We start from the raw sequence: 57671 nt of genomic DNA, 5'->3' as shown, positions 1-57671 counted from the left end.
CATCCCGTCAGCAATCAGATTCCCGAGAGGGGTGTCTCCGTCATTTGAATAGCCTCCTGCCATATCGTGTGCAGCCTCACCGACTTTCTCGCCGATGATCGGCGCAACCATCCGCTCATATTTATCCAGTATCTGACCGACCGCCGGATCCGGCTTGAGCTTTTCCTGATTCACATATTCGATTTCCGCTTTCTTTTGAACGATGTCTTTCGTTTCCCGATCGATTTCAAGGTCGACAACACCGATTGCCTTCCCGTATTCGTATGCTTGAACGATTAAATATCATTGACTTGGCCGTTGACCACTTCATGATTGTGGCCGGCAAAGATGACATCAATCTCAGGATCTGCTTTTTTAGCAAGCTCTGCTGATTCACCGGTCACAACTCCGCCGTCCTGGGAAGCTGTCATATGAGCGAGCACCGCTATCGCCCGGACCCCTTTCGCTTTCAGTTCTTTTGCAGCCTGGTTGACGGCCTTTGTTTCATCTGTAAATTCAATTGAGCGAATTCCTTCGGGCATAACCATATTGGCGGCCGCCTGTGTCACGACGCCGATAAAAGCGACAGGCACTCCTTCAACTTCAATGATTTCATATGGAGGAAGAAAGCTGTCCCCGCTTGTTTTCAACTTGCAATTGGCGCAGACAAGCGGGAAATCCTGTCCGTCATAACCTTTGGTCCCTTTCCCTTCAGGGTGTTCGCCGCCGTTCAACATGCGCAGCAGCTCTTCGGTCCCTTCATCAAACTCGTGGTTCCCGACGGTTCCTATATCAAATCCGATTTCCTCCATGACTTCAACTGTCGGTTCGTCCTGAAGCAGGGAAGAAACCGGCGAGCTTCCGCCGATCATATCGCCTGCGTGAACGATCAGCGTATTTTCCCGCTCGGCTTTTTTCTCTTTAATCAATGCTGCTGCATAATCCATCCTGCCGAATGTTCCATCCGTCCGGCCATCGCCGTTTAGATCGAGCTCATATTGCTGATCGATCTTTCCGTGCAGATCATTCATGCTTAACATGCGCAGTGGAATATTGCCGCTTTGTTCTTTTTTCGAATAGCCTGCAGCTTCCGCTTCTTCAGCCGACGCAAAGAAAATTCGTCTTTCCACCGGAATCTCTCGCCACTTTTCAGGCGCGACATACGTTTTTTCCGCAGAGTCACCGACATGCCGCGTCAGCCCTTTGCCCTGCTCCCTGGCACGAAATTCAAACGGCATTTCGAGGAGCGGATCAGCGGGATTCCAAATGCCGATTTTCTCGTCTTTCGCCTTTTTGACGGCGCTTTGGAACAATTGATAGTCTTCATCACTTCCAACCGGCCAAATGAAATAGGTGACGGCCATCCCCTTTTGGACAAGCTGCAAATTCGTATTGACGCCGTCTTCAGTGATGACTTGGGCAAGCAGGCGACCGTAGCTGTCTTTTGCTTCCTTGCCGACTTTCACGATGACTTTGTCTCCCGGAGCCAATATAGACTGCAAATATTCCTTCGCTTTGTTGCCGTGTTTCAGCTGGTTTTCATCTAATTCATTTTTCGGCTTATGGTAAGTTTCGGCTGTATCAATGTTGACATAGCGGACTTTTGTAGATCCGAGAACCGGCTCTTTTAAGTGGATCGTATCCCCGTCGACAACTCGTTCGACAACGCTTTCGTATTCCCCTTCAGCAGCGGGGGGAGGATGCGCGATGCCGTCTAATTTTCGAAGATCTTCCTGTTTTCTCGGCAGAAGCTGCACCGTATCATAACGGCTTAATATGCCGGTAATTTCGTACCATTGTCCTTGTTCTATCAAACCGGCGGCATTCGTTTGTTCCATCACCCTTAGTGTGAGCGGATGATAGTTTTCATCGATCATCGTGATATTATAGCCGCCGCCTGCCGGCGCATCCGGCTTTGTTTCAATAAAGCCTTTCATCTTGACTAACCGGCCTTCGTATTCAGCTTCCGTTCCCTGATCGAGCACATCTTTAATGGTCAGCGGAACAGGGTCGGGCAGTACCGCTCCTTCTCCGGTTACTTCAATGCCTGACGGTACGGGAACGATTTCTGTCAATCCTTTGTATGTCGTGATCTTCCCAGTGACCGAAACGGACATTCCCTCTTTCAGCTCCGGAAAATCGCCTTGTGCAGCGGAATAGATATTGATTCCCGCCGTTTCGTCCTGAATAAATGTGGAGAGCTTTCCTCCTCCGACAGCCGCCTGATCCGCAGTGACGATTCCTGTGATTTTGACCGTTTCATTTAAAAGCTTGCGCGCTTCAGCTATCGTTTTGATCTCAGGCTTGGCAGGCGGTGCATCGCCTCCGGAAAATGTGATGGATTGAACGGATTTCAAACCGGGGGAATTAAAATATGTAGAGCGTTCGCCTTCGATGATGAGTTTTTTTCCGATGAGATGAGGGTTTGTCTTTAAACCGAACTGGTCTCTGAAAGATGCGGGTATCTGCACGGGGAGTATGTTCTCAGGCGATGTTTCCTCTTTTTTATCAGCGATTGCGATGTTATAATCGTTGGCGAAATTTCCGCTGAAACGATAATGGCCGCTCGAGACAGTGTGCCCGACGACATACCCTTCAACAGCTGCATGCCCTTCGTTGTGCTTAATCGCTTCTTCTACGGTAATCGTTTCCGAAGCTCGCGATACGTCCGCAAACGGCGTCAAAAAAGACGCAATCATCATAAGCGTGATCGTCAAACCAGCTAAAAAACGACACTTTAGAACATTGACCATATATTCGCCTCCCGTTTTTTGCTTCCTGTCAAGTTTATCTGATGATGATAAAGAACATATGATTTTTTTGTAAAATTTTCAAAAAAGAATGAGAACAGGGATGACCGCATTCTCATTCTTTAATCGGAAGCTTCAATTTTACGGTCGTTCCTTTTCCTTCCTCGCTTTCAAAATGAATGCTTCCGCCGTGATTTTCAATAATTTTAAATGTAACCATTAATCCGAGCCCGGTTCCTTTTTCCTTCGTTGTATAAAACGGCTCCCCAAGCTTTTCAAGCACATCTTTTGAGATGCCCTTTCCCTGATCTTCAAAGGTGATGAATACGCTGTCTTTTTCATAGTAGGAACGTATTGTAATAAAGCCTTCAGCATCCTCCATCGCCTCGATCGCATTTTTTAATATGTTGAGGAAAACCTGTTTCAGTTCATTTGAAACAGCGAGAATCTCAGGGAGATCTCCGCTCAGCTGTTTCTCGATTCGCACATTGTTCAGCACGGCCTGCGACTCCAATACCATGCAGACATCTTCAACAATCGAGTTGACCTGAACCGGATCAAATGTAGTCGATTTTGTTTTGGCCAATACGAGAAATTCGTTGATAATCGCTTCAAGCCTGATGAATTCGGACATCATCACTTCCGCATAATCTTTTTGATATTTTTTAGACTGGATCATCAACTGGAGGAACCCTTTCAGAGATGTGAGGGGATTCCGTATTTCATGAGCGATCCCGGCAGCGAGCTGCCCGACCGCTGACAGCATTTCCGATTTCATGAGCATTTTTTCAGATCGCTTTTGGTTCGTAATGTCCTCGGATATCAGCATAACCTGATGCACGTTCCCCGCGCTGTCCTCCACAGGGATAAGGGAGATTTGCTCCCACCTGTCCTGCTGCTCCCCATCCTGGTAATTAAGCTCCCCTGACCATGGTTTCTTATCAAGGACGATCTTCCAGAAGCGATTGAGATCATCACAGTGAAAATGCTTGCGGTAAATGTTAAATACATCGCCGCCGATGAGATCATCCGGATGTTTCTCGAGCATCCGGCAAAAGCGTTTGTTTGCATAAGTGACCGAACCGTCGACCGAAGTGAGCAATATGTTGGCCGGACTTTGATCAATAGCCTGTGAGCTGATATGCAGCGCCTCGTTCGTCATTTTCAATTCAGTGACATTCGTGAACGTGACAACAATGCCTTCAACCTTTTTCCCCGAAGCATAATAAGGGATCATTTTCACGGTATACCAGCCGCCGTTTGGCATTTCGAACTCTTTTACGACCGTCTTGTTTTCATAAAGCGTACGCTTTATGTCATTGGCATACTCCTTATAGTTGAACCTCTCTGTCAGCTTATCGGCAGGCCTTGAAAGGTCCTCCTTTTTCAGGTCGAACATGTTGGCGGCTTCCGGCGTAAATAATTTCAATTTCAATTCCTGATCCAAAAAAACGGCGGCGATGTTCGTGCTGGTCAGCAGATTGTTCAGATCATTTTTAAGGGTGTTGAGCTCATTCACTTTCTTTTCAAACGCCCTGTTTAGCGCCGTTAATTTTTTGTTTTCCTCCTGAAGCTTTTGGTTGGCAGACACCAAAGCGTCATTGGACGCTTCGAGCTCTTTTACCGTCCGGTACAGATGCTGGAGATGAAGCTGGCCGTCTTCTCCGCCGGATACCGGCGCGCGGGCTGCCTCTTCTTTTGCTTTTTCGATAAACAGCACATAAAGCTTGTGATACTGGCGGAAGAAACTTTTTAATGTTAAATGAACAAAGGATAGTTCTCCGCTTAAATAAATCGGAACGTTTTTAAACGACACTTTTTTCTCTTTCTTTGCCCGCTGTAAAGCGGCATTGACCTGCACGGATAAGCTCGCGGGAAAAGCTTGATGGATGTTGCCTTTTGAACTTTTCAAATATTGATCGGCACTTTCTGAGGACGCGACAATTTCTCCCCGGTCATTCAGGATCAGACAAGGAAACATATACTGGTCGATCAAGGAAAGATAAATATCATCCAGCCTATGAAAACCACTCAGTTCATTGATTTTTTTATATACTTCTGTTTGCACCTTCGGATACACAGAATCATTACCAAATAAACCTGACATTTTTCCAACCGTCTCACTTGAGCCCAGCATTACAAAACTCCTCCTTTTCTAAGTGCAAAATCAAAAAGGAAAACACCTTTTTTGCATTTTCATGATGATTGGCAGCTGAAATCATTTACGGAGGGAGAATCCTTTACAGATCGCGCAGGGGCAAAAAAAATTTGCAGGCACCTTCTTTAAATGCCAAAGTTCTTCATGCCGATATCCACCCGGGCATTGCAAATCGATTGTTTTTCAGTCCATATTTAAACAAAGTGCGTGAACACAAGACCGACATCGTCTTTTATTCTTTCTTCCGGCAGCTTTTATTTGAATCCGACCTGTTTCGGCTCATTTGTTTTTTCGGATATCAGACATCCATCCACTCACCGAATTCCTTAACTGCCGGAAGCATGCATGAACATTTCATCACCGCCCGGCAGATATGTGCTCCGTTTACAAAGGTACGAGGGATCTCTAAACCGGTCTTAATTTCCTCTCCTGATCCTCAGTTTTTTTCAGTTTGACGCCAAAATAGCCTCACTTCCACTTTCGACCAATGGGATGATATATTGTCTTGAACATAAGACCCCCATAATATTTTCTCTGAACTAAACTATTCGACGGTTAGAATAAAATCCCTTTAAATCCAGTTTATCGATTATTCCTTTTTTGAATAAACATGACGGCAAAAACGAAATATAATAGTTGAATTACATTTAAGGAGGATACGTTAGAGTGGAACAGCAAAACCAGCCGCAAATGCAAATCAATCAAGGCAATGAAGGAATGCAGCATATGAATCACGGGGGCCACGAAGTGTTTGACATGCATGAAGTGTTGTCCGGTATGATCGGCGTTCTTGAGCAATATATGATGTTCAGAGAGCATGTCAAAGATCCGGAGCTGCTCGATATTTTGGACAGGCAGCACCGATTTATTTCGTCTCAGTACAACATCACAACAGAATGCTTCAGAACAGGGCAAAAGCCGAGCCAGGAAACGGCAACATATATGATGAAAGAGGATCGTCAATTTGTCTACGGGTTAAAAGACGCCCAGCCGAAACAGCCGAAGCAATCCGTGCAGGCGATTGATGACGCCTGTATCAGCAGCTTTATGCTCGGCTTGATGAAAACCAATTGTTCGGCATTGGCCATGGCGGCTCCCGAAGTGACAAACCCTGTCTGCAGAAGGGTTCTCGCAGACCAGATTCCTCACTATATCGAAATGGCTTATGAAATTTTCCTTTATCAGAACAAACACGGATACTATCAAGTTCCTCAGCTTGCACCGCAAGACATGCAGAAGATGACTTCAGCATTCGCCCCGGTGCAAGGTCAGCCGCAAATGCCTCCGAACGGGCAGCAGAGACCTATTCATTGATAATGAAAACGGCACGGAAGGACGAAACCTTCCGTGCCGTTTTTTTCGCTTCATATTTCCGCTTGAATTCTTTTTCAAACCCGGATAACGACTGGCCGACGGCGGCCTTAAATCCGTCTTCAAAACTTCCCCGATCAGCCGTCTCCTCGATGATGTCGAGGATGACCCCCCTTCCTTTTTTCTCCGCGAGCTCTTCGATCAAATAATAACTTTGCAAATAAATATCGGTTTCATATCCAGTGCGGGCTTTTTGCCATTGCCTGTCGGTCTTCAGCTCGCTCAAAGGAACGGCTGACGGCAAAGCCCGGATCTCTATAGTGTCATGAGCAGAAGCCCATTCCGCCACTCCTTCGTGAAACCAGAGCGGGTAAGCTGCCGGGTCGGCTTTCAGTTCTCTCAGCTTGACGTGAAAAGCATAGTGGGTATACTCATGTATCAGCACCCGTTTGTACAGGAAGACGGCGAATCCCTCGCCGCTATTCAGATGCTTTCTCTCCTCGGGCAAAAGTCCGATCATCCGCATATCATTTGAGTAAAATCCGGTGATATCCTTTAATTTTGAAAATGACTCCATATCATCGCGGTTTGAAAAAAAGATCAAATCAACGCTGTCTTGAAGAGGGCTGGCAAACAGTTCCCGATTCATGTCAGCGGCATCCCGAAGCGTCTCCTTTGTCAGCTCCAGAATCGCCCTATCTTCTTCAGCGTAATAAATGCTGACACTTTCATATTTAACCATTTCCAGCGATTCTTTCAGTTTTTCTTTTTTCCCCGAAAGAACAGCCGCCTCAGGGCTCTTTTGGCTGAACACGACAAAAACGGCCAATAACAAAGCGGATAGAGTGCCCGCCATAATTAAAATAAAGGCTGCTTTCATCTCTCCCGTCACATGTCTTCCCTCCGTCCGCGATGTGCTTCTCTGTATTACACACTATGCGGAAAGGGTCAGAAAGTGGCCTGTATGAAAAACAGCCAACAAAAAAAGCCGCTCATTGCGGCTTTTCATTATCTTTGATTCGGGAAAATTCTGTTGATCGTTTCACCAAATTCTTCAAAAATCCCTTCGATCGGTTCACCATTTTGGATTCTGTCGCCATAGTTTCTCATCCGGTCAACAAAGTCAGGGTTTGCCGAAACGAACACATTGTTGATGTTATTGTCTGCTTCTTTAACCTTTTTCGAGATTTTCCCTTTCAGCTCATTCGTCACGTTGCCCTTCGGATTGCCTTTCAAAACGACCGCCACATAAGCGTTGCGGTTTGTCGTAATGACGTTTGCACTACTGACTTCTTTCAGTTCCGCCACTTTGTCTGCGGCTTTATCCGCCACTCTCATATTATTATTGTTCCGGTTGCGGTTGTCTGTCACATTCATTTGGTCGTTGACGTTTCTGCCGTCATTGACATTCGTGCGGTCGTTGTCTCTGTTTGTTACATTTTGAAGCGCATTGTCCTGGTTGCGCCGGTTGTTATCCGCCCCCTGGTTTGCCATGCCGCATCCGGCTGTGAACAACAGCGGAAGGAGCAAAGCAGCAATCGCGCTTTTTTTCATATTGAACATTAATATTGCCTCCTTTAATGATTGACGTATAGGTTTTTTCTTTTTCGTGTTATTTATTTGTCTAAAGGATATTTTTTATACGCGACTTTTGTTATGATCTTATTGAATGTAAAAATACCCAAATAAATCCGGAGGTGTATATGAAATGGAAAAAGCAAAAAGCATTTTGCATGTGCTGCGCATTAAAGACTTTGCGGTCCATCCCGATGAGACGCAGCTTGTTTTTGATACAAACCTCAACGGAACATCAAACCTGTGGGCGATGGATCTTCCCGAGACATACCCGTACCAGCTGTCATTCTTGAATCAGGATGCAAAAGGAATCGCCTACAATCCCGACGGCTCTATTCTCTATGCCGGTTTTGACCATGACGGAAACGAACAAAGCGGACTGTACAATCTTTCTTCAAAAAACGGGTCGTTCCATTCATTAAACGGAAATCAAACAGACCGCCACTTCGAGCCCGTCCCTGTCCAAAACGCCGTTTACTACTCCTCTACAAAGGACAATCCGACATTTTTAAATACATACAGATACGATTGTCTCACTGAAAAAGAAGAGTTTATTTTTGAAGGAAAAGACGGAACTTCAATGCTGGCTGATGTAAGCCCGGGCGAGAAAGCCGTCAGCATCCATGTCTACTATGTCAACAGCCACACTGTCTGCATGATCCATACAGCTGAAGGCGTGACGACAGGAATCGTCCCCGATGAGACGCTGCCTCATATCGTTTATTCTTCCCACTTTGCATCTGATGATCGGTTATTCGTCACGACAAACTACGAAGCCGAGTTCTCATACCTTGCCTTGTACACCGTTTCATCAGGTATTTTTGCGCCGGTGTTTTCGATGGACAAAACTGATTTAACAGCCATCCACGCTGATCCGAGTGGAACTTTCCTTTATCTGATTGGAAAAAAAGGCGTCAAAGATGTGATGTATGAGTACAACACAGCAACAGGAGAAAGCCGGCAGATCGATTGCCCTTGCACATCCATTTCGAAAATACACTGCGCCTCTTCGGGCGCGCTGTACATTCTCGGCTCGACGCCGACCAGGCCGGCTAATCTCTATGTATTAACGAAAGGACAGGCGACGAAATGGCGGCAATTAACGAAACATTCGGTTCCGGGTTTCTCCGAACAGGAGCTGTCATATCCGGAAGTTGTGACATATCCTTCTTTTGACGGTCTTGCAATAGAGGGGCTGCTGTTTAAGCCCCTCCCAGAAGAAGCGAACGGCTGGACGATTATTTGGCCGCACGGCGGACCGCAAGATGCAGAAACCTTTATGTTCTACGATATCTTTCAACTCGCTGCGAAAATGGGCTACCAGTTATTCGCCCCTAATTTCAGGGGATCTGCGAATTACGGCTATTCCTTCTTTAAAATGGTTGAACAAGATTGGGGAGACGGACCGCGCCTCGATATGACCGCGGGCATCGACTGGCTTATCGATCAAAAGCTTGCGGACCGCGAAAAACTTTTTTTAATGGGCGGCAGCTACGGAGGATATATGTCGCTATTGCTTCACGGGAGACATCCAGAGTATTTCCGCGCCGTCGTCGATATATGCGGAGTCAGCAATCTGTTTTCGTTTGTCAAATCCGTACCGGATTTCTGGCAGCCGATGATGGAAAAATGGGTCGGCAATCCGGAGCGGGATTATGAAAAAATGAAAGCCGATTCTCCTGTTACATACCTGGAGAGTATGACTCAGCCGATGCTGATCATCCAAGGCGCAAATGATCCGCGCGTCGTAAAGGAAGAGTCCGATCAAGTCGTCGATCGGTTGAAGGACATGGGGCGGAAAATCGAGTATCTTGTTTTGGAAAATGAAGGGCACGGTTTTTCTAAGAAAGAAAATAAAGTGAAAGCCTACCGTAAAATTTTCGAATTTTTAGAAAAACACCGCTTATATCTCACGGCACAGCTTGAAGAATAAAACCGATTCGGACTGGGGATGGTATACGTAAAAAGGAGGTAGACCCTTTGTTTAGAAGAAGATCAGGCATCCATCCCGCTGTATTGGTTTTAGGATCAGCTGCATTAACCGCGGCTTTTTCTCCCGAAATCCGCAAAAGATTGACAGGCATGTTCGCGAAGGGCATGGGAGGACGGCAGCAAGGTAACGGCCACAACCAGATGATGATGAATCCGGCTGACATGATCAAACAGGCTTTCAATCCCGGAGGACAATCACAGGAACATCACCAGTCAGGCCATGCGGCAAACGACCAGCATCAATCAAGCCATATGACTGCCCCGGTTAATGTCATGAACGATGAGACTGCAAATCAGACGATGTTCGATAACGATCAAAGCTATTCATAAAAAAACGGCCCGCACGAGCGATCAAGCTGTGCGGGCCGTTCTTCTTTTACACTTCTGCTTCAATGATATTAGTACGGTCTTCGTACGTGTTTTTTTCAAGTTCATTTGTTACTTTGCTCGTCACAAGTCCTGACGTCATGCTGCCGCTGACATTAAGAGCCGTACGACCCATGTCGATGAGCGGCTCAACCGAAATCAGCAGTCCGGCAAGCGCTACCGGCATATTTAAGGCCGAAAGGACGAGAAGCGCTGCAAATGTCGCACCTCCGCCGACGCCTGCCACTCCGAAAGAGCTGATCGCAACAACAGCGATAACTGTGAACAAAAATGACGGCTCAAGCGGATTTTGTCCGACAGTCGGTGCAATCATGATCGCGAGCATTGCAGGGTAAATTCCGGCACATCCGTTTTGTCCGATGGACAGTCCGAAGGATCCGGCAAAGTTTGCAATACCTTCGGGAACACCGAGGCTGCGCTGCGTTTTAATGTTGAGCGGCAAAGCGCCTGCGCTTGATCTTGATGTAAACGCGAATACAAGGACCGGAAACGCCTTTTTCAAGTATGTGACAGGATTTAAACCGCTGAATGTAATGAGCAGCAGGTGAATGATGAACATGACGATCAGCGCCGCATATGAAGCGATGACAAATTTGCCGAGCTTGGCAATGCTGTCGAGGTCGCTCGTTGCAATCGTTTTTGTCATGATCGCCAATACACCGTAAGGCGTCAGCCTTAGAATCAATGTCACTACACGCATAATGATCGCATACACGGCATCAACCATCTTTTTGAAAAGCTCAGCTTGTTCAGGCTGTTTTCGATTGACTCCGAGATACGCGATTCCAAGGAAAGCCGCAAAAATAACAACGGCGATCGTTGATGTCGGTCTTGCTCCCGTAAAATCTAAAAACGGATTCCCCGGAAGAAGCTCGACAATTTGCTGCGGAAGTGTTTTGGCTTCCATGTCCTGCGATTTCTGTTCGAGTTCCGCCCCTCTCATTGACTCCGCCTGGCCTTGATCCACATGGACGGCCTGCAGGTCGAAAGCAAGCGCGGACGCGATTCCCACCGCAGCAGCGACAGCTGTCGTCGCGATCAAGAGCCCGATGATCAATCCGCTGATTTTTCCGATATTGTGCGTCAGTTTAAGCTTTGTAAAAGCGCCCAAAATCGAGATGAATACAAGTGGCATAACGATCATCTGCAAAAGCTTCACATAGCCGCCGCCTGCAATATTAAACCAATCAGATGTCTGCGTAATCGTTTCTGAAGACGAACCATATATAAAATGCAAAGCGAACCCAAAAACAATGCCGATTCCCAAAGCGGTAAATACCCGTTTAGAAAAAGAAACATGCTTTTTTTGCATCATATAAAGGAGCGCCATCAGGCCGAGCATGACGATAATATTAATAACAACAAATAATGTCATGATAACAAAAGCACCCCCAGAATTTTTTACATTTAAAAACTATAGTACAACAAACCTGATTGGTCAAGTAGGAATTATCGATGCATTTCAATATATGACCCGGGAATCAATTGCGCGACTGATATTTTATTCGCCGATGTCTTTCAGTGGAACAAAAGTCGGCAGCTGTGCACCGTCAAACTCTTTTTTGATCAATTCAGCGGTATCGTCTGATTGGTACAGCTCGACGATCTTTTTCAAATCTTCACGGTCCCGGTCTTCTGTTCTGGACGCAATAATGTTGATGTACGGTGTCGCTGTTTCGTCTTCCAGTTTAATCGAATCTTTGACAGGGTGAAAGCCGGCGTCAACCGCTATGCCGTTGTTGATAACAGATGCAGCGACATCGGGAAGCACGCGCGGCGTTTGCTCTGCGGCCACCGTTGTGATTTTGAGTTTTTTCGGATTTTCTTTAATCGCATCAAGCGTTCCGTTTCCGTCAAATCCGTCCTTTAATTGAAGAAGGCCGGCGGACTCCAGCAGAAGCAAGGCTCTGCCCATGTTCGTCGCTTCGCTCGGAACTGCGATTTCCGCGCCGTTTGGTATATCGTCAGGCGAATCATACTTCTCGGAATAAATGCCCATCGGAGCGATGATCGTTGTGCCGATCGGCGATAGTTTAAGATTGCGTTCCTTTTTGAATGCATTAAAGTAAGATATCGTCTGAAAAGCGTTGGCGTCTATGTCACCGCCCGCCAAAGCCTGGTTCGGCTGAACATAATCGGAGTATTTGACGATTTCAAGCTTTAAGCCTTCTTTCTCGGCTTTTTTCTTCACAAAGTCCCAGATTCTTGTATCCGTTCCGCTAATGCCGATTTTAATCGTTTTCGCATCAGAGTCTGCCGCACACCCCGCGATCACTCCCGCAAGCAGCAATAAGATCACAACAAATGCAAATTTTTTCATCATAGCCGTCTCCCTCTTTGTTTATCTTCTTCTCAATTTTTTTGACAGAACGTTTCCGGATGTCTGCAATCCCTGCACAACGATGACGAGAATTGCAACCGTGATGATCATCGTCATCGTGTCAAACCTTTGGTAGCCGTATGTGATCGCCAAATCCCCCAGACCTCCGGCGCCTATCGCACCAGCCATCGCCGACGCTCCGACCAATCCGACCGTTGCCACCGTAAAACTCAGCACAAGCGAACCGAGCGCTTCCGGAATCAGAAACCTGAAGATGATCTGCCGCGGAGTCGCTCCCATTGCTTCAGCGGCTTCAATGACTCCCGGATCGACTTCAAGCAGAGAGTTCTCGACGAGCCTTGCGATGTAAGGCCCGGCATAAAAAGTCAGGGGAACAATCGCTGCCGATGTGCCGATGGACGTCCCCACAATCAGCCTTGTCACGGGAATTAAAGCAACCATCAAAATGATAAACGGAACGGACCGGAAAATGTTAATGATCATATTGACAACCGTAAAAACTGCCGGATTTTCAAGCAGATGCCCCTTCCTTGTGACAACCAGCAAAATGCCGAGCGGAATGCCGATCACGCTTGAGAATAAAAGCGAAAAAACCGTCATTTGAATCGTCTGAACGAGTGCGTCAATGATTTGGTCATATGTAACAAGCATGCTTATACCTCCCTGATGCGAATGTTATCTCTGCGTATATATTCGAGCGCCCGCCCGATTTCACCGTCTTCCCCCTGCAGTTCAACCGTCATACTGCCAAACGGAATTCCCTGGAGCTCTGTAATCGTTCCGTGCAGAATGTTGACTTCTACGTCAAATCGCTTTGCCACTTGCGAAAGAAATGGCTTCCCGGAAGATTCGCCGACAAATTGAAGCTGGTAGAGATGCTTCACATTTAATTTTTGAATCGATTCAGGTATTTCGTGGTCGATGGCTGATTTGACAAAGCTTTTCGCCGTTTCGGTTTCCGGCGCGGAAAACACATCAAACACGCTGCCTGATTCAATGATCCTTCCTTTTTCAATGACCGCGACTTTGTCGCAGATTTCTTTTGCCACATTCATTTCATGAGTGATCAACAAAATCGTGATGTTATATTGTTCGTTGACGCGCTTCAGCAACTTCAAAATATCGCCGGTCGTCTGCGGGTCAAGCGCGGATGTCGCTTCATCACAGAGCAGAACCTCCGGATTTGTCGCCAGCGCCCGGGCAATGCCGACGCGCTGCTTTTGGCCGCCCGAAAGCTGATCCGGATAATCGCGGGCTTTATCCTCAAGTCCGACAAAACGGAGAAGTTCCGTCACTTTTTGCTTGATTTCAGCTTTCGGTGTTTTGACAAGCGCGAGCGGCTCAGCGACATTAGCGAAAATCGTCTTTGAATTTAGCAGGTTAAAATGCTGAAACACCATGCCGATCTTCCTTTTTACAGTGCGAATCTCAGCTTTCGACAAGGACATTAAGTCTCTTCCGCCGACGAAAACCTTTCCGGCCGTCGGTTTTTCAAGGAAGTTCACACAGCGGATCAGCGTGCTTTTCCCTGCGCCGCTGAATCCGATGACGCCGTATATTTCCCCTTTATCCACATGAAGGTCGATTCCATTGAGCGCATGGACCTTCTGTCCGCCGCTTTCATAGACCTTTTCAACGCCTTCAAATGTAATCATGATGATCTTCCTCCTCTTTTTGGCTAACAAAAAAGGCTTCCTCTTAAAAAATAAGAAGAAGCCTTAGACGACACGAAGTATAGAGTGGGTCCGCTCTCTTCTTATCTTCCAAGCCCTTACGGCTTGTTGGATGTGGCACAGTATTCCGCTGTATGCAGAACCCGCTGCCGAGGCTTCATAGGGCCAATTCCCTCCGCCTCTCTGAATAAGAAGTGTTGATGCATGAAGTTTTACCTAACTTTACAGCTTCTTTGAAATGTTGTCAATCAGATTTGTGAAAATTTCAAAAACATGCTTTTCAATGCTTTATTTTTCGCCCTGATTATTAAATTTCACTTTTTTTAAAAAAATTGTGTTTAGCAGTTGTAATTTCGCTTAAACACTGGTAAAGTAAAGGTAATTATTTTTGTTCGAACTATCTTTAAGAAGAAAGTTTTGTAAGAGTTTTCGTCTTGGAAGTTTGTTTTAGAGCAAGAATAGTGAATTTAAGCGTTATCGCTTTAGGAGGAAATTTCATGCTAGAAGGTAAAGTAAAATGGTTTAACTCTGAAAAAGGTTTCGGATTCATCGAAGTTGAAGGACAAGACGATGTATTCGTTCATTTCTCTGCTATTCAAGGCGAAGGCTTCAAAACTTTGGAAGAAGGCCAATCTGTATCTTTCGAAATCGTTGAAGGAAACCGCGGACCACAAGCTGCTAACGTAACAAAAGCGTAAGCTGTGAACCGCTGATCTTCATACAGGACTGCTGACCGAATGTCAGCAGTCTTTTTATATTTTATTTAAAAAAGCCTCACGCCCGGAAAACCGGGGTGAGGCTTTTTCGTGAATACCGCTTATGAAGCGATGTCTCTTTTTGTGAATGCCCCAAAGGCGAGCACATGAAAAACGATAAAATAGACAGCCAGCACGACAATCGAGAATCCCAGCGTCATATCTGAAACAAGCGGAGATCCGTCAAAGTATTGAGTGAGATCAGTGTTGGCAAATAAGATGTATTTCACCCATTCAAATTTTGTTGCGAGCAGGTTTGTCACCGTTCCGCCCATTGCCAAAAGGAAAATTGAAATACCTACGGCAAGCGAGCTGTTTTTGAAAACAGCTGAAATCATAAAGGCCATTGTCGCCATCATCAAAAGCGAGATTGAATTCAGCAAATAGCTGCCGGCCAAGTGCAGCAGCAGGCTTTTTTCTTCAACTGTTCCATCGGCGTACGCCAAGTGAACCTGGCTGCCGTCGCCTGCCCCGAATAAAGCAAGGCCTGTGATACCCGCGCTTGCGAACAGAATGAAAAGCAAAGCCAATGCAAAAAGCAGAACTGTAAAATATTTTGCCAGCAAAATTTTAAAGCGGCTGATCGGCCTGATCACAAGCAGCTTCACCGTCCCCCAGCTGAATTCATTCGCAACGATTCCCGCAGCCACCGTGATCACAAACAGACCGAGGAGGGGAATGATGCTGCTCGCGTCGCTGATGAACGACAGGGCCGAATAGTCCCCGTCTTCCGGCAAATCGTGCTTGATTCGATACTCATTAATGGCGGTCGACCGTTCATAGCTTTTTTCAAGTGCCGGATTATTGACCCCTTTAAGTTGTTCTTTCATATCTTTATTTTCCTGCATTAATTCTTTTTTCCAGTCCGGGTTGTGGTCTGTCTCTCCGATCGTCTTTGTGAGAACGCCCAGCCCGATGGCAGATAACAGCAAAATCGCGATCATGACGTATGTGCCTTTTCGATTAAAAATTTTGATCCATTCATTTACGATGAGATTAAACATGCTGAGCTTCCTCCTTATCTGCGGTGATTTCCAGGAACCGGTCTTCCAGCGATTTGTTCACAGCCTTCACTTCATATAGGCGGACACCGCTGTCTGTTAAGTGTTTGATCAAATCAGGCACTTCATCCTTTTGAAGGCTGAGCTCTATCCCGCCTTCCGCTTCGTCAACCTTCATCTTTCTGAAAGCAGCCGCTTCCCGCATCAGAGCCTGATTGTCATCCGCTTGAAGATAATAGCGCTTCTTTTCATCCCGAGCGGATCCGTGCACATGCTGAATATCCCGGAGCTTTCCGTTCTGGATAATGGCTATCCTGTCGCACATCAGCTCCATTTCTGAAAGCAGGTGGCTTGAAACGATGACCGCCATACCTCTTTCTCTCGTCAGCTTTCTTAAATGATCGCGGATTTCCCGGATACCGGCCGGATCAAGCCCGTTCGTCGGCTCATCGAGAATCAAGAGCTTCGGATCGTGCAAAAGGCTTTGGGCTAGGCCAAGCCTTTGTCTCATTCCTAAAGAATACGTTTTGACCTTATCGTTGATCCTGTTTTTTAATCCGACAAGCTCGACGATTTCGTCAATTTTCTGTTTCGTCACGCCTTTCGTCATGCGCGCGTATTGCTGAAGGTTTTGGTAGCCCGTTAAAAATTTATACAGTTCCGGATTTTCAACGATCGCTCCGATATGCCGTGCAGCCTTTTCAAAATTTTCTTTTACGCTGACACCGCACACGGCGATTTCACCGGCGGTGATGTTCATATGCCCGACAATCATCCGGATCGTCGTCGTTTTTCCGGCGCCGTTCGGACCCAGGAAGCCGAAAATCTCGCCTGCCTGCACGTCAAAGCTCAAGCCGTCGATGATCTTTTTCCCCCTGATCGTTTTTGATACATTTTTTAATTCTAAAAGTGTTTCCACTGTTTCTCCTCCCGCCTTTTCAATCTTTTTCTTCGATAAACCGTTTCAGCCATTCCAAAAGCGACATTCCGGATTCCTCGCGCAGCTGTTCGACATCCTTTTTTTCTTCAATTCGGCCATTTAAGACGACGACGACCTCATCCAAAATTTGTTCAATTTCATGAATCTCATGGGTGGCGATGACGATCGTCTGCTTATCAAGCTCCAAATATGTAAGAAGGCTTTTGACGATCGACTCTCTCACCATCGGATCAAGACCGGAAAAAGGCTCATCGAGCAGTACGACGGCTGCATCGCGCGCCAATGTGAGCGCGAGCTTCAGCCTGCCCCGGTTGCCTTTGGAAAGCTTGCCGATTTTTTTATCCCTGTCGATTTTCATGTCCTTTAACAGGTCCCACGCTTTATTTATACGGAAATCGGAAAACTGGGTTTCATAAAAGTGAATCATATCCTTGACGCGAAATGGATCGTAGAACATATCAAGCTCTGTTAAATAGGCAATGTTCTTCATCTCCTTTCTGGCTGCCGGCCGTCCCCCGATCAGCACCGAGCCCGAATCCGGAAACGAGAGCCCTGTGATCAGCTTCAAGATCGTAGATTTGCCGCTGCCGTTCGGTCCTGTCAACCCGTAAATTTTCCCGGGAGAAAGAGACAGATCGGCCTCTTTGAGCGCATACTCTTTGCCAAACTTCTTCGTGACGTTTTTCAGCTCAATCTTCATTTGGGATCTCCTTTCTGAAGAAAACGGTCAAGTTCTGACAACATGTCTTGTTTAGACAAGCCAAGCTCTTCCATGCTCTGGACAAATTGCCCGATAACTTCCGATCTCATTTCCCGCTTTAAATCATCGATGACTTCCGTATGTTCAACAACAAAGGTGCCCTGTCCCCTTCTGGTTTCCACCACGCCCATCCTTTCCATTTCATTGTAGGTTCTTTGAATCGTATTCGGATTTACTTGCGTCTGAACAGCCAGCTCACGGACCGACGGCAATTTTTCTCCCGGCTTGATCTCTCCGCGGATCATTTTTTTAAAGAGCTGTTCGGCTATTTGCCTATAGATCGGCTTTGAAGCAGAAAATTCATTTGCCATTCTTTTACACCTCAACTCTTCTGTTCAGTAATTTGCAGGAAAGATAGAAGAGACAGACGCCTAAGACTGTGTAATACACCAGGAGAATACCCGGTAAATCAACTTGAGAAAATGTAACAGTCCATCCTGAATGTTCGTAATGAAGTTTGAATTCAGCTGTTAAAGAAATGCTCCAGAATTTCTGCAATTTCTGGAATAAGCCGCTCTCGATGAACAGCGCCTCGATGAATCCGTAAGCACTGTAGATTAGCAAGGGAATGATCCAGCGGATTTTTTTGATAGCCGGATATTTTCTGAGCGCTTCATATATCGTCCACAGAAACATCACCCATGTGGAAAAACTGATGGAGCCTAAAAAGACAGCGATATTGACGAGAAGCAAATCTGACACGGAAAACAGACCGGCGCTGCTGGAGAGCAGAACGCTTCTGACAATCAGTCCGAAAATGAATAAAACAGCGTGGGAAATCAATTGGTATACGGCAGCTGAAGCAAGCTTTGACAGCAGCAATAACGCACTGTTGTTCGGATTATATAACCAAAGCTGCGTCTTCCCTTCCAGACGGAGCTGAGCAAGGATCATTAAAGGACAAAACAGGCTATGAAATAATAAAATGGTCACTAGCGCCCCAAAAAGAGCCATTGATTCGCCTGTATAATGAGCAAACCAAAAGCTTGCAATAATCGCACAAATCATGCACAGCATCCAAACCAAAAACCAAAATCTTGCCATGAGAAAGTCTTTTTTAAATAAACCGCTGAAAGATCGCAAAACATATCCTCCTCTAGTCACTGTATCGGTGTACTACGACAATAGTACACTGATACAAAGAAAATCGCAATCAATATTTCAAAAAAAATGCAAATAAAAAAGCAAACCCGCTGGTTCCCAGCGAATTTGCCTTTAATCCTGTTCCCGTTTTTTCATGGATTTTAATGCTTTTCGGTAATCCATATCGTCCATTTCCGTCTTCTCGGGTTGTTTTTTTTCCTCTTTTGGCTGTTGAAGTTTTTGCAGGATCGCCCGATAGGTTTGATCATTCATTTCGAACGGATCTTGCTGAGCGGCTTCAACTTGCTGAGGCGCTTCTTCTTCTTGAACATGAGGAATGTCAGCTTCAGCTGCCGCGTGATCCTCATGTTCGGGTTTATCCTGTGAAGACGCCGACCGCACATTAAATACCACCAGACCGATAATGACGAGGACAGCAGCGATGATGGTCAAGATAATGGTCATGTCAAATCGCTCCTCACTGTCCTGCTGTAAAGCGGTCTGTCACTTGGGCGACGCGTCTGCCTAAAGCCCGGCCCAGCTCCAGGCCTTCTTCGCCGATCAATTCGTCACTGTCGACAGGACACGTGATGCCTGCACCGTAATAAGACCCGTATAAAGCATTTTCAGGTACATTTCCAGGCAAGCCGACGACCATCATGCCTTGATGAAGCATCGGTGTTATTAAGTTGAGCATTGTCGCTTCAAGACCGCCGTGGGTCGTCGCTGTTGTGCAGAAGACTGCGCCGACCTTATTGATCAGCTTGCCTTCCGCCCAAAGGTAGCCCAGCCTGTCGATCCAAGTTTTTAATCCGGAACTGATTGTACCGAAATGGCCCGGGCAGCCCCAGATGATAGCGTCCATTTCTTCGAGCTTTCTGATATCCGCCTGGCTGACATGATCGATCAGCACGTCTGCAGCCTCATGTTCCCCTGCGCCTTCTGCAATGGCTTCAGCCAGCTTTTTCGTATGCTCGCCTTCACTGTCGTACACAACATAAATTTTCATGTCAGAACCTCCTCATTTTAAGATTCTTTCGCTTCTTTAGGAGCCGGAAGCAATGTCAGCTCCTCCACCTTGTTCTTCCTGCGCAGCTTGTCTTTTCTGACATCTCTCAAAAACAGGCTGAGAACAAGACCGATGACACAGAACCCGGCCGCCCACATAAATGCGTCATTGATACCCATGACATTCGAGTTGAGCTGGGCCTGTCCGGTCAAATATTTCACGACATATTGTTGTGCTTGTTCAAGAGATATATGCATCGATTGCGCTGTTGACTGAATGGTTGACTGCAATGTGCTCATAAATGACGGATCAGCCGTATTTGTCTGATCGGCCATTGATGCATAGTGGAATGTCGTGCGATTTGTATAAATCGTCGTGATCAAGCTCGTTCCGATCGAACCGCTGATTTGGCGAAGCGTATTCGACATCGCCGTTCCGTGGCTGTTTAAATGCTGCGGAAGCTGGTTCATGCCGGCAGTCATGATCGGCATCATCAACATGGACATCCCAAACGCCCGAATCGCATAGATCAACACGATATGCATATACGGTGTATCGATCGTAAGCGTCGTAAATTCGTAGGTCGTCACAACAGTGATCAATAATCCGACAATCGCCAGCGGCCTTGGGCCGACTTTATCAAATAAAATTCCTGAGATCGGCGACATCACAAGCATGACGAGTGCGCCCGGCAGCATCAGAAGCCCCGACTGAAGCGCTGTAAAGCCGACCAGGTTTTGCAAATAAATCGGAATCAGGAACATTCCGGCATACAAAGCAACTGTAATGATGGCGTTGATCACGCTTGACAGTGAGAACATATCGTATTTGAACACTCTGAAGTCAAGCATCGGCTCTTTCGATTTCAACTGCTGGATGATAAAAGCGGCAATGCCGATCACACCGATCACAACTGTGGAAAGTACGAGCGGATCATCCCAGCCGTCTGATCCGGCTTCACTCACACCATACAGCAACGCCGCAAATCCGACAATTGAAAGAATCGCGCCTGCTGTGTCCAATTTGATTTTTTTAGGTTCCGTCATATTTTTAAATAGGAAAAAACCGAAAATGATGACGATCACACCAACCGGCACAAGGCCGTAAAACATGATCCGCCAGCTGTAGTTTTCAATGACCCAGCCGGATAGCGTCGGACCGACAGCAGGAGCAAACATCATCGCAAGCCCGAAGATTCCCATTCCTTTCCCGCGGCTTTCCGGAGGAAAGATAAAGAGAATCGTGGTCATGACCAAAGGCTGAAGTATGCCCCCGCCGACTGCCTGAATGAGGCGTCCGGTTAACATAGTCGAGAAATTAGGCGCAATTCCGCATATCAGCGTTCCGGCCGTAAACAGCAGCATCGCCGTTAAAAACAGGCTCCGTCCGCCGAACCGCATAATCAGGAAGGCTGATAAAGGAATCAAAACGCCGTTGACAAGCATATATCCGGTTGTCAACCATTGAATCGTTGTGGCGCTCACATTGAACTCTGTCATGAGATGAGGCATCGCCACATTCAGTAGCGTTTGGTTTAAAATGGCCAGAAACAAACCGCCCATTAAAATGATGAGCAGTGACATATTTCCTTTTTTCTGAGAAGCCACTGATGACATCCTCCTTTCGCTCGTTTTTATTTCCCACGGTTATTTTGAAATTTTCACGGATGCGTTCATTCCCGGCAGCACTTTGTCAGACGGGTTTTTGATTGAAATTTTCACAGGTACTTTCTGTGTCACTTTCGTGTAGTTTCCGCTTGAATTGCTTTGAGAAAGCAAGTCAAATGTTGAGTTTGTCGCATAGCCGATTTCTTCGACATTTCCTTCAAATGTAGTGCCTGAATCACCGTCAACGACGATATCGACTTTGTCCCCTTTTTCGATGTCTTTCAGGTCGTTTTCTTCAATGTTAGCTGTAATGTACAGATGATCCATGTCGATTGTTTTCGCAAGCGTTTGACCGGCTTGTACGATCTGGCCTTCTTTCGCTTCGTTTTTCACAATCGTACCGTCCATGATCGACTTCACGTCAACCGTTTGTTCCCCTTTGATTTTCGCTGCTTTTTCGTCCTTTGAAACTTTTGATCCTTCTTTCAAATCCCAATCTGCGAGCTTCCCTGAAGCAGGCGCCGTAATGTCGGCCATCTCACCTGTCACGTGTGCTTCGTCGGTTTTCACATAGCTGATGCTGTCATAATAGAAATACGCACCTCCTGCTAAGATGGCAAGCACGATGATGAGTCCGATAATGTTCGTCGCAATTAAACGTCCTTTGCTCATGTTTATTTCTCCTTTCATATCCTTTTATTTTGGATGAAGCCGGTTTGCTCGGCTCCCTCGGGTTTTGTTTTTCCTATTTCCTGCCCAGCAACTTGCGGGACGTGTACTGAAAAAGTTGTTCAAAACTGAGCAAGAAAGATCGGAAGCGGTAAATTTGTTTTTACCTCTGTACAACAAAATAAATAGTTAACAAGATTAAATATTAGTTAAAGTAATAAAGAATGTCAATAACCTTGCACTTAAAATTTTGATTTAAATATTTTCCAAACAAAAAACCTCCGGGAGCGGAGGTTTCATTCGCATGTTTTCATGTATATTGATGCCGTTCTTCATTGCTGAAGAAGCTCTTCAGAGCCTGAAAAACATCGGCTTTCTGTTTCAGCACATAATACTTGAATTTTTCATTTTTAATATTTTTGTAGGCTGACATTAATGTTGAATGTCTGTTGTACTGGTTGACTTCGCCATAGCAAAATATATTCGCTTTTTCCATAATCTCGCCGACAAGCTTAACGCACCGCGCATTGTCGGATGTCAAATTATCGCCGTCCGAAAAATGAAACGGATAAATGTTATAGCGTGTCGGATGGTATTTGTCTTCGATCAGTTCGAGGGATTTGCGGTATACAGATGAACAAATCGTGCCCCCGCTTTCCCCTTTCGAAAAGAAATCTTCTTCTGATACCACTTTGGCTTCAGTATGATGGGCGATAAACTCGATATCGACCGTTTCATACTTTGTCCGTAAAAAACGTGTCATCCAAAAGAAAAAGCTTCGCGCCATATATTTTTCCCAAACGCCCATTGATCCGCTCGTATCCATCATTGCGAGCACAACGGCTTTTGATTCCGGCTTGACGGAGTCATTCCACGTTTTAAATTTTAAATCTTCGGGGTAGATCGGGTAAAATGAAGGTTTTCCCGTCATTGCATTTCGCTTAAAAGCGCTGAGCATCGTTCTTTTCTTATCGATATTACCGGTCAAACCCGTTTTGCGGATATCGTTGAACTCAATATCTTCGACAACGATATCATCGCGTTCTTTCTGTTCTAAATTCGGCAGTTCCATTTCGCTGAAGAGCGCCTCTTCCAAATCGATGAGCGAAACTTCCGCTTCATAATAATCTTCGCCGGCCTGGTCGCCTGCTCCCTGGCCTTTGCCGGCGCCCCGTTTATCCGAACCGTCCCTTGCGACGATATCTCCGACCTCGCTGTCGCCGTCTCCCTGGCCGGCATGTTTATTTTTATCATAGTTATAGCGGATTTTATACTCATCTAACGATCGAATCGGAATTTTGACAACATCTTTGCCGTTGGACATAATGATGCTTTCTTCTGTAATCAGGTCAGGCAGATTGTTTTTGATCGCGTCCTGCACCTTTTTCTGGTGACGCTGTTGGTCATCATACCCTTTTCGGTGGAGGGACCAGTCTTCCTGAGAAATAATAAAATGGCCATTGTCTTTATGGGACATGAATTCCCCTCCTTATTAATAATCCCCTTAAATGGCTTCGGTTTATAGCCCTGCGGATGCAAGTCTAAAAATGGTTATTGTTATCTTATGCAGATCCAAATAACTTTTGACAAACAATTTTGAAAATGGGACAAAAGGACCCGCCCTTCTCCGGACGGGTCTTCAAGTTACCGGTTTAATAAACTTCCTACATATTTTAAAAGTTCGTTTGCGCTTGTCGAGTTATAGCCGTGCTCATCAATGAGACGGGCGACGACCTCGTTGATTTTCTTGAGCTGCTGTTCGTCCGGCGTTTTTGTCGATGTCGTGATTTTGACAACATCTTTCAAGTCTGCAAACAGCTTTTTCTGAATGGCTTCTCTGAGCCGCTCATGCGAATTATAATCAAACCGTTTCCCTTTTCTTGCATAGGCAGAAATACGAATAAGAATTTCTTCGCGGAATGCCTTTTTCGCATTTTCGGAAATGCCGATTTGTTCTTCGATTGACCTCATCAGCTTTTCATCCGGGTTCATTTCTTCTCCCGTCAGCGGATCGCGAAGCTTAATTTTATTGCAGTACGCTTCGACATTATCAAGATAATTGTCCATCAGCGTTTTCGCAGATTCCTCATAAGAGTACACAAACGCTTTTTGGACTTCTTTCTTCGCCATTTCGTCGTATTCTTTTCTGGCGGCGGAAATAAAGTTCAAATAACGCTCGCGGTCTTCTGCCGAAATCGACGGATGCTGGCTAAGTCCTTCTTTTAAAGAACGGAGGACATCGAGCGCATTGATCGATTCCATGTTTTTGCGGATGATCGTCGACGAGATCCGGTTGATGACATAACGCGGATCGATTCCGCTCATTCCTTCGTCAGTGTATTCTTTTTTTAAATCCTCGACATCGACTGAATTGTAGCCTTCAACACTCTCTCCGTCATACAGCCTCATTTTTTTGACAAGATCAATGTCTGACCGCTTCGGCTCTTTCAGCCTCGTCAAAATTGAAAACATCGCGGCCACTTTTAGTGTGTGCGGCGCAATATGAACATCAGACACATCGCTTTCAGCAATCATTTTTTCATAAATTCTTTCTTCTTCTGAAACTTTTAAATTATATGGAATCGGCATGACGATAATCCGCGAATGGAGCGCTTCGTTTTTCTTATTGGATATAAATGAACGGTATTCGGTTTCATTCGTGTGGGCTACGATCAATTCATCCGCTGAGATGAGCGCGAACCGGCCCGCTTTGAAATTCCCTTCCTGGGTAAGCGATAAAAGATGCCAGAGGAATTTTTCATCGCATTTCAGCATTTCCTGAAATTCCATCATTCCTCTGTTCGCTTTGTTTAATTCTCCGTCGAACCGGTATGCGCGCGGATCGGATTCCGATCCGTATTCGGCAATCGTCGAAAAATCAATGCTTCCCGTCAGATCGGCGATATCCTGCGATTTAGGGTCCGACGGACTGAACGTGCCGATCCCCGTCCGTTTATCCTCTGAAAAAAAGATTCTTTCAACCTTCACGTCTTCTATTCTTCCGCCGTATTCCTGTTCCAGCCTCATCATGTTCAACGGGGACAGGTTGCCTTGAATGCGGATGCCGTATTCATTGTAAAAATCGTCCCGCAGATGCTGAGGAATTAGATGAAGCGGATCTTCATGCATTGGGCAGCCCTGAATCGCGTAGACAGCCCCTTCATCTGTAAGAGAGTATGCTTCAAGCCCCCTTTTCAGCATGGTGACCAAAGTCGACTTTCCCCCGCTGACAGGTCCCATCAAAAGCAGGATTCTTTTTCTGACATCAAGGCGCTTCGCGGCCGGATGAAAGTATTCTTCAACAAGGCGTTCCAATGGCTCTTCAAGACCAAACAGCTCTTTGTCAAAGAAGCTGTATACCTTTTTCCCGTCTTTCTCTTCAATGCCGCTGTCTTTAATCATATTGTAAACGCGGGAATGAGCAGATTGCGCGACAGTCGGATTTTCTTTTACGATTTCCAAATATTCAGCGAAGGTTCCTTCCCATTGCAGACGCTGCTCTTCCTCTCTATACTGTTCAATCTTTTTCAATATATCCATAAGAACCTCCTATATGATGATAAATGCAAGGTGCCAAGTGAATCACTGTTACATTCACTCTATGCGGAGATGTCCCTTTAGATGCTTTTCTAAGAAAAATGAAATGTACTTTCCTCGAATTGACAAGGATGGAGCAAACCATTCATAATAAGAGCAGAAAAGTTCCGTCCGCAAGTGCTCCTGCGGTACGGCTGACCGCATCGGTGCAGATGACAACAAGGGAATAAGGATGAGGAGGGATTTTAATGAGAACGTTGATTATGATGGGGGTCATCCTCGCGTTCCTCGTATCCATTTTTACTGCCGGATACGAAAGCAAATCCGGCAAATAAAATTCAAAAGAAAAAGGATGGCTCACTTTTGAAGCCATCCTTTTTTCATAACATAACACTGTTTTATTCTTGTTGATCTTCATTCACTTCAGACTTAGGAGATACCCGGTAGCTGCTTTTGTATTCAACTTTCTCAATCTTGCATCCGGGTCCTATATGCACGCGGTTTCCCCTGACCATGCGGGCCTTCGTGTTTTCCAGGTAAATATCGTCTCCTTCAATTGTCCCTGCCGAAAGAAAACCTCCGTTTCTATTAAACAAGAGCCCGCGTTTTTTGACGACCTTAATATGCGTGCCGCCGATATCGCCAATCGAACTGTTTCCGAACTTTAAGCCGATGTCAATCGCGCCGGCGTTCAGCAGACCCTTTACATCCAGGCTGCCCGTCAGTGTAAAATCCTCTGCCTCACAATCGCCTCTTACGTTCAGCGCGCCTTTGACATCGAACGTTTCAGCCGCCATATTTCCCCCGATATTGATGATGCCTTTTACGGCTGCATCGCTGATGTCGGCGTCCTCAGAAACATCCGCCGTCCCGTACACTCTGGCTTTGTCGGCTTTCAGCCTCCCCCTGATCTCTGTTTCCCCGTGTACACTAAAGCTTTTGATTGTCGCATCGCCTGACAGTTCGCTTGTACCGTGTGTACTGAATTTTTCACATTCAATGTTTCCTGTGATCGTTCCTTCACCTCTGATGAGAACATGATGGAATGATCCGCCTCCGGCATTACCGGAGCCGTGTATTTTCAAGTCGTGTTTCTTCATGTCCTATCCCTCCGCTAGATTTTCCTTTTCTCTCCGACTTTTGCCGTTTCCGCCACCTGGATATCTTCCTTATACTCAATCAGGCCGATGTCGCAATTTTCGCCGATGATAACCGAATTGCCCCGCACAACTTTCGCGGCCGTATTGGCGAGTTCGATTTGATCCCCTTCAATCAGCTCGGCAGACAGCCTTGGAGGAGAAATAAGCGGCGTTAAAAACGAGAACAGTTTCGATTGATGGGCTGTGCAGACGATCCGCCGGCAGCCGATTTCTTTCACTTTACTTTCACCGCCGTGAAGTTTAATGTCGATTTGTTCCGCGTTTAAAAGCCCGTCGATTGTAAAATAGCCTTCCGCAGAAAAATGTTCCACTTCGCAGTCTTTGCCAATCGACGTTTTTCCGCGAACGATTGCTTCGTCGCCTTTCACATGTCCGCTAATGCCGGCATAGCCTAAGACTTTAAGCTGTTCTGCTTCGACATCGCCATCCACCTTTGCAGAACCGTCGATTCTGACCTTGGAAGCTGCGATTGCGCCGTTTAGTTTGGCATGGCCGCTGATTCTCAGCTCATCCGCTTTCACGTCTCCGTTTACAGTTCCGGTGCCGCTGCAGCTGAACCTTTCGCAGTCAATATCGCCGTTAATCGTTCCTTTGCCGTTTAATTCAACCGTTTGATACGTACCTCCGCCTGAACTGCCAAATCCGTTTATCAATAAATTCTCCATCTTTGATCCTCCATTTACATGAATTTTGTTTTCAATTCTTCGCTGCTCGCCGCCAGATTAATGTCAGCGGCGACCTTGACTCCTTTTTCCAACACGATGCTGCCCTCGGTGATCAGACATGTTGCAACGCCGAGCTTCCGTAGCACAATGAGCCTCCCTTTGTTCTCCGCCTCGTGCGACATGATGACATCCAGCACCATTTTTCCTTCATCCAGACTGATGTCGCCGGATTGGAGCAAGCCTTCGAGCACGTAAGCCGCAAGCGCTTCTGTCAGATGAAATGGATCATCGCGCTTTCCGGTGCATTCTTCAAAAAACGTCATGACCGCTTGTGAAACGATGCCTTTTTCAAGCAGTTCCCCGCGGCTCGCGCTAAGTTCGGTCAGACCGGGCGAGAACATTTCCGCCATTTCATCAAGGGAAAGACTTTCTTTCATGCTTTGAATGGTTTCGATTCTTTTTAAAATGTCTTCCTTCGGAAAAAACGTTTCTTGTCCGGTGAACGTCGATTTCCGGATAAACCACTCTTCCGGTATTAAATTTTTCCGTTTCCATCTGTAGAGCTGCCCGTACGAGATCGAAGTCAAATCCAGCAGCTCTTTTTTTGAAATTAAATCATCCTGAACCATCTGTTTCAGCTCCTTTACACACATTGTAACATAACACTGTTACATTAGAAAGTAAAAAAAGAAGCCCCTGTTAAAAAGGGGCTCTTTCCCTGATGAAGCTTAAGTCAAATCTCTGTAATTCTGCTGGCGAAGCGCCTCATACACGAGGATTGCTGCAGTATTTGATAAGTTCAGTGATCTGACATGCTCTGTCATCGGCAGACGCAGACAGCGATCCATGTTTTGTTCGATCAGCTCTTTCGGCAAGCCGTTCGTCTCTCTGCCGAAGACAAAGAAGTAATCTTCGTTTTGATCTGAATAATCAAATGAAGTGTGCGGTTTTTGACCGAATTTTGTAATGAAGAAAAAACGGCCGTCAGGATGGGCATTAAACAATTCGTCCAATGAGTCGTGGTAGACGACATTGACGAATTCCCAATAATCAAGACCTGCCCGCTTGAGCATTTTATCGTCGGTTGAAAAGCCGAGCGGTCTGATTAAATGAAGCTTTGTATCTGTTGCTGCACAAGTCCGTGCGATATTTCCTGTGTTTGCAGGAATTTCTGGTTGATATAGTACGACATGCAATGCCAAAAGTATTCACCTCTGTTTTTCTGATCCGCTGTTTATTATACCACTCATTACGATTTTGTCGTATCATCTGATATATGAAAAAACGCATATCGAATCGATGAAGTATAAGCAGGCGAATCCTCATAAGACCAGTACCTCATCCGGCAGTCGTGCGTTTGCGCGTTCACCAGCGGCATATTGCTTTTATCCTTTGCCGTCACAAGAGCCACGTGGTCAAACCTTCCGTCACCGTTAAAATCATAGCAGATGACATCGCCTTCGATCAGCTCTTTCGCGGCCCGCTTTTGCACCGCTCGGAGGCCGGCTTTTGACTGCTTCAAAAAGGTTCTGAGCGAATGAGCGACAGTCCAGCTGTAACTCCAGGAATGGTTTTGCATCCACCAGCCTTTGCCTCTGTTCGGATAGCCGCGCATCGGCGCATCTCCAGCCCTTATGCACTGGGAAATAAAGTTTGTGCAATTGTCTTCAAAGTTTTTGTAAGCGGGATTTCGTTTATTCCAGTACGTTTCCGCATAGCGCACCGCGGCCAGCCGGTCATAGCGGAACGCCCTTCCCAGCAATTCGCGCACCTCATCATCGCCGCTTTCAGGCTCAGGATAAGACTGTGCGGCCGGACGCGGACGCGGGGTCTCGGAGTCTTTGATGACCATCTGATCGTACAAAAGGGCGTTTCTGTCTTCCATATGTTCTTCCATATACATATCATCCCCGTCTTTGCACAAGTATGCGGTATGGGTTTGATAGTTCACATGTGACGCGCCGTCTTCATCAAGCCAAAGCTCTTTTACAGCTGCTTTTATATTGGCCTTCACGATCTGCACGCCGCGTTTTTGAAAAAGCCTCCGCTTTCGTTCAATGACTTCAAAACCCCCGGCATCCCGCCAGTTTGTTTCATCATTGCCGTTGATTAAGTAATGAAGTCTGGCTTTCAGGAGCTGCTCGATGATCTGTTTCAAGGGCTACACCACCATATGTTTGTTAATTCATTTCTCATCATTAAACATATGTCAGGACAGCCCTCAATTAGTCGCACTCGTTTCTTTTAAAAGACCGATGCCTTTTTGGATTTCAGCTTTTGCTTCTTCATCCTGCTCGTGCGCGAGCGCGCGCTCCAATTCACCCATCACATCCGCTCCTCCGCCGATCTTTCCGACCGCCCATGCGGCGGTTCCCCTGATGACCGGCCGCGGATCTTTGTGCATCAGCTCAATCAATTCAGGGAGAGCGTCCGTTTCTTTAAAATGGGCAAGTGCGATAATTGCATTTCTCTGAATCGGCTTTTTGCCTCTCCATGAGCCGGCCACGTGGCCGAACTTTTCTTTAAATTCGCGATTCGACATCGTCAGAAGCGGTTTTAAAAGCGGCTTGGCAATCTCAGGGTCCGGCTCCATTTCAGGATGCAGGTGAAAATCGACCCCTTTATTTTTCGGGCATACCATCTGGCACGTATCACAGCCGTAGATCCTGTTCCCGATTTTCGTACGAAACTCGTCGGGCAGAAAACCTTTTGTCTGCGTCTGAAAAGCGATGCAGCGCTGGGAGTTGAGCTGCCCGGGGTTGACGAGCGCGCCGGTCGGGCATGCCTCGATACATTTGTTGCATGAGCCGCATTGATCTTCGATTCTCTCATCAGGCTCGAACGGAATATTCGTAATCATTTCCGCCAAGTAAACGTAAGATCCGAATTCAGGCGTAATGATCATGCAGTTCTTTCCGCTCCAGCCGATGCCCGCTCGCTCTGCGACAGCTCTGTCCGACAGCTCTCCGGTGTCAACCATCGATTTCGTTCTGATATCGCTGCGCTGCGCTTTCAAAAATTCTTCCAGCTGATCAAGCTTTTCCCGCAGGACATGATGATAATCCTTTCCCCAGGAAGCTCTGCAAAAGATGCCCCTCCGTTCGCCTTTCTTGCTTCTCGGCGCATCTTTCATTTTTGAAGGGTAAGCAAGGGCGATGGCGATGATCGATTTCGCCTTCGGCAAAAGCAGGTCCGGGTTCGTCCGCTTTTCAAGATCGGGTTCTTCAAAGCCTGATTCATAGCCGAGGGCCCGGTTCTCAATCAATCGTTCTTTTAATGTTTCAAATGTATCTGCACTGGCGAACCGGATTTTATCGATGCCGATTTCCTGTGCGAATTCGATGACATCCTGTTTCAGTTTTTTCACATCCATCGTGCAGAGCCTCCTTTCTTTGTTTTCGTTTTCGCTCTCTGTATAATAGAGTGTACCATGACACGGGAGATGAATTTAAATTGGAACTTCGTTTGCAAATCGCGCCTGCTATTTTAAACCGCATTCCTTCATTTAAGGTTGGCGCTGTGTTATATCAAAATATTGATATCACCGGCTCCCCGCAAATGCTCAAAGGCCGGCTCCGCCTTTTTCAGGAATCGCTGTTTTTCGACTATGCCGATCGCAGTCCCGAAGATGAATCGGCCGTAAAAGAATGGCATGATGCCTTCCGGGAGCTGAACCCGTCTTTTTCAGGCCGGGAAAGCGGACTCGAACGGATGCTGGAAGACATCAAAGAACAGCGCTTTGTCGAGCCGGAAAATTCAGCGGTCGATCTGAGCCGTTTTTTCTCTCTCAAATATTTGATACCGGTTCATATATATGATGCCCGGAAATTAAACGGTCCGATCAAAATCGAATCCGGAAGTCCGGGCGAGATCATCACATTCTCCGATGATGCGGGAACATTCGGCACGATCACCGAAAACATCAGCCTTCATCATGCAGGAACGGAAACAAAAGATGCCTTGCAGCTCGTCTTTTTCAGGCCCTCATTATCTATAGAAGAATCCCGCCGCCTGCTCGAGTCTTTGACAAAAATGTTCGAACAAATTCACGGCGGCGAACATATCTCAGCCGTCTTTCCTTAAAAACCTGTTCTTTAAAGAGAGCAGGTTTTTTACGATGATTTCATACATGAAAAAACGCAATGCTTCGTTTAATCTAAGAAACGAAACACTGCGTTATAAACAGTATGTATGGAGCGGGTGATGGGAATCGAACCCACGACATCAGCTTGGAAGGCTGAGGTTTTACCACTAAACTACACCCGCATATGGTCTCTAAAAACAACATCATCGTTTTGACTTTTATTATGTTACACGTTTATTAAAATTTCGTCAAGGGTATATTAAAAATTTGTCGAAAAAAAGCCGCCGATATGAACATCGGCAGCTTTTTTCCGGACATTGACAGATTACCAGCTGGATTTCTTCACACCTGGTACCTGGCCTTTATATGCTAACTCTCTGAACGCGATCCGCGACATTTTAAACTTTCTCATATATCCTCTCGGCCTTCCGGTCACTTCGCAGCGGTTATGCAGCCTTGAAGGCGCCGAGTCGCGCGGAAGCTTGCTCAAAGCTCTGTAATCGCCTTTTTCTTTTAGTTCTTTTCTGAGTTCCGCATATTGTTCAACAAGCTTTTGACGCTTTTTTTCTTTAGCAATTTTTGATTTCTTGGCCACTCTGAGTATCCTCCTTCTCAATAAAGCGTAATGATTACGATTTAAATTTATCACAACCCGACTGCCGATGCAAATAAAAAAAGCCTGCCTCAACAAGCAAGCTCTTTTAAGATTCACCCTTTTTTTTCTGATAAATTGATGCAATCGCGGCCGTTATCATAAAAATGCCGATAAACAGCCCGATCATAATGAAGAAAAAGTTTGGCTTCACCTGGAATGAAAAAGCCGATTCGCTCTCCATGACAAACGACAAACTGTTAAACAGGATATCGTTGCTCGTTTGATTTGAAAAAAGATGATAAAACAAAAGCGCAGCCGCAAGCATCGGAAATGCGAGAAAGCTTGAGAAACTGGCAAAGATCAGCCCCTGCTTTAAAGAGTTTGTATTCATGATGATTTACCTCCAATTCCTCTGATCATCAACTGTTTCATAATCGACTTTCCGTCACCCATAAACGGAAGCAGATACATCATATGCAGAGCATAAGTGGAAAAGAACAGAAGCATGCCGACCGAGACCGCGTTTTCCTGAAGAAAAAAGATCGTAAACAGTACGCCGGCTATTCCGAGCACCCCTGGTATAAGCGGCCCCAACGCAGTAATCCAAATCGACTTTTTATCATACGGCGATATGACAGGCCTGATAAATTTGACGGACATCATATCAGCCGCTAAAAACCCTTGAGGCCCGTTTTTTCCGACAAATTTCCGGTGCGCGATGCCGTGCACCACTTCATGAAGCGCTGTGCCGGTGATCAACCCGAAATAGATGACGGAAAAATAAGCGGCGATGCTGATGATTGAACCGTCCGGAACGAAAATGTAAGCCGTAAGCGACAGCAGTAAAAAGACGAGCCAGAAAACAATAATTTTCTTAGAAATCACATGAAGAAATTTCATGTACAAAAACAGAAATGAATCAGAATCGCTTGAGAACCTTTCCTTGTAGCGAATATGGTACTGGCCGAAAAACTGATAGAGAAAACCGAGGAACGACGGGCGTTCGCCGTACTTCCAATTGATTAAATAATTGCGGTTGAGCCCTGTCAGCAATTGGTGCAAATCCTTTAGCAACACCTCTTCACTGACGCGAAAGACGCCGGCCAGATCCCCGGCTATCTCCAGTTCGTCTTTTTTTCCGTCGACTTCTTTCAGCATTTGATAAGCTGTCGGATTGATGGGAAAATCCGCATCGAGATCGCGATCTGAAATATGCTTCCGATCCAGCTTCACATGCTCTGGAAAATAGGGGATTTTTTTGATTCCGACCAGTGCTTTCAACATCCTAATGATCATAATGGTACCTCCATTTAAACCCTCCGTATAACAGCAGGATCAGCAGTAATTCGAGACACGGTATGAAAAACAGCAGCGCTTCGCCCGTGACTTTATCGACCGCATAATTCACGATGAAAAACAGCGGGATCATAAAGATGAGGAGCATTCCGAAAGAGAAGATCCCCATATAAGGGTTGTTGCGGTCAAGCGGAAAAATAATGCCCGCTAAATAGAACATCGCAATCGCGTTTAACAGCACGGCGATCGTCTTGACAAAGACCGCAAAGCTCTCCGGAAAAGTCCACGTCAACACGGAAAACAAGCAGAGTTGAATGAGACCAAGCGCACACAGCCCGAGATACTTTGACCACAAAACCGTTGTGATTTTCAAGTGCATCGCCTTGTACACCTGCATCATCCGCAGATCATTCCCATATGAATTGAATGCGATGATGCCTGTCAAGCCTCCAAGCACCAAATAGCTCTCCCCGGTAAATCCGAACTGAAATTTGTATTTTAAAAAGCAGAGAGCCAAAAGTAAAAAAATGAAGTTTAAAATATTTTCTTCATTTCTGGCCTGTGATTTTATTTCTTTCACCGCCAAAGACAGCGGTTTTGACGACGGGATTTTAATAAATGAAAACAGTTTGGATGATTTTTTTTCAGTGAGGATCGGCACAACATTCAGCGACATAAACGAAGCAGTTACTGCGGCTGCCAAGATCAGCACCACCAGTATGATTCCGGCGCCTGCCGACTGACCGTTCAGCACGAGAAACAGCGGCGCTGCAAAATACGTCAGATTATAATCAAAGGTTGAATAAGCGTTCTGAATCTTCCCCAGATCAAAAGAGGTGAATCCGTAAATCACAGCTAATACGACAAGAACAAACATTGAAAAAAATTTTTGCAGCGGAAAACCGAATTTCAAGATCACCATATACACCAGGTTATAAACAAGGTTGAGAAGCGAAAAGAAAAAAATGATCTGCACAAAAAGCAGGGCAAAAAACGTAAAAGCAAACCAAAAGCCTACACCGCTGGCGACAAAATTCGGAATCAGCAGAATGGACATGATAAACAGGACAAGGAATGAAACCGCACCGGCAAACGGAATAAAATATCCGAGACTCCTCTCGAAAGCCGTCAGCGGGAACCAGCTCAGCTGCATGGAGAAGCTGTTCTGTTCCGGCGTCCTTACTTTAAATAAAATGAAGAAAACAAACGTAAAAATCGAGACGTTCATGAACATTGAAATCACGAACAACCCGAGTGAGCGAATGTCTCCATTCAGAAAAGCGCTTAAAAACATTCCCGTAAAGCTGTAGCCAATGATGCTCCCCATCGCAACCGCCAAAATTAAAAAAAGAGCGGCGATCATTTTTTTGGTGCCGGTATTTAAGAGCTTGCCCATTTCCTTCTGCCACATTTTCAGCATCATTTTAGAAATTTCGAATGATTTGATCAAAATGCGCACCCCTATCACTCAGCATCGAAGCTTTCAAGAATACTTCTTCAAGCGAATTACTGTTGTATTTAGCCTTTAATTCTTTGACTTTTCCTTCATCCATCTTGACGCCTTTGGAAATAATCGCAATTTTATCGCACAATTCTTCCGCAGAAAGCATGTCATGAGTCGCAAGCAGTATCGACCCTTGTGTGGCCGCATAGCGCTTCATCAGCTTTTTCGTATTGATGACCGCTTCTATATCGAGCCCGCGAAACGGCTCATCCATAATGACAAATTCGCTCTCCAGCATAAAAGCAGCGATCAGCTGCGTCTTTTTTTTCATTCCGTGTGAGTACGTTTCAATCGGCTCCTGCAAAGCCTCTTTCATATCGAAAAGCTCAATTAATTGTCTCCGCTTTTCATTTGATGTACAATTATACATAGAAGAAACAAAATCCAAATATTCGGCAGCTGAAAGGGCATCAGGCAAAAGCAGTTCATCGGGAACATACGCCAGCTTTTGCTTGAATTCCGCCGTCGTGTTCGGCAAGTCATCCAAAAGAATGGTTCCTTCGCCAGGCGTAATGATTCCTAAAATGGAATTAATGATCGACGTCTTTCCTGAACCGTTCGGACCCGCTATCGCGACAATCTGATTTCTTTCAATCTTTATTTGAAACCCGCTAACGGCAGTCACATTGTTTTTATATGTTTTAGATAGGTTATCTATTATAAACATAATGCCTCCAGGGTATGATTAATGTCAGGGAGAGCTTAACCGTCCCCCACAGACGGTTAAGCCTCATCAAATATGTCTCTTGTTGTGAACAGATACTTTAAGTATGGCTATTTCCTACATTCAATGTTGACTTTCAAACCGCTGACCCATTGGACGGATCCTGTGAAGCTGCCGTTTCCGTTAACTACACACCATACAGCGGCGCCAAGAACAACAGTTGCGCCAAGTGCCAAAAGCACTGCAACAAACACCAAGAACCAAGCCTGATCTTCGATCGACGGATTGACAGAATAGTCAACCTGAGGTGCTGCGTATGTCATTTTTCCCCCTCCTTTCTATCAAGTAACCAAAGAGTAACATATCCAAAATCATACTGAAATCTATGAATTTTCCTATTTCATAAACACTACGTTCCAACTATTTATTTAAGGATCTCTCGGTTTTTCAACCTAATGGCCCACGCTTTTCGGCTTGGCAGAGAAGATGAAAGCCCCATTTCCCCTTTATGATGTCTTTATAATCTTTTTGTCTTATTTCCCCTCCTTCTTTCTCTCTCATTTTTTCTTTTTATAAATCTCGTGTCTTTCAAGGATGTTAAGAAAAAAGAACCGGTTAATGAGACTCTCATTATCCTGAAATCCAAATCCCAAAACACTCTCAAAGTCCCCTTTTTTTAAAAAGCGAGATGATTCTATTTTACCTATTCCATTTCTGTTAATTTTATGTATAAATTTAAATGTTACAGTTAACAACCTGCCGATCCTAGATCAAAAGATGTTGATTGTATTGTAAAATCAAGTTAACATTATGTCAAACCCATTTAACAATATGTCAAATATACTATATAAACGAAGAATTGCAGGTGGTAGGATGAACAACAGGGTTAGAGAATTGAGAGCAAGGTACGGGTATTCACAGGAAGCCCTTGCAAATGCCATCGGGGTTACAAGGCAGACAGTTGCAGCCATTGAAAAAGGCAATTACATCCCGTCACTTCTTTTGGCTTTGAAAATTTGCGAGGAATTTCAATTAAAAATGGAAGACGTATTTTGGTTAGAGGGAGGCAAACACAAATGAATATGATAACACGAACTTTCTTTCACATCCTTCTGTTCGGACTCGCATGCTGGACGTTTATAACCTTTTTTCACACATCGGAACAAATCGCCAAAAGCCTGAAAACAAACGCTTCAGAGCTCCATTTTGTTTTTAATCTGATTCCCATCCTTCTCTTTGGGCTCGTCCTCTCGATTTACACATACTTGGAGAAAAAAAGCGGTTCACGCAAGCAGCGCTTTATGCTCGTCCCTGACGAATTTAAAGAACAGGATGAAAGAGAACAGATGATTACCGCAAAAGCATGCAGAACATCTTATATCGTGCTGTATGTGGCGATGCCAGTCGCAGCGCTTCTATTGATCTTTTATCCGTTTTTCCAAGTCAGGATCCCGTATTTTCCGATCATCGTCATCTTTGTGCTGATCATTATTCAGCATCTTTCGTATATGTTTTCATTTTATAAAAACAGATAAAAAACTCCAGACATTCTGGAGTTTTTTATTTAAATCGTCCTTTCCTTTTGCCTCGTCGGAAAATGGTCATTTCCGATGACTTCGCCTGACGCTTTTCTTTGAAGTTTCGGGCGAAACGGAAGGAGCGGAAAAACCTTTTCGGCAAAATGGTACGCTTCTTCAAGATGAGGATAACCTGAGAAGATAAAGGATTCGATGCCGAGGTCAGCATATTCTTTTATCCGGCTGGCCACCGTTTCCGGATCACCGACGAGCGCTGTCCCCGCTCCGCCTCTGACCAGTCCGATGCCCGCCCAAAGATTCGGGCTGATCTCAAGATCGGTTCTGTTTCCCTGATGAAGCTGGACCATCCTCTTTTGCCCTGATGAATCCGTCCGTTTCATCGCGTTTTGGGCTGCGGCAATCGTTTCATCATCCAAGTGGCTGATCAGTCTATTTGCCGCCTGCCACGCCTCTTCTTCCGTTTCTCTGACGATGACGTGCAGTCTGATTCCAAACCGGACGGTTCTCCCTTCTTTTTCAGCCTGTCTTTTGACAGATTGGATTTTTTCTTTAACGAGATGGGGCGGCTCTCCCCATGTTAAATAAACATCCGCGTGTTTGGCGGCAGTCTCCTGCCCCGCCTTTGACGAACCGCCAAAATAAATCGGCGGATGAGGGTGTTGGGCGGGCGGGAAGAGCAAGCGGCCGTTTTCGGTCTTCAAGTGTTTCCCCGAATAGCTGACAGTCTCGCCTTTTAAAAGCGACCGCCAGATGTCGAGAAACTCATTTGTCGCTTCATACCGTTCATCATGGCTGATAAACAGGCCGTCGCCGGCTAATTCATACGGATCCCCGCCGGCGACCACATTGATGAGGAGTCTGCCCTCTGCAAGCCGGTCGAATGTGGAAGCCATCCGCGCCGCAACCGACGGCTGCATCAAACCGGGTCTTACAGCGACTAAAAACTTCAGATTTTTCGTGACTGGCGCCAGAGCGGCGGCGGTAATCCACGGATCTTCGCACGATCTTCCCGTCGGCAGAAGAACCCCTGTATACCCAAGCCGGTCAGCCGCTTGCGCTACCTGCTGAAAATAGGTGTGATCTGCGGCTCTTCCTCCCGTGTCTGTGCCAAGATAACGTCCATCGCCATGAGTAGGAATAAACCATAAAATGTCCAAAAAAATCTCCCCTTTACTTTTGATTACCTTGATAGCTGTTTCTCCAGCCAAGGCACTTTTTTTCCAGAATTCTGACGAATGAATCCGTCAGCTTGCCGACGGCTGCGAAAATCAAAATCCCGACAAACACCTTATCGGTTTGTGAAAACTGTCTGGCATCCATAATCATATAGCCGACTCCGGCGCTTGATCCCATCAGCTCGGCAACAACAAGGCCCAGCCACGAAACACCGAGCGACAGGCGGATGCCTAAGAGGATGTTCGGGAGCGATGCGGGAAGAATCAGCTTTGTCACCTGCTTCAGCCAATGGAACTCCAATACTCTCGCCACATCGAACAGTTTCGAATCGACGCCCCTGATCCCTGAAAATGTGTTGATATATACCGGGAAGAAGGCGCCGAGCGCGATCAAGAGCACCTTTGACAGCTCATCGAAACCGAACCATAAAATAAACAGCGGCGTGACGGCGAGATGCGGAACGGTTCTCAGCATTTGCAGAGAGGGATCGAGATAATCCTCGGCGATTTTTGAAAACCCGATCACTAGCCCCAGCAGGAGCCCGAGTCCGGCCCCCAGGCAAAAGCCGAGTGCGGCGCGCTGAATGCTGATGCCTAAATGAGTAAAAAGCTCTCCTGATACGAAATGAATTGTCAACCACTTCTTTTACATCAATCTCTTTGTTAATCGCTTTTAATTTGTATTGAAAATCGGCCGTCTCCTGCTGCGTTTCAATAATGCGGTCTGTGATCGGCTCATTTAACGGTTCGGTGTTATTCAGCACGTTTTCAACGACCTTTTTGTCGAGATTTTTAATTTTCGCATACACTTCAACCGCTTCCTTCTTATGGTTTTTATGCCATTTCACGGCCTTGTCATACACCTTGAGAAAACGGGTCACCTCATCCGGATACTTCTCGGCAAATTCGCTTCGTACAAGCGTAAAACCCGGGGAATACTTGTCGATTTGTTCCCCGTCAACCAATATTGCCGCGTCACTTTTGATCGTTTTAAGGGACAAAAACGGCTCCCAAATCGACCATGCATCAATCGCGCCGCTATCAAATGCCGGCATGGCTTCGTCAGGCTGAAGCTGAATGATGTTGACGTCTGTTGGCTCCAGACCTGCTTTATCGATCACTTTATACAGAAAATCGAACCCGCTGCTGCCTTTTGCCACCGCCACCTTCTTTCCTTTCAAATCTTTTATGTCATCGATGCCGCTCCCTTTTTTCACAAGAATGCCGTTCGCCTTTAAACCGTCTTGCGAAAGACCGATTTCTTTAAAATCAATGCCGGCCGCCTGCCCTGCGATCACCGGTGAATTTCCGACTTGGGAAAAATCAAGTTTACCTGCGGCAAGACCTTCAAACTGCGGCGGACCGCTTTGAAACTCTGTCCATTTCACTTGAATCCCTTCTTTTGCGAACTCTTTTTCAAACCAGCCTTTTTCTTTCGCAAGGAGCAACGGGCTTAAGCTTTGCTGCACTCCGATGTTGATCTCTTTTAAATCTCCGCCCCCTCCGCTTGATTGGGCTGCTGAACAGCCCGCAAGAAGCATCAGGCAGCCCAGCATATACAACGGCCATTTTTTCACGTTTTTCCGCTCCTTTCTGCTCATATCCCTGAACCTTCCTGAAAGCTGAATGTTTCCGTTGTCTCGAATTCTTTCAGCACTTTTTGTCTGATTGATTGAAAAACGGGCGATGTTCTGCTGCGCGGAAATGGCAGATCGACCGGAATCAGCTTGTGGATTCTCCCCGGCTTTGCGGTAAGAATCGCGACCCGCTCAGCTAAATAGACCGACTCGTCAATATCGTGCGTCACGAGGATCATCGTCATCTTCTTTTCTCGCCAAATGTCTGTCAGTACATCCTGCAGATGCTTTCTCGTAAAGGCGTCCAAGGCGCCGAAGGGTTCATCAAGCAGCAAAATCTCAGGCTCCCTGAGCAAAGCTCTGGCAATCGCGACCCGCTGCGACATACCGCCGGACAGCTCGCGCGGATACTGTTTCTCCGCGCCTTTCAGCCGCACCGTTTCTATCAATTCATCGACTTTTTTTCGCACCGCCGGTTCTTTCAGGCTTAAATCTGCGGCGATATTTTGCTCAACCGTCAGCCATGGAAAAAGCCGATGCTCTTGAAAGATGAAGCCTTGCTGAATCCCCGGGCCCTTGATTTCTCTTCCGTTCATGCTGATTCGCCCTTCATAATCCCCGTCAAGACCTGCAGCGATTTTTAAGAGCGTGCTTTTCCCGCACCCGCTTGGACCGATGACAGTCAGAAATTCGCCGTTTTCGACCGTAAGCTTCACGTCTTGAAGCACGCTTGTTTTAAGGCTGCCGTTTCCAAATGCTTTTTCATTCACACGAATTGATAAAGACATCTTGTTCCCCTTTCTTTTCTAAACTGAAAATAAAAAACTCTTATCCCAATTGAGATAAGAGCCTTCGGTTGACCGATCAGCGCTGATGGAATTTTCCGAAATATTAAACAACATACTAATTCATATTATTCCGACCTGTCAACCCCATATTATAAAAAAACAGATGAAAGGTTCCCCTTTCATCTGCTGTATTGCCCGTCTTTACCTGTAAATGCTGCCGCCTGCTTTTTTAAATTCCTTCGCCTTCTCTTCCAATCCTTTTTGAATAGCCTTTTCTTCATCAAGGTCGTTTTCCTTGGCATAGTCGCGAATATCCTGGGAAATCCTCATACTGCAAAATTTAGGCCCGCACATTGAACAAAAGTGTGCCGTTTTGGCGCCTTCCGCAGGAAGGGTTTCGTCATGGTATTCAAGCGCTCTTTCCGGATCGAGCGACAAATTGAACTGGTCCCGCCAGCGGAATTCAAAGCGCGCCTTGGAAAGCGCGTCATCGCGGATTTGCGCGCCGGGGTGCCCTTTTGCAAGGTCAGCCGCATGGGCCGCGATTTTGTATGTTATGACGCCTTCGCGGACATCGTCTTTGTTCGGCAGTCCCAAATGCTCCTTCGGCGTCACATAGCAAAGCATGGCCGTACCGTACCAGCCGATCATCGCCGCTCCGATCGCCGATGTAATATGGTCGTAGCCCGGTGCAATATCGGTCGTCAGCGGGCCGAGCGTGTAAAACGGCGCCTCTTTGCAAATCTCCATCTGCTTGTCGACATTCTCTTTGATTTTATGCATCGGCACGTGTCCCGGGCCTTCGATCATCACTTGAACATCATGCTTCCAGGCGATTTCCGTCAGCTCACCGAGCGTCTCCAATTCGGCAAATTGGGCTTCATCATTCGCATCGGCAATCGAGCCGGGCCGGAGGCCGTCCCCGAGCGAAAATGCGATATCGTATGTTTTCATAATCTCGCAAATCTCTTCAAAATGGGTGTACAGAAAGCTTTCCTCATGATGAGCCAAACACCATTGCGCCATAATTGCCCCGCCGCGGGATACGATTCCGGTGACGCGCTTTGCCGTCAGCGGCACATACCGAAGAAGGACGCCGGCATGAATCGTAAAATAATCAACGCCTTGCTCAGCCTGTTCGATTAATGTATCGCGGTAAATCTCCCAAGTGAGATCTTCCGCGACGCCGTTTACTTTTTCAAGCGCCTGATAAATCGGCACGGTTCCTACAGGAACTGGACAATTGCGGATGATCCACTCCCTCGTTGTATGAATATCTTTACCTGTGGACAAGTCCATCATCGTATCGGCGCCCCAGCGGATGGCCCATGTCATTTTTTCCACTTCTTCTTCTATCGAAGAGGTGACAGCGGAATTGCCGATGTTGGCATTGATTTTGACGTGGAAGTTGCGGCCGATAATCATCGGTTCGCTTTCCGGATGGTTGATGTTTGACGGAATAATCGCCCGTCCGCTTGCCACTTCATCACGAACAAATTCGGGAGATACGTGCTCTCGGATCGCGATAAATTCCATCTCAGGCGTAATGATCCCCTTTCTTGCGTAATGCAGCTGGGTGACATTTTGACCTTTTTTCGCGCGCAGCGGTTTTCGTTTCAACCCTGGATAGCTGTGGCTCGCTTTCTCTTTGCTTTTATAGCCGTTATCCTCCGGTCTGATTTCTCTGCCTTCATATTCTTCGGTATCGCCGCGCTCCCTGATCCAGGTCGCCCGCAAAGGTTTCAGCCCCTTCAGAATATCAACCTCCGCATTCGCGTCCGTATAGGGACCGCTTGTGTCGTAAACGCGGACAGGCTGATTTTCTTCGGCGCCAAACGAACCCGTCGTCGGACTTAGCGAAATTTCTCTCATCGGCACTTGAATGTCAGGCCGCGCCCCTTCGACATACACTTTGCGGCTCCCTGAAAAACTTGACATGATCGAGATGTTTTTTTGCTGTACTGACTCCTGTTTCATGTAAAAATCCTTCCCCTCTAAAAAATTGATCAGGACGAAACTCCGGAACAGCACCAGCACAAAAAAACCAGGCTCATATGATGAACCTGGTTTTACAGTCAGTAAAATCACTGGAAGACAGACGGACCATACCCATTCCCCATCTTCTCCCGAATCCTTTTTACTTCCCCACGCTGGTACGAACCAGATCAGGTCCAAAGGGTTAAGAAACACGTGTTTCTCTCTCAGCCCGCATTCGGGCACCCCTAGTAAAGCTATTCAATTCATTTTTTATCGTAACACACCGATTTGGCAAGTGAAAAGGTTGGAAAAATATATGAATCTTTTTAACTATAAAAGGGACCTTAGCGGCGCACCCAATGATTATAAATTGCGATGAAGCACATCGAGTATATGTTTCAAATCCGCCGCCTCAATTTGGCCAGGTGCGGATGCTTTTTTAGCTGCGCCGAACGTCACGGCCGAGCCAAATACCTCTCCGGCGAGCCGGCTGATCAAGCCTTTTCCGGCCATCGACATCGTGATAATCGGCCGCTTCGCATACCGCTCATGCATCATATGAGTCGCCTCAAGCAACACCAGCACATCTGCCGGTGTTTCAGGCATCACCGCGATCTTAGGAAAATCGGCGCCAAGATCCTGGGCTTTTCGGAGACGGGAAACGATCTCTTCCGCACTCGGCGTCTTCCCGAAATCGTGGTTGGATATAATGACAAAGACATGCTGCATATGAGCCGCTTGAACCAGTTTTTCCACATAATGCTCTTCATTGAACAGCTCGACATCAATCACATCTGCCAGCCCTGTTTTGACTACGGCATGATTCAAGGCAAAGTAAAATTCCTTACCGACTTCTTTTTCGCCGCCTTCCTCCGCGCTGCGAAATGTAAATATCAACGGGATATCCTTTAAGATCTCCCGGATGTCAGCCAATACCTCTTTCACTTTGTCAACGTCTTCGACATCTTCAAAAAAATCCGCCCGCCATTCGGCAAGATCCGGATTAATGGATAGAAGAAAAGCAGCTTCTTCTTTCAATTGTTCATGCGTTTTTCCGATGAGCGGCACGCAAATTTTCGGGGCTCCTTCTCCGATGGCCACCCCTCGTATCTTCACCGTATTCACCAACGGCCTCACTCCTGTTCTCTATATTACAAGGGTCTTTGCATTAACGGTACCGAAGATTGACCGTAAGCACAAGCAGAAATTAAGAAAGAAGGCTAAACGCTTCAAGCACTCATATACCAATATGAGATCACCTTTCGAAAGCTTGCTTATTTAAAAATGAATCTACTATTCCTTGCAGAATACGACTCATTTCTTCAGGAGTTTCCTTCCGGCCTCTCTCAAACCATTTTGAAAGGATGTTCCAAAAGCCCCCTGCGCTGAATGAAAGCCCGTACTCCAAATCGATTTCGCTTTTAAAATGAAAGGTTTCTTCTTTAAACTTTTGATGAAGATCAGGAAGTAGTTCATTATATTTCTCAACAACCAAATAAAACAATTGATTCTGATGAAGGGCTTGTAAAAAATCGGCATGTCGGCTCCAAAAATTGAAGTATGCATGTCCAAGACTGGATAAGTCAATATGTTTTTCCTGAACAATGTAATTGGAATACTCACTGCAAAGCTGCTCAAAATAGCGGTCTAATATATCTTTTTTTGAATGGAAATGCCGATAAAATGTTCTTCTGTCAAGCTGCGCTTTTTCCGCTATTTCTGTAATGGTAATGTCTGAAAAGCTTTTTTCCTTCATAAGCTCCAACAATGATAGCGTCAGCCAGCTTTTAGATTGCTGAGCTGTTTTTGAGGGCATTTGCTTCATATTCTCGCTCCTGTCGCACTTTTTATGGCAATGTAGCACTTTTCGTTGCCTTATTGACTTTGTTCTCTATGAAATGTCACAATTGTGGCACATAAGAGGGGGAATGTAAATGGAAAACATGCAATTTATCGCTTGGATGTTGCCGATCTTATTTATACTGCATGATTTTGAAGAGATGGTGATGGTCGAGGCATGGGGCAAAAGATATCGAAACGAACTGAAACAACTGAAAAAAGCTCCATTCGGACATGCCAAAACCGCTTCTTTTGTTTGCGCTGTGCTCGAAGAATTTATTCTAGCTGTTGGTGTAACTGTCATCAGTATTTATTTTAATCAATATATCGTCTGGTTTGGTTTCTTTTTTGCTTTTTCTGTTCATTTCCTTTTTCACATCGTCCTGTGGTTGAAATTTAAACATTATGTACCCGGCATATTAACATCGATCTTTATGCTGCCATTTTGTTGCTATCTGCTGACCGCTGCCGCAGAGATAGAAAAATTCAGTTTTCCTGCAATGATCTTATCAGCCATAACCGGAACACTTATCGTCTTTTTTAACCTTAAGTTTCTGCATAAAAAAATGGGAAGGATTCAAGAAAGGCTGGAAGCATATGGCCGCCCATGAAAAGCATGCACTTGCGGAAAACTCCGGCCCGCAAAGCAAACGACGAAGACCCGTCAGACGCGAAAAAACTGCCCTTCAAAAGAAAGGCAGTCTGATCTATAAATCATGGCACTGCTAACGATGATTCAATGTTCGTTTCAAAGCTTGTCTATCCGGCTGTTTAGACGAGACGCCTCCACTGCGGCAGCCCGCTTGCACTTCAGCTTTCCAGCCTCTCATCGTTTTGATGATGAAGCATTTTCAGTTTTTCCAGGAGCGGCATTGAAAATCGAATTCGCCAGCAGCCGATATTGATGCTGCGGATGATCGTCATTGGTTAAATCGTTAGCGAAAACAGTTAAGTTCTTGTTGTGATCTTTATACGTGAAAGCCATTATCTTTCCTTTGGCAGCATCATGTCCCGGCCACCAGCCTGCCTTAAAGAAATGGTCTTCATCAGCAATCACCGCAAGCACTTTTGCCGTTTTTGGAACAGCGGTAATATAAGAACCAGTGACTGTGTAGAAGTATTCCTGTTTATTGTAAGGAGCTGTAATAGCATGATCTTGCATGACATTTGCCAAGAAGACGCCTTCGTATCTCTCCCATTCAGGACCTTTAAAAGAAAATCCGGGGATCCACTTCTGAACATTCGTCATCCCCATGTTTCCAAATGCAATGTAAGGCTTTCCTTTATTAACATATTTAGAAGAGTCGAACGTATTGACAAGCACATCTGCGCCCGCCTGTTCTGATGTGACGTTAAACCCGAGATTTTTCAGTACATATGCCGCTTCACCCAATGCTCCTACAGTAGAAGCCTTGAGAACTTTGCCGCTTGGTTTCTTATGGCCGAATGCGCTCACATCAAGATAGTACTTGGAAGCTAATGGGGACAGGTCCTTGTAGGCAACCGCGAAGTCGCCCGCTTGATAGCCTGATCCGCTCTTGGTGAGCATTGTAACGGTCTTGCCGGCTGCCAGTAATTCGTTGACTGCCTTTATCGCATCATTGTTTGTGTTTTGGATCAGCACATAAGCTGAGCGTTTTGGCATTTTAGTTCCCGGAAACGATACGGATGTGATGGTAGAAGTCTTGCCTTTGAACACCCCGGCATCGCGAATGACATAACGGTCAAAACCTCGCATATCATGGAAATTTTGAATCATCTCACCGGCTATCATTTCATAATCAGATACATCTATTCCATCATACAAGACCAAGTTCGCGAGGCCGCGGTTTGCCTGGTGCATGTTTACAATAAATGATCCTGCCGGATATGTTTTTCCGTTAACGGTTACCGCTTTTGTTGATCGTTCAACCTTTACGCCGTTGCGAAGAAAGTACTCAACCATCTTATAGGTTTCCAACACATTCTTTTGAATGTTTTTATCGACCGGGAGTACGTAATATTCCGGGAAGAAGTTTTGGTTGCCCTGCCGCGGACGGCCGATCTCTTCGTTTTTGGCGTTGACCAAGTAATGATCGACAGCGCGATCATCGATATTGTCTACCCCGCGCTCGAATATTTTTAATTGGTTCAGGAACAGTTCTTCTTTCTTTCCGGCTACATATTTTGCAGCTGCCGCAGAACTGTAATACAGAGCTTTGGTAGACTCTTCATTCGACTCGGACGTTTCCAGCGTGTGCCCCATCGCACCGTGATACATGGCGAATGCAGCGGTATATGCTGCAGATGCATCATCCCATCCCGAAGCCGTGCCTTTTGACACATAATTCGGATCTTCCGCAGTTTTCCGATGTTCTTCATAAGGGATGTGATAGTAGTCGTACTTCGTATTTGCAATCCCCGCCTCACCCATAGCCTTTGCCTGTTCCACCATGTGATCAATTAAAAGATCATACTCAACGTTCGGGTTATGAGGCGGAGTAGAGGGCTCAATCAGGAAATTGGAATCGAACCCGTGCATATCCAGAAAAGACAGCGGCGACCACTTCGCGATTTGTTCTGTTACGCTGCGCGTCTCAGGCTGGGTTTGATATGAATTATCCCGGTTCAAATCGAAATCCTCAGCATTGGAACGTGTCGTATGAACCCGGCCATCCGGATTGTCCGTATAAACGAACAGGAAGAAAACATGTTTCAAGGCATCATCTATATTCAACGTTGTCTTGCTTTTCTTGCCATTCGGCAGGACTGTATCATACGTTATGCTCTTATCCAACGCCATTGACTTAAAGTAATTCATGATCGCGTCGACTCCAGGCGCTTCATTCGGATGAATATTGTTCAACCAGATCGGCACCTGATAGTCGCCAAATGCGCCGGATTTAATGTCGGCCTGCAATTTCTTCGGATCATTCAGCATGGCAGGGTGAGTCACCTTCTGATACTTATCGACAGCGGCTTTATCTTTGGCAAGCACTGTCAAATAGATATCACGGCCTTCGACCGATTTACCGATGGAAGTCGTTTTAATATATCTGTTGTTTTTTTGCGCAGCTTTTGCTGTAACAGCATCGATCTCCGGCTTCAGCTCGTCGTAAGTGCGGAAGCTGTCATATGGTGTCAATTTTACGGGAGCATGGGCAACCACTCGTCCGTTCATTGTTGCCGCCAAATCATATGTGCCCATCAGAGACGCGTATAGCGGCCGCTGCAGTCGCGGCTCTGACAGGTTGTCTGTATCGTATGGAAGATCGAAGTTGATGTTAGCATGAACTTTGCCGTTGGTTACTTTTACATGGCTAACAGTAATGAAAGGTGCACCGGTGTAATCACGGACCTTATATTTTTTCCATTGAGACAGCGGTTTGCCGTCATACGTCCAGTTTAAGCTTTTCACATCAACACCTTGCGGAAGCTTAAACGCAGCATGAAGCGTTCGTTTTTCTGTCATCGAAGCAACATTGTTGTCCAGTTTTAACTTCTGAGATTTTTTAGTCTTTGTTTTTGTCTGCTGACCGGACGCCGTCCCCTTGGCAGTCTGCGCCATAGCAACGCCTGGGGTTATCGCTCCAAGCAGCATCATAAACGATAAAACCAAGATCAGATAACACTTTGTGAACGATTTTTTAAACATAGAAAAATGCCATCCCCATTTCGTGATATTTTCAAATTGCAAATTTGATCAGAGAAAAGCCAATACAAGGATGAGGGGGCTGCATTTCATGAACAAGAGCCTGCCTCGCACTCTGATTCAGCATGCACTCATCCATTGTTCTCCGATATCTTCCGGAATTCCCGATAGGCTAACAGCCTGAAGGAGCTGCCTGCTCAGACGGTTCCTTCAGGCAAAATGTTGAAGACCGCCTACCTCAGTGTCGTCGGTCCCGTGACAGGTCCCAAGGTGCTGAATGCCCGGTCAAAGCGGCGCATCACTGTCTCGAGCGGACCGGCAGGAAGCCGGGCAATCAGCCACCCTGTCACCGTCGCCACGAACGCGACGAACAGATCACCGAATGGAATGGCCCCGATATCATACTTGGCTCCCGAGATTTCAAGAGCCCATATGACAACAAACTGTGCTGCATACATCGTCAACGCTACACGTCCGACTCCCGCGAACGGCTTTAACACGGCAGAAGTCTTCTGCGGCACGAGACATACCAATCCAAGCACCAGAAAGGCAACCCCAAGCCCCAGCATCGTCTGAAAAGTTGACGCACTGTGCGGAGCAATCGAAAGAAGATTGTGCCACAGCGGCGGCGCCACGTTGTGCGGCCAGATTGCATACTGATCCGGTTCGGCGCCGGCCGTGCCTTGAACACTTACGAGCCACTCTTCGAAGGAACGGCTCAGCCCTGGAAGAACGAAAGTACCCAAAACTTTAGAGACGATAAGCATGATTGCGCCGCTGCTTACTAGCGAAAGTGCGGTACGCATCTTGGTCAGATCAAAGCGCCCGATTGCCATACCGGCGACGAAAGCGGGTGCAAGTGCGAGCGCGGACATCGGACCGCCTGCCATATCACCAAGCAAGTATGCTTCCGACAGGACGCTGCCTCCGAGAATCATCAGCGGCGGGCTCACTGCAAGCAAAACAGCTGCTGTTGTAACGAGCACACGTGTCGAACGACGAATCAGCACCAACGCCAGCACAAACAGTGCAGCATAAGCGGGCAATATCACCCCGAACGGAGTATTCAGCATAATGAGCAGATATCCTATCATGTCGATAAATACCGCGCGGGCAAGCATCCGCGTCCGAAATGCAGCCGGCTCCATTCCTCGATCCATCATGCGCCCGGCCATGATCGAATAGGAAATGCCGCCGCAAAGCACAAATAGAAGCGTCGTATTCCCGGAAACGATCGAACCGTTCGTTTCGTTCAAGGCGAAGTGCTGCAAATACATCCCGATGACCGCCAGCCCCCGAGCTGCATCAAGTGCCACAATACGCCCTGTCCCCCGCGATTTTTCACGCGCGATCTTCTGCCCTTCAGCCGAGTCCCGGGTAACAATTTCAACGAGCGCACCGTCCTGAAGCGGGGTTGATAAATCTACAAGCTTTCCGTTTAATTTACCGGCAACCGCCTGTTCCAGACCGCAGCTAATAGAAGCAGCGACATCTTCAATGCTCGCTTCCTCCTCAAACTCTCTGACGGACCCGTCAGGCAATTTAATGCGAATTGACAACTGTATTCCTCCTCGAAATGTTCCTTTGTCTATATTTGGATGAGATCTTGCTGTATTCAATATAGCGGGCGGATGTCGCTAAAGTTTGATCAACTTGTAAACAAAACGTAAAAAGGCGATCGGAGAATTGGAACATATCATTGCATAAAGAAAAGCACCTTGCTGATGACAAGGTGCTTCATTTCACGGTGCGATAAATGAAGAGTGCGGACAACAGTTGGTCATTGCGAATATGTTGGCGGTTCTCCGCGTTGATGAGGAATAAACAAAAAGAGCGTTCCTTACACAGGGAACGCTTTTTCATCGTTTGACAATACGGTGTTTAGTGATACCGGTGGGCGAGGTCAAATATACCCAGAGAACCATTGATATATCAAGGTTTTTGTCTGCCTTTGTATAAAATTCGAACGAAAAAATTGTAAATTGTTAATAATGCGGACAGCCGCATATTCAAAGATGGATATGATAAAAGTTCCAACACAAAGGACGAAGAAATATGAGTATCAACACAATCGTTCTGCTTTATACAAGTCGTCCAAGATTTTGGCATAGGTTCGTTTTCAAATTCAAATAATTTTTTCATCAAAAAGGCAGGCCATCAAATGACCTGCCCAAACACAATTATGTTGCGAGCCTAGATGCTACAGAAAATTCTGCGTGTTGTTGTTCAACAGATGTGTGAATGGAAGCGCTCGACACGACCAACAAGCCCAAAGCAAGGGTCAACGAAAGAAACAGCTTAGATTTCATACAGAAAGTCGCCCCTTTTGATTTGTTTCTGAGCCTGCACCATCTGATCATTAAAAAATATGGAATCATTTGGCCGCTCATTCCTAGTATAGAATAGAGCTGCTTCTAATGCCAGTTCCTCAAGATAGGGGTAACCACGACTATCCCGTAATGGTTTCATTGTTTCTAGTACCTCTGACTTATTAGCTGATTTTATAAACAGTACTTCTAAAACATCCAACAGACACAGGAATAATTCATCTTCAAATACCCGCGCACTTTCAAGCGCCTTTTCATAAAATTTTCGTCCTTCAATATTTTCGTTACTTCGAAAGTAATTAAAGCCAAATCATAATAAGCCTGAGTCAGTTCTTTTGCCTTTATTTCCTTTGCTACATCAATCGCCTTATGAAAGTATTCAATACTTTTGTTGGTCTCTCCATTGCATTATAACAGTATGCGACATTTAAAAGAGCCTTTGCAACAATCGCCTTGTTTTGAATGTCTTCCGCGGATTCCTTAGCGCTTAAAAGATACGGTAAAGCTTGATCATTCGTTGATAAATCAATGCAATTCCCAGCAACAACGAATAGACAATTGATTCTTCGAATCACATATGCATCAAATGAAATTTTCGTGATACCGAAAGACAAATTTAAAACAAATGGCTTTTTGGTTTAGTCACAGAGCCTAAAGAATGCTACAACAAACTTGTTTACGATAATCGAAATGAATTAATAGAAATAATGACCTAAGCCTAATGATTCATTTTCATGGTTGGACAGGAAATATTCACCAAGTCCTTTCTATAAAGTGGTAAACTATATACTGATTGTAACGAAAAGTATTAGAGGAGAATGCCATGAAGACTCTTGATGTTCAGGCGTTACACAATGCGATAGATCAAACGCTGGAACAATTAAAACACCAATCAGACGAATTCGCCAAAGTCAAAAAAGCCGTTGAGGGGATCACATCACTTGATGATGCTTTAAAAGGAAAAGGCGGCGATGCCATTCGTAATTTTTATGAAGAATGTCACACTCCTTTTCTACAGTTCTATGATACTTTTATAGAGGAATACAGTTCCACGCTGAAGAAAATGAAAAGCGCGTTGAATTCCCTGGAAACAAACCATAATGGATTTATTTCACAAAACTTTCTCGAACACGAGCTGGAGAATGGCTTAAATACGGCTGACCGCACAACAAAACATTTAGTTTCCAAGACCAACGCAACGATCGCAAAAGTCAGCCATATCGTTGATTTACCGGATTTGAATGACAGCGGTTTTCATGAACAGAATCAGAAAGCGATAAAGGAAATCAGCACGACCCTTGAAAAGCTACATGCGTTTGACCGCGAACAGACAAACGCCCTCAAAACGGCTGAAAACGATCTTGAGACAATGCAGAGATACATGGCGCGGCTCGAAAGGATGTATACCGGGCCCAAAATTGAAATCACCAGTTATCAAAAAGGTGCGATTTTAAAGCCGGATGATAACACTAAAGCAAACGGACTACCTGGCGGACTTCAGGGCCAACTGGAGAATGCCGAGCCGTCTCCGATGGAGATGATGCTTGAAAAGCTCAACAAAAATAAACGATCCAATGTGTATACGGTGATGAGGGCAGACAATAAAGAAAATATCAATCAAGACGTTTATGCGAACGATTTTGCTTTGAATACGTTACAAAAAGAAGCAGAAAAACATCCGAAGGTTTATGGAGATATTCGGGTCATTGATGGTAAACTATATAATCATAAAGGATGGAAAAAGGTCAAAACAGTTGATGTCGCCGATGAAGTAGTTCAAAATCCGTCAGACATTAAATATATCGGTGGGCGTTACCATGTATATGAAAATGGTCAAATCGTAAGAGAGTACATTGTAAACGGCAAAGTAGAGATGGAAGCTGTTAAACGTATTCCAGAAAGTCGAAGCCAAGGGAATCTTAAGCGAGATTTTGAAGGAACTCCTTTAGAACCAGTAAATGATATAGGGGATTTTGTTGCAAAAGAAATAGCGGGCGGAAATGATGCGGTTCGAGTCATAACAGGCAGAGATCCGGACACAGGTGAAAAAGTCTCTGATGTCGAGCGTGCTGCGTCCGGAACTTCTTTAACACCTGTTGGACGGCTGCTGAAATACGGTAGAAAAGGATTTAAGTTCTTTAAAGGCGAAGAGACGGCAAAGAAAGTTGCGAAGGTTGAGAAAAGCTCTAAGGGTAGTGTTAAACCTGTTTCAAATATGAATGAGTTTTTTGATATGGAATTTGGAAAATCAATAAGTAATTCCTTGTCAAAATCAAAAGTAAAGTACGATGGACAATCAATTTATAAGGTAGAAAAGAAGACGGATAACCCATATCTGAAAAAGGGTTATGGAGTTTATCTTGACGCATTACATAAAGACCATTTAGAAGTAATAGATAAGACAGGTAATGTGAAATACGTATTGAATTTAGATGGTGCTTTAAACTCTGATAAGACTAAAAAAGCACTTGGACGAGTAGTTAAGGGCTGGAAATAATTGTGGAGGAATTTATATGGATAAAAAGTTAGAAGGAATATTGGACATATTAGATAAACTTAATTCAAGTATTACTATTGTAAATAAAGAAGATATAGATGAACAGTACGAGAACCTTGAGGATTTTAGGATGTTAACTGGAGATTTAGATGTTATATTAAACAATTTTAGTTCATTGGATAAGAACGATGGTGATGAAATAGAGAAAATGTTATTTGAACTTCATAGAATTCTAACGACGTTTGAATGGCATTTCTCAGAAATCAGTGATTTAAACACGACAATATTAAAAGTTTATAAAGACAAAATCAATAATAATGAGAAGCCTTAAAAGAGTATTTTTTCTCATGGTGTGGGTACCGATGCCATTAAGCCCGACGAATTCCACCGCCTCTTTCAATATGTTATATGCCGTGCTTCTGCTGATTGGTTTGTTAAGCCCTTCACGGCTCTTAAACAAAAATTCCTGGTCATCCTTGTCTTTAATGTAATCGGCCAGGGCCTTTTTTAGGGCCTTATTTATTTTGATCCGTTTCTGGTTGCAGGTTTTCTTCTCGCGTAAATCGATGTACATTCGTTTGGCGTTGCGGACTCTTAAACGAAGTAAATCGGATATACGCAAGTCTGAGTTTATGACGGTGACGAAAAGCAGCTAGTTTCTTTCAATCCGTTCTCTCAGGAATTTTTTTATATAATAAATCTGGTCCATATCCCGGATAGGCTGCACAAAGTTCATTATGAAGCACTTCCCTTCACATACACTTCCTCTTTCAATGCGATGGAAATCATAAAAAAGACGGCTGTAATAGCCGCCCTCTTACTGTTGTATTTTTGTTTTATGAGCCCGCTCCTCTTGAGGCAAGTAATGTTACTGAGTCTGCTGTTTGAATACTTTCTGCGAGGAAGTCTGCTGCGCTGGTTAAAACGAGTCCAAGCGATGTAGTAAGGAAAGCAGTTACAATAAGTTTTTTCATTTAAAGAACCTCCTTTCCTGTTAGTTTACTTGATTTTATTGCTTTTTCCAAGAAGTATGTGGAATATTTGTAATTATTTAATGAGCTGTAGACGTTGGCCACATCCTCAGCAAGCGCCTCAATGTCTACGTAAGCCTCCCTCTCCTCGAGCATTTCGATAAACTCTTTTACTTGCGGTACACCCTCGAGGGGAGCGCTATAGCATATATTTAAAATCGAGAATTTGAGCGAAAAGTTGATATTATTCGTTTTCTGAGCAAACTCAAAACCAAGATGAACCCACTTAAGCGCCTTATCAACCTCACCTATCTTATAAGTCGATCTAGCTGACTCGTATATGCACTGCATGTACATAATAGGCGCATTTTTTTCGATGTCATCTGTTTTAAATGAGAGGTCGAAATACTTGAGTGCCTCTTCGTGTTTATCCTCTTGAATTTTTAAAAAGCCGAGATCATAGTAGACAGCCGCCAGCAGATGATTATCGCCCATCTTGATCAGTCTTTCTGCGCAACTATTAAGCATATTTTCAGCTCTTGTTAAACGTCCGTCGTCTATATAATTGAGTGCGAGCAGCACCGTACAGTTTATCGACTGTGTCTTATATTCTTCATAAGCCCTATAGATGCTCTTCGCGATTGAAAGATGATGAAAAGAAAGTAGAGTTGTTTTCGTAAAATAATAGAGATTTCCAAGCTTATAATGAAACTCGGCCTTTTCGATTTCATCTTCGACATTATCGAGCTGCCGCTCGGCAACTCTAAAACAATTAAGCGCTTTAGAGTAGTTGCTCCTCGCACTTTCATACATTCCTTTAAAGAGAAAGTGATAGTATCTTAACAAACCGTCTGTCTTCGCCTTATCCTCAGCAATAGGCGGAAGCTGCGGCTCCCCCGCGACGTCTTCCATTAATACTCTGAACCTGTAATCAAGTAGATTAAAGTAAAGCAAAACGTCCTGATCTTCTTCCATTACGTTTAAAAGGCCTTTTATTCTGTCCCTAAGTTCTACGGCATTTGAGACATCTCTTTTTTTTATGTGAACATACCACTGATTGATGAGATTGGCTACGTTCACAGAGGCTACTGTTTTCATTGTCAAACCTCCCACACTTTACTGCCTCTATCGCTATGAGAACATTTTACAGAAAGTTCCCAATCTTTGCAAAGGAATTTGTATAATTTACTTTTTACCCTATAAATGGATAATAAAAAGTGAGGGCTTGCCTATATAATTTACTGTGCGATTACCGCCCTAGGAAGTTACGGCAAACTTATTTGTCCTTTTCTCAAATGTTTCTTATTTCAATGACAGACTCTCTATCGAGAGTAATACACGTTGCGTCTGCCTCGACATACCCTCGGATAGAAATATACTTTTTAAGCTGCTTCTTCATTATGGCGTAATCGATACACTTCTTTCTTGATTCCCTTTGGCATTTCTTACGTGTATGACTGATTCTTCTCTTCGATTTTTACAACTGTTAAATTTTAGGCTTGCGAACTCATTCTCCCGAATACCTGTCTTCAATAAGAGCAGCATCATTGAATAGTCTCGGTTATCTGTGAATGTTCTAGATTCAGCTGGCTTAAAAGTTGCTGCTCTTATTGTCGACTGAATGTAGTGACGATCTGCTTCCGGTCTTTAGTCCTCCGCTGCGTATATATCCGATGATATTCCACTTTATATGCTCCTGACGAGGGGTCGCCAGATATATTTTGCCTCTGTAAGCTGCACCTTATTAAGCTCATTTCGATAATATCTCACGGTATGTTCCTACAGCTTCCGGAGCTCGCAGTCCTTAAGAAAAAATTCTTGCAGACTTGTTCAAAGATAAGGAATAAATAAAAAGAGCGTCCCCTTTGTAAGGAACGCTCTTTCATCGTTTGGCAATACGATGATTAGTGATACCGGTGGTCGGGGTCGAACCGACACTCCCGAAGGAACACGATTTTGAGTCGTGCGCGTCTGCCAATTCCGCCACACCGGCATGTGTGTGATCAATGGTGCCGAGGGCCGGACTTGAACCGGCACGGTAGTCACCTACCGCAGGATTTTAAGTCCTGTGTGTCTGCCAATTCCACCACCCCGGCACGAGGCAAATAAGGCGACACCCGGATTCGAACCGGGGATAAAGGTTTTGCAGACCTCTGCCTTACCACTTGGCTATGCCGCCATCATTTTAAGAATTGGAGCGGAAGACGGGATTCGAACCCGCGACCCCCACCTTGGCAAGGTGGTGTTCTACCACTGAACTACTTCCGCATTTTAACTAATATTCATCTTATCATATGCAGGATGATAAAGAAAGATGAAAACTGGGCTAGCTGGATTCGAACCAGCGCATGACGGAGTCAAAGTCCGTTGCCTTACCGCTTGGCTATAGCCCAATATTAAGGGCGATTGATGGGAATCGAACCCACGAGTGCCAGAGCCACAATCTGGTGCGTTAACCACTTCGCCACAACCGCCATAAATTGTGAATTAAAATTGGCAGGGGCAGTAGGAATCGAACCCACACCGGAGGTTTTGGAGACCTCTGTTCTACCGTTAAACTATGCCCCTAAAAACATGGTGGAGGGGGACGGATTCGAACCGCCGAACCCTGAGGGAGCGGATTTACAGTCCGCCGCGTTTAGCCACTTCGCTACCCCTCCAAAACAGTGCCGGCCAGAGGACTTGAACCCCCAACCTACTGATTACAAGTCAGTTGCTCTACCAATTGAGCTAGACCGGCAAATGGTGGCTCGGGACGGAATCGAACCGCCGACACACGGATTTTCAGTCCGTTGCTCTACCAACTGAGCTACCGAGCCTTTATTTAAAATGGCGGTCCGGACGGGACTCGAACCCGCGACCTCCTGCGTGACAGGCAGGCATTCTAACCAACTGAACTACCGGACCATTTTAGTTGCACCCTTCGGATACTTCTCATTTAATGAGTAATTTGGTTGCGGGGGCAGGATTTGAACCTGCGACCTTCGGGTTATGAGCCCGACGAGCTACCGAACTGCTCCACCCCGCGATAATATGATTTTTATAGAAATGGTGGAGGATGACGGGATCGAACCGCCGACCCTCTGCTTGTAAGGCAGATGCTCTCCCAGCTGAGCTAATCCTCCGCAGTACAGGACGTACAAGTGCATGCATTGCAACAGGATGTTGCGATCTTAGCATGCCTTTCTTCAAAAAGCTCTGGCATTCGCCTTCTGCTTTTTAGCGTGCTGTCCAAAAAAGAATGGTGACCCGTACGGGATTCGAACCCGTGTTACCGCCGTGAAAGGGCGGTGTCTTAACCACTTGACCAACGGGCCAGATGTATTTAAAGTGGCGGAGAGCAAGGGATTCGAACCCTTGAGACGGCGTTGGCCGCCTACACGATTTCCAATCGTGCTCCTTCGACCACTCGGACAGCTCTCCAATAAATGGCTCCGCAGGCAGGATTCGAACCTGCGACCGATCGGTTAACAGCCGATAGCTCTACCACTGAGCTACTGCGGAATAATGCCTGCCTGGCGATGTCCTACTCTCGCAGGGGGAATCCCCCAACTACCATCGGCGCTGAAGAGCTTAACTTCCGTGTTCGGCATGGGAACGGGTGTGACCTCTTCGCCATCATCACCAGACAATTTAGTGACAAAGATCATTATACTATGTATTTGAAAAAATGCAAGTGCATTTTTCGAGAAATTATTCTCTCAAAACTAGATAACGGTCAGACGCTTCACAAACATTTAGGTTAAGTCCTCGATCGATTAGTATCTGTCAGCTCCATGTGTCGCCACACTTCCACCTCAGACCTATCAACCTGATCATCTTTCAGGGATCTTACTTCCTTGCGGAATGGGAAATC

General features: G+C 45.6%; 51 protein-coding genes, 17 tRNA genes, 2 rRNA genes, 3 pseudogenes and 2 riboswitches (1 of these 75 running past the window's edge). Of the genes and pseudogenes, 10 read left to right on the top strand and 63 right to left on the bottom strand.

Features of this window, described 5'->3' with window-relative positions:
- Positions 1-2732, bottom strand: a pseudogene (locus tag MST20_RS00360) (DUF6359 domain-containing protein) (it extends 885 nt beyond the left edge of the window).
- 112 nt (positions 2733-2844) lie between these two features.
- Positions 2845-4866, bottom strand: a complete 2022-nt coding sequence (locus MST20_RS00355; RefSeq protein ID WP_243939281.1) for an ATP-binding protein — start codon at positions 4864-4866, stop codon at positions 2845-2847.
- 687 nt (positions 4867-5553) lie between these two features.
- Here MST20_RS00355 and MST20_RS00350 point away from each other — a divergent pair.
- A complete protein-coding gene (locus MST20_RS00350) occupies positions 5554-6201 on the top strand; it encodes a spore coat protein (RefSeq protein WP_020450692.1) in 648 nt (215 codons plus the stop codon).
- Here the strand turns inward: MST20_RS00350 and MST20_RS00345 are convergent.
- Together MST20_RS00345 and MST20_RS00340 are read right to left on the bottom strand one after the other, a co-directional pair.
- Positions 6191-7090, bottom strand: coding sequence for a hypothetical protein (locus MST20_RS00345; RefSeq protein WP_243939280.1), 900 nt, complete (start codon positions 7088-7090; stop codon positions 6191-6193). The two genes, MST20_RS00350 and MST20_RS00345, sit on opposite strands and share 11 nt — an antisense overlap.
- A 116-nt stretch (positions 7091-7206) precedes the next feature.
- The gene (locus MST20_RS00340; RefSeq protein WP_243939279.1) at positions 7207-7761 is read right to left on the bottom strand and encodes a YhcN/YlaJ family sporulation lipoprotein; all 555 of its coding nucleotides are present in this window, start codon (positions 7759-7761) and stop codon (positions 7207-7209) included.
- A 145-nt stretch (positions 7762-7906) separates the two neighbouring features.
- Between MST20_RS00340 and MST20_RS00335 the strand changes: the two genes are divergently transcribed.
- Together MST20_RS00335 and MST20_RS00330 are read left to right on the top strand one after the other, a co-directional pair.
- The gene (locus MST20_RS00335; RefSeq protein ID WP_243939277.1) at positions 7907-9706 is read left to right on the top strand and encodes a S9 family peptidase; all 1800 of its coding nucleotides are present in this window, start codon (positions 7907-7909) and stop codon (positions 9704-9706) included.
- A gap of 47 nt (positions 9707-9753) precedes the next feature.
- Positions 9754-10095 (top strand): hypothetical protein, encoded by a 342-nt coding sequence (locus MST20_RS00330; protein WP_243939275.1) that lies wholly within the window; start codon positions 9754-9756, stop codon positions 10093-10095.
- Between the two features lie 46 nt (positions 10096-10141).
- On the opposite strand, the gene MST20_RS00325 is transcribed toward MST20_RS00330, so the two are convergent.
- From MST20_RS00325 to MST20_RS00310, 4 genes are all read right to left on the bottom strand, one after another.
- Positions 10142-11530 carry an L-cystine transporter gene (locus MST20_RS00325; protein WP_145645900.1) on the bottom strand — a complete coding sequence of 463 codons (1389 nt, stop codon included), beginning with the start codon at positions 11528-11530 and terminating at the stop codon, positions 10142-10144.
- Between the two features lie 123 nt (positions 11531-11653).
- Positions 11654-12472, bottom strand: coding sequence for a MetQ/NlpA family ABC transporter substrate-binding protein (locus MST20_RS00320; RefSeq protein ID WP_243939273.1), 819 nt, complete (start codon positions 12470-12472; stop codon positions 11654-11656).
- A gap of 21 nt (positions 12473-12493) precedes the next feature.
- On the bottom strand, positions 12494-13144 hold the full coding sequence (locus tag MST20_RS00315; RefSeq protein ID WP_145645902.1) for a methionine ABC transporter permease: 651 nt from the start codon (positions 13142-13144) through the stop codon (positions 12494-12496).
- A gap of 2 nt (positions 13145-13146) precedes the next feature.
- Positions 13147-14148, bottom strand: coding sequence for a methionine ABC transporter ATP-binding protein (locus MST20_RS00310; RefSeq protein ID WP_243939271.1), 1002 nt, complete (start codon positions 14146-14148; stop codon positions 13147-13149).
- A gap of 98 nt (positions 14149-14246) precedes the next feature.
- Positions 14247-14360, bottom strand: a riboswitch (SAM riboswitch).
- A gap of 303 nt (positions 14361-14663) precedes the next feature.
- Between MST20_RS00310 and cspB the strand changes: the two genes are divergently transcribed.
- The gene (gene cspB / locus MST20_RS00305; RefSeq protein WP_003155376.1) at positions 14664-14864 is read left to right on the top strand and encodes a cold shock-like protein CspB; all 201 of its coding nucleotides are present in this window, start codon (positions 14664-14666) and stop codon (positions 14862-14864) included.
- Positions 14865-14983: 119 nt separating this feature from the next.
- Here the strand turns inward: cspB and MST20_RS00300 are convergent, their stop codons facing one another.
- The 17 genes from MST20_RS00300 to queG all read right to left on the bottom strand — a co-directional run bounded on the left by MST20_RS00300 (position 14984) and on the right by queG (position 30725).
- Positions 14984-15925 carry an ABC transporter permease gene (locus MST20_RS00300; RefSeq protein ID WP_243939269.1) on the bottom strand — a complete coding sequence of 314 codons (942 nt, stop codon included), beginning with the start codon at positions 15923-15925 and terminating at the stop codon, positions 14984-14986.
- Positions 15918-16841: an ABC transporter ATP-binding protein gene (locus MST20_RS00295; RefSeq protein ID WP_243939267.1), complete on the bottom strand. Its 924-nt coding sequence runs from the start codon at positions 16839-16841 to the stop codon at positions 15918-15920. Before MST20_RS00295 ends, MST20_RS00300 begins: the two co-directional genes overlap by 8 nt.
- 19 nt (positions 16842-16860) lie before the next feature.
- The gene (locus MST20_RS00290; protein ID WP_243939265.1) at positions 16861-17562 is read right to left on the bottom strand and encodes an ABC transporter ATP-binding protein; all 702 of its coding nucleotides are present in this window, start codon (positions 17560-17562) and stop codon (positions 16861-16863) included.
- Entirely contained in the window at positions 17559-17933 is a 375-nt protein-coding gene (locus MST20_RS00285; RefSeq protein WP_165426480.1) for a GntR family transcriptional regulator, read from the bottom strand. Before MST20_RS00285 ends, MST20_RS00290 begins: the two co-directional genes overlap by 4 nt.
- A gap of 4 nt (positions 17934-17937) precedes the next feature.
- Positions 17938-18705: a hypothetical protein gene (locus tag MST20_RS00280; protein WP_243939263.1), complete on the bottom strand. Its 768-nt coding sequence runs from the start codon at positions 18703-18705 to the stop codon at positions 17938-17940.
- Positions 18706-18837: 132 nt separating this feature from the next.
- Positions 18838-19170 (bottom strand): hypothetical protein, encoded by a 333-nt coding sequence (locus MST20_RS00275; protein WP_243939261.1) that lies wholly within the window; start codon positions 19168-19170, stop codon positions 18838-18840.
- A gap of 13 nt (positions 19171-19183) precedes the next feature.
- Positions 19184-19714: an NAD(P)H-dependent oxidoreductase gene (locus tag MST20_RS00270; RefSeq protein ID WP_075755418.1), complete on the bottom strand. Its 531-nt coding sequence runs from the start codon at positions 19712-19714 to the stop codon at positions 19184-19186.
- 17 nt (positions 19715-19731) lie between these two features.
- Positions 19732-21330, bottom strand: coding sequence for a DHA2 family efflux MFS transporter permease subunit (locus MST20_RS00265; RefSeq protein WP_279599701.1), 1599 nt, complete (start codon positions 21328-21330; stop codon positions 19732-19734).
- A 30-nt stretch (positions 21331-21360) separates the two neighbouring features.
- A complete protein-coding gene (locus MST20_RS00260) occupies positions 21361-21993 on the bottom strand; it encodes an HlyD family secretion protein (RefSeq protein WP_165426476.1) in 633 nt (210 codons plus the stop codon).
- Positions 21994-22300: 307 nt separating this feature from the next.
- Positions 22301-23467: a sporulation protein YhbH gene (yhbH, locus tag MST20_RS00255; RefSeq protein WP_020450675.1), complete on the bottom strand. Its 1167-nt coding sequence runs from the start codon at positions 23465-23467 to the stop codon at positions 22301-22303.
- Positions 23468-23634: 167 nt separating this feature from the next.
- Positions 23635-25530 carry a serine/threonine protein kinase PrkA gene (prkA, locus tag MST20_RS00250; RefSeq protein ID WP_165426475.1) on the bottom strand — a complete coding sequence of 632 codons (1896 nt, stop codon included), beginning with the start codon at positions 25528-25530 and terminating at the stop codon, positions 23635-23637.
- Positions 25531-25925: 395 nt separating this feature from the next.
- The gene (locus tag MST20_RS00245; RefSeq protein ID WP_243939259.1) at positions 25926-26627 is read right to left on the bottom strand and encodes a hypothetical protein; all 702 of its coding nucleotides are present in this window, start codon (positions 26625-26627) and stop codon (positions 25926-25928) included.
- Positions 26628-26641: 14 nt separating this feature from the next.
- Positions 26642-27352, bottom strand: coding sequence for a polymer-forming cytoskeletal protein (locus tag MST20_RS00240; protein ID WP_243939257.1), 711 nt, complete (start codon positions 27350-27352; stop codon positions 26642-26644).
- Positions 27353-27366: 14 nt separating this feature from the next.
- Positions 27367-27981: a YhbD family protein gene (locus MST20_RS00235; RefSeq protein ID WP_243939248.1), complete on the bottom strand. Its 615-nt coding sequence runs from the start codon at positions 27979-27981 to the stop codon at positions 27367-27369.
- A 99-nt stretch (positions 27982-28080) separates the two neighbouring features.
- A complete protein-coding gene (gene trmL, locus MST20_RS00230) occupies positions 28081-28554 on the bottom strand; it encodes a tRNA (uridine(34)/cytosine(34)/5-carboxymethylaminomethyluridine(34)-2'-O)-methyltransferase TrmL (protein WP_243939246.1) in 474 nt (157 codons plus the stop codon).
- A 47-nt stretch (positions 28555-28601) separates the two neighbouring features.
- Positions 28602-29510, bottom strand: coding sequence for an amidase domain-containing protein (locus MST20_RS00225; RefSeq protein WP_243939244.1), 909 nt, complete (start codon positions 29508-29510; stop codon positions 28602-28604).
- Between the two features lie 63 nt (positions 29511-29573).
- A complete protein-coding gene (gene queG, locus MST20_RS00220) occupies positions 29574-30725 on the bottom strand; it encodes a tRNA epoxyqueuosine(34) reductase QueG (RefSeq protein ID WP_243939242.1) in 1152 nt (383 codons plus the stop codon).
- Positions 30726-30805: 80 nt separating this feature from the next.
- Between queG and MST20_RS00215 the strand changes: the two genes are divergently transcribed.
- A complete protein-coding gene (locus MST20_RS00215; protein WP_243939240.1) occupies positions 30806-31435 on the top strand; it encodes a phenylalanine--tRNA ligase beta subunit-related protein in 630 nt (209 codons plus the stop codon).
- A gap of 109 nt (positions 31436-31544) precedes the next feature.
- Here MST20_RS00215 and MST20_RS00210 read toward each other — a convergent pair.
- The 7 genes from MST20_RS00210 to MST20_RS00180 form a co-directional block, all read right to left on the bottom strand.
- Positions 31545-31618: transfer RNA gene (locus MST20_RS00210), tRNA-Gly, on the bottom strand.
- A gap of 143 nt (positions 31619-31761) precedes the next feature.
- Positions 31762-32031: a 30S ribosomal protein S14 gene (gene rpsN, locus MST20_RS00205; RefSeq protein WP_023856470.1), complete on the bottom strand. Its 270-nt coding sequence runs from the start codon at positions 32029-32031 to the stop codon at positions 31762-31764.
- Positions 32032-32137: 106 nt separating this feature from the next.
- A complete protein-coding gene (locus tag MST20_RS00200; RefSeq protein WP_243939238.1) occupies positions 32138-32422 on the bottom strand; it encodes a hypothetical protein in 285 nt (94 codons plus the stop codon).
- A complete protein-coding gene (locus tag MST20_RS00195; RefSeq protein WP_243939235.1) occupies positions 32419-33327 on the bottom strand; it encodes a PqqD family protein in 909 nt (302 codons plus the stop codon). Before MST20_RS00195 ends, MST20_RS00200 begins: the two co-directional genes overlap by 4 nt.
- Positions 33317-34786, bottom strand: a complete 1470-nt coding sequence (locus tag MST20_RS00190; RefSeq protein WP_243939234.1) for a hypothetical protein — start codon at positions 34784-34786, stop codon at positions 33317-33319. Before MST20_RS00190 ends, MST20_RS00195 begins: the two co-directional genes overlap by 11 nt.
- Positions 34752-35498: an ABC transporter ATP-binding protein gene (locus MST20_RS00185; RefSeq protein ID WP_065643535.1), complete on the bottom strand. Its 747-nt coding sequence runs from the start codon at positions 35496-35498 to the stop codon at positions 34752-34754. The genes MST20_RS00190 and MST20_RS00185 overlap by 35 nt, the downstream gene beginning before the upstream one ends.
- Positions 35499-35605: 107 nt before the next feature.
- Positions 35606-35818 (bottom strand): hypothetical protein, encoded by a 213-nt coding sequence (locus tag MST20_RS00180; RefSeq protein WP_020450662.1) that lies wholly within the window; start codon positions 35816-35818, stop codon positions 35606-35608.
- Positions 35819-36368: 550 nt separating this feature from the next.
- On the opposite strand from MST20_RS00180, the gene MST20_RS00175 reads away from it, so the two are divergent.
- Both MST20_RS00175 and MST20_RS00170 read left to right on the top strand, forming a co-directional pair.
- Positions 36369-36575 (top strand): helix-turn-helix transcriptional regulator, encoded by a 207-nt coding sequence (locus MST20_RS00175; RefSeq protein WP_065643537.1) that lies wholly within the window; start codon positions 36369-36371, stop codon positions 36573-36575.
- On the top strand, positions 36572-37030 hold the full coding sequence (locus MST20_RS00170; protein ID WP_065643538.1) for a hypothetical protein: 459 nt from the start codon (positions 36572-36574) through the stop codon (positions 37028-37030). Before MST20_RS00175 ends, MST20_RS00170 begins: the two co-directional genes overlap by 4 nt.
- Positions 37031-37059: 29 nt before the next feature.
- Here MST20_RS00170 and ssuD read toward each other — a convergent pair whose 3' ends face one another.
- From ssuD to MST20_RS00135, 7 genes and pseudogenes are all read right to left on the bottom strand, one after another.
- Positions 37060-38190, bottom strand: coding sequence for an FMNH2-dependent alkanesulfonate monooxygenase (ssuD, locus tag MST20_RS00165; protein ID WP_065643539.1), 1131 nt, complete (start codon positions 38188-38190; stop codon positions 37060-37062).
- A 13-nt stretch (positions 38191-38203) separates the two neighbouring features.
- A pseudogene (locus MST20_RS00160) lies at positions 38204-38830 on the bottom strand (ABC transporter permease); the annotation flags it as partial.
- 1 nt (position 38831) lies between these two features.
- Positions 38832-39764, bottom strand: a pseudogene (locus MST20_RS00155) (aliphatic sulfonate ABC transporter substrate-binding protein); the annotation flags it as partial.
- Positions 39765-39805: 41 nt separating this feature from the next.
- Positions 39806-40573 (bottom strand): ABC transporter ATP-binding protein, encoded by a 768-nt coding sequence (locus tag MST20_RS00150; RefSeq protein ID WP_065643541.1) that lies wholly within the window; start codon positions 40571-40573, stop codon positions 39806-39808.
- Positions 40574-40774: 201 nt separating this feature from the next.
- Positions 40775-42550, bottom strand: coding sequence for a phosphomethylpyrimidine synthase ThiC (thiC, locus tag MST20_RS00145; protein ID WP_243939232.1), 1776 nt, complete (start codon positions 42548-42550; stop codon positions 40775-40777).
- A 148-nt stretch (positions 42551-42698) separates the two neighbouring features.
- Positions 42699-42807, bottom strand: a riboswitch (TPP riboswitch).
- A gap of 106 nt (positions 42808-42913) precedes the next feature.
- Positions 42914-43678, bottom strand: a complete 765-nt coding sequence (aroD, locus tag MST20_RS00140) for a type I 3-dehydroquinate dehydratase (protein WP_243939230.1) — start codon at positions 43676-43678, stop codon at positions 42914-42916.
- 127 nt (positions 43679-43805) lie between these two features.
- Positions 43806-44375: a TetR/AcrR family transcriptional regulator gene (locus tag MST20_RS00135; RefSeq protein WP_243939228.1), complete on the bottom strand. Its 570-nt coding sequence runs from the start codon at positions 44373-44375 to the stop codon at positions 43806-43808.
- A 109-nt stretch (positions 44376-44484) separates the two neighbouring features.
- Between MST20_RS00135 and MST20_RS00130 the strand changes: the two genes are divergently transcribed.
- On the top strand, positions 44485-45000 hold the full coding sequence (locus tag MST20_RS00130) for an HXXEE domain-containing protein (protein ID WP_243939227.1): 516 nt from the start codon (positions 44485-44487) through the stop codon (positions 44998-45000).
- A 215-nt stretch (positions 45001-45215) separates the two neighbouring features.
- On the opposite strand, the gene MST20_RS00125 is transcribed toward MST20_RS00130, so the two are convergent.
- On the bottom strand, positions 45216-48023 hold the full coding sequence (locus MST20_RS00125; RefSeq protein ID WP_243939225.1) for a M14 family metallopeptidase: 2808 nt from the start codon (positions 48021-48023) through the stop codon (positions 45216-45218).
- Between the two features lie 230 nt (positions 48024-48253).
- Positions 48254-49579: a TGS domain-containing protein gene (locus MST20_RS00120; protein ID WP_243939223.1), complete on the bottom strand. Its 1326-nt coding sequence runs from the start codon at positions 49577-49579 to the stop codon at positions 48254-48256.
- Between the two features lie 1591 nt (positions 49580-51170).
- Here MST20_RS00120 and MST20_RS00115 point away from each other — a divergent pair.
- Positions 51171-52844: a T7SS effector LXG polymorphic toxin gene (locus MST20_RS00115; RefSeq protein WP_243939221.1), complete on the top strand. Its 1674-nt coding sequence runs from the start codon at positions 51171-51173 to the stop codon at positions 52842-52844.
- A gap of 16 nt (positions 52845-52860) precedes the next feature.
- A complete protein-coding gene (locus MST20_RS00110) occupies positions 52861-53175 on the top strand; it encodes a hypothetical protein (protein WP_106070804.1) in 315 nt (104 codons plus the stop codon).
- Here MST20_RS00110 and MST20_RS00105 read toward each other — a convergent pair.
- The 22 genes from MST20_RS00105 to MST20_RS00005 form a co-directional block, all read right to left on the bottom strand.
- Positions 53131-53418, bottom strand: a complete 288-nt coding sequence (locus MST20_RS00105; RefSeq protein WP_376711831.1) for a tyrosine-type recombinase/integrase — start codon at positions 53416-53418, stop codon at positions 53131-53133. The two genes, MST20_RS00110 and MST20_RS00105, sit on opposite strands and share 45 nt — an antisense overlap.
- A 262-nt stretch (positions 53419-53680) precedes the next feature.
- Complete coding sequence (locus tag MST20_RS00100; RefSeq protein ID WP_167564596.1) at positions 53681-53818, bottom strand: hypothetical protein; 138 nt, start codon at positions 53816-53818, stop codon at positions 53681-53683.
- Positions 53819-54913, bottom strand: coding sequence for a response regulator aspartate phosphatase (locus tag MST20_RS00095; RefSeq protein ID WP_243939220.1), 1095 nt, complete (start codon positions 54911-54913; stop codon positions 53819-53821).
- Between the two features lie 300 nt (positions 54914-55213).
- On the bottom strand, positions 55214-55426 hold the full coding sequence (locus tag MST20_RS21305) for a tyrosine-type recombinase/integrase (RefSeq protein ID WP_481747890.1): 213 nt from the start codon (positions 55424-55426) through the stop codon (positions 55214-55216).
- Between the two features lie 300 nt (positions 55427-55726).
- Positions 55727-55808 (bottom strand) — tRNA-Leu (locus tag MST20_RS00090).
- Between the two features lie 14 nt (positions 55809-55822).
- Positions 55823-55911 (bottom strand) — tRNA-Leu (locus MST20_RS00085).
- Between the two features lie 12 nt (positions 55912-55923).
- Positions 55924-55994, bottom strand: a tRNA-Cys gene (locus tag MST20_RS00080).
- Positions 55995-56008: 14 nt separating this feature from the next.
- Positions 56009-56083 (bottom strand) — tRNA-Gly (locus tag MST20_RS00075).
- Positions 56084-56136: 53 nt separating this feature from the next.
- Positions 56137-56208 (bottom strand) — tRNA-Gln (locus tag MST20_RS00070).
- An 8-nt stretch (positions 56209-56216) separates the two neighbouring features.
- A tRNA-His gene (locus MST20_RS00065) sits at positions 56217-56289 on the bottom strand.
- A gap of 20 nt (positions 56290-56309) precedes the next feature.
- A tRNA-Trp gene (locus MST20_RS00060) sits at positions 56310-56383 on the bottom strand.
- A gap of 7 nt (positions 56384-56390) precedes the next feature.
- Positions 56391-56475: transfer RNA gene (locus tag MST20_RS00055), tRNA-Tyr, on the bottom strand.
- 7 nt (positions 56476-56482) lie between these two features.
- Positions 56483-56555: transfer RNA gene (locus tag MST20_RS00050), tRNA-Thr, on the bottom strand.
- A gap of 3 nt (positions 56556-56558) precedes the next feature.
- Positions 56559-56634 (bottom strand) — tRNA-Phe (locus tag MST20_RS00045).
- Positions 56635-56645: 11 nt separating this feature from the next.
- Positions 56646-56722 (bottom strand) — tRNA-Asp (locus tag MST20_RS00040).
- Between the two features lie 44 nt (positions 56723-56766).
- A tRNA-Met gene (locus tag MST20_RS00035) sits at positions 56767-56843 on the bottom strand.
- 21 nt (positions 56844-56864) lie between these two features.
- Positions 56865-56940 (bottom strand) — tRNA-Val (locus tag MST20_RS00030).
- 117 nt (positions 56941-57057) lie between these two features.
- Positions 57058-57132, bottom strand: a tRNA-Glu gene (locus MST20_RS00025).
- Positions 57133-57146: 14 nt separating this feature from the next.
- Positions 57147-57238 (bottom strand) — tRNA-Ser (locus tag MST20_RS00020).
- 6 nt (positions 57239-57244) lie between these two features.
- A tRNA-Asn gene (locus MST20_RS00015) sits at positions 57245-57319 on the bottom strand.
- A gap of 9 nt (positions 57320-57328) precedes the next feature.
- Positions 57329-57444 (bottom strand): 5S ribosomal RNA (gene rrf / locus MST20_RS00010).
- Between the two features lie 109 nt (positions 57445-57553).
- Positions 57554-57671, bottom strand: a 23S ribosomal RNA gene (locus tag MST20_RS00005); the annotation flags it as partial.

Origin of the sequence: Bacillus sp. B19-2, assembly GCF_022832475.1 — a bacterium.
GTDB classification, from domain to species: domain Bacteria; phylum Bacillota; class Bacilli; order Bacillales; family Bacillaceae; genus Bacillus; species Bacillus paralicheniformis.
The sequence above is the reverse complement of the archived record's forward strand: the minus strand, read 5'-3'. Positions and strand labels throughout refer to the sequence as shown.

Excerpts from the sequence above, each read along its gene's own strand:
- MST20_RS00355 (WP_243939281.1), bottom strand. The coding sequence starts at position 4,866 with ATGCTGGGCTCAAGTGAGACGGTTGGAAAAATGTCAGGTTTATTTGGT.
- MST20_RS00340 (WP_243939279.1), bottom strand. The coding sequence starts at position 7,761 with ATGTTCAATATGAAAAAAAGCGCGATTGCTGCTTTGCTCCTTCCGCTG.
- MST20_RS00335 (WP_243939277.1), top strand. The coding sequence starts at position 7,907 with ATGGAAAAAGCAAAAAGCATTTTGCATGTGCTGCGCATTAAAGACTTT.
- MST20_RS00320 (WP_243939273.1), bottom strand. The coding sequence starts at position 12,472 with ATGAAAAAATTTGCATTTGTTGTGATCTTATTGCTGCTTGCGGGAGTG.
- MST20_RS00315 (WP_145645902.1), bottom strand. The coding sequence starts at position 13,144 with ATGCTTGTTACATATGACCAAATCATTGACGCACTCGTTCAGACGATT.
- MST20_RS00310 (WP_243939271.1), bottom strand. The coding sequence starts at position 14,148 with ATGATTACATTTGAAGGCGTTGAAAAGGTCTATGAAAGCGGCGGACAG.
- cspB (WP_003155376.1), top strand. The coding sequence starts at position 14,664 with ATGCTAGAAGGTAAAGTAAAATGGTTTAACTCTGAAAAAGGTTTCGGA.
- MST20_RS00300 (WP_243939269.1), bottom strand. The coding sequence starts at position 15,925 with ATGTTTAATCTCATCGTAAATGAATGGATCAAAATTTTTAATCGAAAA.
- MST20_RS00290 (WP_243939265.1), bottom strand. The coding sequence starts at position 17,562 with ATGAAGATTGAGCTGAAAAACGTCACGAAGAAGTTTGGCAAAGAGTAT.
- MST20_RS00285 (WP_165426480.1), bottom strand. The coding sequence starts at position 17,933 with ATGGCAAATGAATTTTCTGCTTCAAAGCCGATCTATAGGCAAATAGCC.
- MST20_RS00275 (WP_243939261.1), bottom strand. The coding sequence starts at position 19,170 with ATGACCATTATCTTGACCATCATCGCTGCTGTCCTCGTCATTATCGGT.
- MST20_RS00270 (WP_075755418.1), bottom strand. The coding sequence starts at position 19,714 with ATGAAAATTTATGTTGTGTACGACAGTGAAGGCGAGCATACGAAAAAG.
- MST20_RS00265 (WP_279599701.1), bottom strand. The coding sequence starts at position 21,330 with ATGTCATCAGTGGCTTCTCAGAAAAAAGGAAATATGTCACTGCTCATC.
- MST20_RS00260 (WP_165426476.1), bottom strand. The coding sequence starts at position 21,993 with ATGAGCAAAGGACGTTTAATTGCGACGAACATTATCGGACTCATCATC.
- yhbH (WP_020450675.1), bottom strand. The coding sequence starts at position 23,467 with ATGTCCCATAAAGACAATGGCCATTTTATTATTTCTCAGGAAGACTGG.
- prkA (WP_165426475.1), bottom strand. The coding sequence starts at position 25,530 with ATGGATATATTGAAAAAGATTGAACAGTATAGAGAGGAAGAGCAGCGT.
- MST20_RS00245 (WP_243939259.1), bottom strand. The coding sequence starts at position 26,627 with ATGAAGAAACACGACTTGAAAATACACGGCTCCGGTAATGCCGGAGGC.
- MST20_RS00240 (WP_243939257.1), bottom strand. The coding sequence starts at position 27,352 with ATGGAGAATTTATTGATAAACGGATTTGGCAGTTCAGGCGGAGGTACG.
- MST20_RS00235 (WP_243939248.1), bottom strand. The coding sequence starts at position 27,981 with ATGGTTCAGGATGATTTAATTTCAAAAAAAGAGCTGCTGGATTTGACT.
- queG (WP_243939242.1), bottom strand. The coding sequence starts at position 30,725 with ATGGATGTGAAAAAACTGAAACAGGATGTCATCGAATTCGCACAGGAA.
- MST20_RS00200 (WP_243939238.1), bottom strand. The coding sequence starts at position 32,422 with ATGAATACAAACTCTTTAAAGCAGGGGCTGATCTTTGCCAGTTTCTCA.
- MST20_RS00195 (WP_243939235.1), bottom strand. The coding sequence starts at position 33,327 with ATGATCATTAGGATGTTGAAAGCACTGGTCGGAATCAAAAAAATCCCC.
- MST20_RS00185 (WP_065643535.1), bottom strand. The coding sequence starts at position 35,498 with ATGTTTATAATAGATAACCTATCTAAAACATATAAAAACAATGTGACT.
- MST20_RS00180 (WP_020450662.1), bottom strand. The coding sequence starts at position 35,818 with ATGACATACGCAGCACCTCAGGTTGACTATTCTGTCAATCCGTCGATC.
- MST20_RS00175 (WP_065643537.1), top strand. The coding sequence starts at position 36,369 with ATGAACAACAGGGTTAGAGAATTGAGAGCAAGGTACGGGTATTCACAG.
- MST20_RS00170 (WP_065643538.1), top strand. The coding sequence starts at position 36,572 with ATGAATATGATAACACGAACTTTCTTTCACATCCTTCTGTTCGGACTC.
- MST20_RS00150 (WP_065643541.1), bottom strand. The coding sequence starts at position 40,573 with ATGTCTTTATCAATTCGTGTGAATGAAAAAGCATTTGGAAACGGCAGC.
- thiC (WP_243939232.1), bottom strand. The coding sequence starts at position 42,550 with ATGAAACAGGAGTCAGTACAGCAAAAAAACATCTCGATCATGTCAAGT.
- MST20_RS00135 (WP_243939228.1), bottom strand. The coding sequence starts at position 44,375 with ATGAAGCAAATGCCCTCAAAAACAGCTCAGCAATCTAAAAGCTGGCTG.
- MST20_RS00130 (WP_243939227.1), top strand. The coding sequence starts at position 44,485 with ATGGAAAACATGCAATTTATCGCTTGGATGTTGCCGATCTTATTTATA.
- MST20_RS00125 (WP_243939225.1), bottom strand. The coding sequence starts at position 48,023 with ATGTTTAAAAAATCGTTCACAAAGTGTTATCTGATCTTGGTTTTATCG.
- MST20_RS00115 (WP_243939221.1), top strand. The coding sequence starts at position 51,171 with ATGAAGACTCTTGATGTTCAGGCGTTACACAATGCGATAGATCAAACG.
- MST20_RS00110 (WP_106070804.1), top strand. The coding sequence starts at position 52,861 with ATGGATAAAAAGTTAGAAGGAATATTGGACATATTAGATAAACTTAAT.
- MST20_RS00105 (WP_376711831.1), bottom strand. The coding sequence starts at position 53,418 with ATGTACATCGATTTACGCGAGAAGAAAACCTGCAACCAGAAACGGATC.
- MST20_RS00100 (WP_167564596.1), bottom strand. The coding sequence starts at position 53,818 with ATGAAAAAACTTATTGTAACTGCTTTCCTTACTACATCGCTTGGACTC.
- MST20_RS00095 (WP_243939220.1), bottom strand. The coding sequence starts at position 54,913 with ATGAAAACAGTAGCCTCTGTGAACGTAGCCAATCTCATCAATCAGTGG.